General features: G+C 64.3%; 63 protein-coding genes and 1 pseudogene (2 of these 64 cut by a window edge). 35 read left to right on the top strand and 29 right to left on the bottom strand.

From position 1 onward, the window contains the following. A protein-coding gene (locus tag AB4Z43_RS21195) for a ceramidase domain-containing protein (protein ID WP_441938880.1) crosses the window boundary here: on the bottom strand, positions 1-358 show its 5' portion. 308 nt of this gene lie to the left of the window's left edge; 358 of the gene's 666 nt are visible here — the first part of the coding sequence; the start codon lies at positions 356-358; its stop codon lies beyond the left edge, outside the window. Positions 359-537: 179 nt separating this feature from the next. Between AB4Z43_RS21195 and AB4Z43_RS21190 the strand changes: the two genes are divergently transcribed. Next, the gene (locus tag AB4Z43_RS21190) at positions 538-1,344 is read left to right on the top strand and encodes a DUF1223 domain-containing protein (RefSeq protein ID WP_019862065.1); all 807 of its coding nucleotides are present in this window, start codon (positions 538-540) and stop codon (positions 1,342-1,344) included. A 24-nt stretch (positions 1,345-1,368) separates the two neighbouring features. Here the strand turns inward: AB4Z43_RS21190 and AB4Z43_RS21185 are convergent. Continuing rightward, positions 1,369-1,644, bottom strand: a pseudogene (locus AB4Z43_RS21185) (4-hydroxybenzoate octaprenyltransferase); the annotation flags it as partial. A 478-nt stretch (positions 1,645-2,122) separates the two neighbouring features. Here AB4Z43_RS21185 and AB4Z43_RS21180 point away from each other — a divergent pair. After that, positions 2,123-2,509 carry a DUF2794 domain-containing protein gene (locus tag AB4Z43_RS21180; RefSeq protein WP_019862068.1) on the top strand — a complete coding sequence of 129 codons (387 nt, stop codon included), beginning with the start codon at positions 2,123-2,125 and terminating at the stop codon, positions 2,507-2,509. Between the two features lie 117 nt (positions 2,510-2,626). Here the strand turns inward: AB4Z43_RS21180 and AB4Z43_RS21175 are convergent, their stop codons facing one another. From AB4Z43_RS21175 to AB4Z43_RS21160, 4 genes are all read right to left on the bottom strand, one after another. Next, a complete protein-coding gene (locus AB4Z43_RS21175) occupies positions 2,627-3,235 on the bottom strand; it encodes a GNAT family N-acetyltransferase (protein ID WP_441938879.1) in 609 nt (202 codons plus the stop codon). Between the two features lie 243 nt (positions 3,236-3,478). After that, entirely contained in the window at positions 3,479-4,252 is a 774-nt protein-coding gene (locus tag AB4Z43_RS21170) for a Bax inhibitor-1/YccA family protein (protein WP_038650627.1), read from the bottom strand. Between the two features lie 228 nt (positions 4,253-4,480). Continuing rightward, positions 4,481-7,030, bottom strand: a complete 2,550-nt coding sequence (locus tag AB4Z43_RS21165; protein WP_441938878.1) for an ABC transporter permease — start codon at positions 7,028-7,030, stop codon at positions 4,481-4,483. Beyond that, entirely contained in the window at positions 7,030-7,725 is a 696-nt protein-coding gene (locus AB4Z43_RS21160; protein WP_441938877.1) for an ABC transporter ATP-binding protein, read from the bottom strand. The genes AB4Z43_RS21165 and AB4Z43_RS21160 overlap by 1 nt, the downstream gene beginning before the upstream one ends. 88 nt (positions 7,726-7,813) lie before the next feature. Here AB4Z43_RS21160 and AB4Z43_RS21155 point away from each other — a divergent pair, with 88 nt between their 5' ends. Beyond that, complete coding sequence (locus AB4Z43_RS21155; protein ID WP_027047545.1) at positions 7,814-8,458, top strand: arylesterase; 645 nt, start codon at positions 7,814-7,816, stop codon at positions 8,456-8,458. A 128-nt stretch (positions 8,459-8,586) separates the two neighbouring features. After that, positions 8,587-9,183, top strand: a complete 597-nt coding sequence (thpR, locus tag AB4Z43_RS21150) for an RNA 2',3'-cyclic phosphodiesterase (protein ID WP_019862074.1) — start codon at positions 8,587-8,589, stop codon at positions 9,181-9,183. On the opposite strand, the gene AB4Z43_RS21145 is transcribed toward thpR, so the two are convergent. Then, positions 9,087-9,599, bottom strand: a complete 513-nt coding sequence (locus AB4Z43_RS21145; protein WP_084791711.1) for a low molecular weight protein-tyrosine-phosphatase — start codon at positions 9,597-9,599, stop codon at positions 9,087-9,089. The genes thpR and AB4Z43_RS21145 overlap by 97 nt on opposite strands. Positions 9,600-9,703: 104 nt before the next feature. Between AB4Z43_RS21145 and AB4Z43_RS21140 the strand changes: the two genes are divergently transcribed. The 4 genes from AB4Z43_RS21140 (at position 9,704) to AB4Z43_RS21125 (ending at position 11,529) form a co-directional block, all read left to right on the top strand. Then, positions 9,704-10,000, top strand: a complete 297-nt coding sequence (locus tag AB4Z43_RS21140; RefSeq protein ID WP_027047546.1) for a 4a-hydroxytetrahydrobiopterin dehydratase — start codon at positions 9,704-9,706, stop codon at positions 9,998-10,000. Positions 10,001-10,127: 127 nt separating this feature from the next. Continuing rightward, positions 10,128-10,490, top strand: coding sequence for a YkvA family protein (locus tag AB4Z43_RS21135; protein WP_038650638.1), 363 nt, complete (start codon positions 10,128-10,130; stop codon positions 10,488-10,490). Positions 10,491-10,763: 273 nt separating this feature from the next. Beyond that, entirely contained in the window at positions 10,764-11,267 is a 504-nt protein-coding gene (locus AB4Z43_RS21130) for an invasion associated locus B family protein (protein ID WP_010912373.1), read from the top strand. 16 nt (positions 11,268-11,283) lie between these two features. Continuing rightward, the gene (locus tag AB4Z43_RS21125) at positions 11,284-11,529 is read left to right on the top strand and encodes a hypothetical protein (RefSeq protein WP_441938876.1); all 246 of its coding nucleotides are present in this window, start codon (positions 11,284-11,286) and stop codon (positions 11,527-11,529) included. Between the two features lie 10 nt (positions 11,530-11,539). Here the strand turns inward: AB4Z43_RS21125 and AB4Z43_RS21120 are convergent, their stop codons facing one another. Beyond that, positions 11,540-12,895 carry a chloride channel protein gene (locus AB4Z43_RS21120; RefSeq protein WP_441938875.1) on the bottom strand — a complete coding sequence of 452 codons (1,356 nt, stop codon included), beginning with the start codon at positions 12,893-12,895 and terminating at the stop codon, positions 11,540-11,542. 189 nt (positions 12,896-13,084) lie between these two features. Further along, positions 13,085-13,384, bottom strand: coding sequence for a hypothetical protein (locus AB4Z43_RS21115; RefSeq protein ID WP_019862080.1), 300 nt, complete (start codon positions 13,382-13,384; stop codon positions 13,085-13,087). A gap of 271 nt (positions 13,385-13,655) precedes the next feature. On the opposite strand from AB4Z43_RS21115, the gene rlmN reads away from it, so the two are divergent. The 3 genes from rlmN to AB4Z43_RS21100 are packed head-to-tail and all read left to right on the top strand — an operon-like array spanning position 13,656 to position 15,813. Then, a complete protein-coding gene (gene rlmN, locus AB4Z43_RS21110; RefSeq protein ID WP_019862081.1) occupies positions 13,656-14,888 on the top strand; it encodes a 23S rRNA (adenine(2503)-C(2))-methyltransferase RlmN in 1,233 nt (410 codons plus the stop codon). Then, on the top strand, positions 14,885-15,334 hold the full coding sequence (locus tag AB4Z43_RS21105) for a hypothetical protein (RefSeq protein WP_019862082.1): 450 nt from the start codon (positions 14,885-14,887) through the stop codon (positions 15,332-15,334). Before rlmN ends, AB4Z43_RS21105 begins: the two co-directional genes overlap by 4 nt. Next, positions 15,331-15,813 (top strand): hypothetical protein, encoded by a 483-nt coding sequence (locus AB4Z43_RS21100; protein ID WP_038650645.1) that lies wholly within the window; start codon positions 15,331-15,333, stop codon positions 15,811-15,813. The genes AB4Z43_RS21105 and AB4Z43_RS21100 overlap by 4 nt, the downstream gene beginning before the upstream one ends. Here AB4Z43_RS21100 and AB4Z43_RS21095 read toward each other — a convergent pair. Both AB4Z43_RS21095 and AB4Z43_RS21090 read right to left on the bottom strand, forming a co-directional pair. After that, the gene (locus AB4Z43_RS21095) at positions 15,785-16,426 is read right to left on the bottom strand and encodes a LysE family translocator (RefSeq protein WP_019862084.1); all 642 of its coding nucleotides are present in this window, start codon (positions 16,424-16,426) and stop codon (positions 15,785-15,787) included. The genes AB4Z43_RS21100 and AB4Z43_RS21095 overlap by 29 nt on opposite strands. A 105-nt stretch (positions 16,427-16,531) precedes the next feature. Beyond that, a complete protein-coding gene (locus AB4Z43_RS21090; protein WP_441938874.1) occupies positions 16,532-18,625 on the bottom strand; it encodes a putative bifunctional diguanylate cyclase/phosphodiesterase in 2,094 nt (697 codons plus the stop codon). 349 nt (positions 18,626-18,974) lie between these two features. On the opposite strand from AB4Z43_RS21090, the gene AB4Z43_RS21085 reads away from it, so the two are divergent. From AB4Z43_RS21085 to AB4Z43_RS21070, 4 genes are all read left to right on the top strand, one after another. After that, positions 18,975-20,198 (top strand): argininosuccinate synthase, encoded by a 1,224-nt coding sequence (locus AB4Z43_RS21085; protein WP_441938873.1) that lies wholly within the window; start codon positions 18,975-18,977, stop codon positions 20,196-20,198. A 172-nt stretch (positions 20,199-20,370) separates the two neighbouring features. Then, the gene (locus AB4Z43_RS21080) at positions 20,371-20,808 is read left to right on the top strand and encodes a hypothetical protein (protein WP_441938872.1); all 438 of its coding nucleotides are present in this window, start codon (positions 20,371-20,373) and stop codon (positions 20,806-20,808) included. Between the two features lie 61 nt (positions 20,809-20,869). After that, entirely contained in the window at positions 20,870-21,328 is a 459-nt protein-coding gene (locus tag AB4Z43_RS21075; protein ID WP_441938871.1) for a hypothetical protein, read from the top strand. 7 nt (positions 21,329-21,335) lie between these two features. After that, complete coding sequence (locus tag AB4Z43_RS21070; RefSeq protein WP_441938870.1) at positions 21,336-21,878, top strand: hypothetical protein; 543 nt, start codon at positions 21,336-21,338, stop codon at positions 21,876-21,878. A 235-nt stretch (positions 21,879-22,113) separates the two neighbouring features. Here the strand turns inward: AB4Z43_RS21070 and AB4Z43_RS21065 are convergent, their stop codons facing one another. Next, a complete protein-coding gene (locus AB4Z43_RS21065; RefSeq protein ID WP_027047549.1) occupies positions 22,114-22,911 on the bottom strand; it encodes a lytic murein transglycosylase in 798 nt (265 codons plus the stop codon). A 378-nt stretch (positions 22,912-23,289) separates the two neighbouring features. Between AB4Z43_RS21065 and AB4Z43_RS21060 the strand changes: the two genes are divergently transcribed. The 7 genes from AB4Z43_RS21060 (at position 23,290) to AB4Z43_RS21030 (ending at position 29,343) form a co-directional block, all read left to right on the top strand. Further along, the gene (locus AB4Z43_RS21060) at positions 23,290-24,387 is read left to right on the top strand and encodes a zinc-binding metallopeptidase family protein (protein ID WP_038650655.1); all 1,098 of its coding nucleotides are present in this window, start codon (positions 23,290-23,292) and stop codon (positions 24,385-24,387) included. Positions 24,388-24,450: 63 nt separating this feature from the next. Then, on the top strand, positions 24,451-25,056 hold the full coding sequence (locus AB4Z43_RS21055) for a DUF1236 domain-containing protein (protein ID WP_020629086.1): 606 nt from the start codon (positions 24,451-24,453) through the stop codon (positions 25,054-25,056). 437 nt (positions 25,057-25,493) lie between these two features. Continuing rightward, positions 25,494-27,086, top strand: a complete 1,593-nt coding sequence (gene ffh / locus AB4Z43_RS21050; RefSeq protein ID WP_064981513.1) for a signal recognition particle protein — start codon at positions 25,494-25,496, stop codon at positions 27,084-27,086. A gap of 8 nt (positions 27,087-27,094) precedes the next feature. Next, positions 27,095-27,421: a chorismate mutase gene (locus AB4Z43_RS21045; protein WP_019862096.1), complete on the top strand. Its 327-nt coding sequence runs from the start codon at positions 27,095-27,097 to the stop codon at positions 27,419-27,421. A gap of 57 nt (positions 27,422-27,478) precedes the next feature. Beyond that, positions 27,479-27,880 carry a 30S ribosomal protein S16 gene (gene rpsP, locus AB4Z43_RS21040; protein ID WP_019862097.1) on the top strand — a complete coding sequence of 134 codons (402 nt, stop codon included), beginning with the start codon at positions 27,479-27,481 and terminating at the stop codon, positions 27,878-27,880. 143 nt (positions 27,881-28,023) lie between these two features. After that, positions 28,024-28,422, top strand: a complete 399-nt coding sequence (locus tag AB4Z43_RS21035; RefSeq protein WP_038650664.1) for a hypothetical protein — start codon at positions 28,024-28,026, stop codon at positions 28,420-28,422. Between the two features lie 75 nt (positions 28,423-28,497). After that, positions 28,498-29,343 (top strand): acyl-CoA thioester hydrolase/BAAT C-terminal domain-containing protein, encoded by an 846-nt coding sequence (locus tag AB4Z43_RS21030; protein WP_441938869.1) that lies wholly within the window; start codon positions 28,498-28,500, stop codon positions 29,341-29,343. 66 nt (positions 29,344-29,409) lie between these two features. Here the strand turns inward: AB4Z43_RS21030 and AB4Z43_RS21025 are convergent, their stop codons facing one another. From AB4Z43_RS21025 to AB4Z43_RS21010, 4 genes are all read right to left on the bottom strand, one after another. Then, entirely contained in the window at positions 29,410-29,673 is a 264-nt protein-coding gene (locus tag AB4Z43_RS21025) for a YMGG-like glycine zipper-containing protein (RefSeq protein WP_019862099.1), read from the bottom strand. Positions 29,674-29,812: 139 nt separating this feature from the next. Beyond that, entirely contained in the window at positions 29,813-30,340 is a 528-nt protein-coding gene (locus tag AB4Z43_RS21020) for an SRPBCC family protein (RefSeq protein ID WP_441938868.1), read from the bottom strand. Between the two features lie 29 nt (positions 30,341-30,369). Then, a complete protein-coding gene (locus tag AB4Z43_RS21015; RefSeq protein WP_069090532.1) occupies positions 30,370-30,780 on the bottom strand; it encodes a DoxX family protein in 411 nt (136 codons plus the stop codon). A 132-nt stretch (positions 30,781-30,912) separates the two neighbouring features. Continuing rightward, on the bottom strand, positions 30,913-31,818 hold the full coding sequence (locus AB4Z43_RS21010; protein WP_441938867.1) for a bestrophin family protein: 906 nt from the start codon (positions 31,816-31,818) through the stop codon (positions 30,913-30,915). 169 nt (positions 31,819-31,987) lie between these two features. On the opposite strand from AB4Z43_RS21010, the gene AB4Z43_RS21005 reads away from it, so the two are divergent. Further along, positions 31,988-32,401 carry an ACT domain-containing protein gene (locus AB4Z43_RS21005; RefSeq protein ID WP_441938933.1) on the top strand — a complete coding sequence of 138 codons (414 nt, stop codon included), beginning with the start codon at positions 31,988-31,990 and terminating at the stop codon, positions 32,399-32,401. A gap of 4 nt (positions 32,402-32,405) precedes the next feature. Here AB4Z43_RS21005 and AB4Z43_RS21000 read toward each other — a convergent pair whose 3' ends face one another. From AB4Z43_RS21000 to AB4Z43_RS20990, 3 genes are all read right to left on the bottom strand, one after another. Continuing rightward, positions 32,406-32,864, bottom strand: coding sequence for a GNAT family N-acetyltransferase (locus tag AB4Z43_RS21000; protein ID WP_441938866.1), 459 nt, complete (start codon positions 32,862-32,864; stop codon positions 32,406-32,408). A gap of 193 nt (positions 32,865-33,057) precedes the next feature. Then, complete coding sequence (locus tag AB4Z43_RS20995; protein ID WP_069090534.1) at positions 33,058-34,092, bottom strand: aspartate-semialdehyde dehydrogenase; 1,035 nt, start codon at positions 34,090-34,092, stop codon at positions 33,058-33,060. Positions 34,093-34,198: 106 nt separating this feature from the next. Then, positions 34,199-34,498 carry a hypothetical protein gene (locus tag AB4Z43_RS20990; RefSeq protein ID WP_441938865.1) on the bottom strand — a complete coding sequence of 100 codons (300 nt, stop codon included), beginning with the start codon at positions 34,496-34,498 and terminating at the stop codon, positions 34,199-34,201. Between the two features lie 35 nt (positions 34,499-34,533). Between AB4Z43_RS20990 and AB4Z43_RS20985 the strand changes: the two genes are divergently transcribed. Further along, on the top strand, positions 34,534-36,402 hold the full coding sequence (locus tag AB4Z43_RS20985) for a DEAD/DEAH box helicase (protein ID WP_441938864.1): 1,869 nt from the start codon (positions 34,534-34,536) through the stop codon (positions 36,400-36,402). A 2-nt stretch (positions 36,403-36,404) separates the two neighbouring features. Here the strand turns inward: AB4Z43_RS20985 and AB4Z43_RS20980 are convergent, their stop codons facing one another. Beyond that, on the bottom strand, positions 36,405-37,829 hold the full coding sequence (locus tag AB4Z43_RS20980) for a glycosyltransferase (protein ID WP_441938863.1): 1,425 nt from the start codon (positions 37,827-37,829) through the stop codon (positions 36,405-36,407). 141 nt (positions 37,830-37,970) lie between these two features. Here AB4Z43_RS20980 and AB4Z43_RS20975 point away from each other — a divergent pair, with 141 nt between their 5' ends. From AB4Z43_RS20975 to AB4Z43_RS20960, 4 genes are all read left to right on the top strand, one after another. Continuing rightward, positions 37,971-38,675, top strand: coding sequence for a DUF805 domain-containing protein (locus tag AB4Z43_RS20975; protein WP_441938862.1), 705 nt, complete (start codon positions 37,971-37,973; stop codon positions 38,673-38,675). Positions 38,676-39,026: 351 nt separating this feature from the next. Continuing rightward, the gene (locus tag AB4Z43_RS20970) at positions 39,027-39,398 is read left to right on the top strand and encodes a DUF805 domain-containing protein (RefSeq protein WP_244748333.1); all 372 of its coding nucleotides are present in this window, start codon (positions 39,027-39,029) and stop codon (positions 39,396-39,398) included. Positions 39,399-39,552: 154 nt separating this feature from the next. Continuing rightward, positions 39,553-39,981: a polyketide cyclase gene (locus AB4Z43_RS20965; protein ID WP_441938861.1), complete on the top strand. Its 429-nt coding sequence runs from the start codon at positions 39,553-39,555 to the stop codon at positions 39,979-39,981. Between the two features lie 70 nt (positions 39,982-40,051). Then, positions 40,052-40,429, top strand: coding sequence for a MarR family winged helix-turn-helix transcriptional regulator (locus AB4Z43_RS20960; protein ID WP_223217834.1), 378 nt, complete (start codon positions 40,052-40,054; stop codon positions 40,427-40,429). A gap of 159 nt (positions 40,430-40,588) precedes the next feature. Here the strand turns inward: AB4Z43_RS20960 and leuB are convergent, their stop codons facing one another. The 5 genes from leuB to leuD all read right to left on the bottom strand — a co-directional run bounded on the left by leuB (position 40,589) and on the right by leuD (position 44,354). After that, positions 40,589-41,692, bottom strand: a complete 1,104-nt coding sequence (gene leuB / locus AB4Z43_RS20955) for a 3-isopropylmalate dehydrogenase (protein WP_142886434.1) — start codon at positions 41,690-41,692, stop codon at positions 40,589-40,591. A gap of 86 nt (positions 41,693-41,778) precedes the next feature. Further along, entirely contained in the window at positions 41,779-42,129 is a 351-nt protein-coding gene (locus tag AB4Z43_RS20950) for a VOC family protein (protein WP_441938860.1), read from the bottom strand. A 4-nt stretch (positions 42,130-42,133) separates the two neighbouring features. Then, complete coding sequence (locus tag AB4Z43_RS20945) at positions 42,134-42,526, bottom strand: RidA family protein (protein WP_019862118.1); 393 nt, start codon at positions 42,524-42,526, stop codon at positions 42,134-42,136. A gap of 221 nt (positions 42,527-42,747) precedes the next feature. After that, the gene (locus AB4Z43_RS20940; RefSeq protein WP_441938859.1) at positions 42,748-43,677 is read right to left on the bottom strand and encodes a hypothetical protein; all 930 of its coding nucleotides are present in this window, start codon (positions 43,675-43,677) and stop codon (positions 42,748-42,750) included. A 71-nt stretch (positions 43,678-43,748) separates the two neighbouring features. Further along, positions 43,749-44,354, bottom strand: coding sequence for a 3-isopropylmalate dehydratase small subunit (gene leuD, locus AB4Z43_RS20935; protein ID WP_019862120.1), 606 nt, complete (start codon positions 44,352-44,354; stop codon positions 43,749-43,751). Between the two features lie 155 nt (positions 44,355-44,509). On the opposite strand from leuD, the gene AB4Z43_RS20930 reads away from it, so the two are divergent. The 5 genes from AB4Z43_RS20930 (at position 44,510) to AB4Z43_RS20910 (ending at position 47,120) form a co-directional block, all read left to right on the top strand. Next, entirely contained in the window at positions 44,510-44,935 is a 426-nt protein-coding gene (locus tag AB4Z43_RS20930) for a GNAT family N-acetyltransferase (RefSeq protein ID WP_441938858.1), read from the top strand. 92 nt (positions 44,936-45,027) lie between these two features. Next, a complete protein-coding gene (locus tag AB4Z43_RS20925) occupies positions 45,028-45,339 on the top strand; it encodes an ArsR/SmtB family transcription factor (protein WP_064987727.1) in 312 nt (103 codons plus the stop codon). Continuing rightward, complete coding sequence (locus AB4Z43_RS20920; protein WP_441938857.1) at positions 45,339-45,785, top strand: SRPBCC family protein; 447 nt, start codon at positions 45,339-45,341, stop codon at positions 45,783-45,785. The genes AB4Z43_RS20925 and AB4Z43_RS20920 overlap by 1 nt, the downstream gene beginning before the upstream one ends. Positions 45,786-45,823: 38 nt before the next feature. Beyond that, positions 45,824-46,315, top strand: coding sequence for an SRPBCC family protein (locus tag AB4Z43_RS20915; RefSeq protein ID WP_441938856.1), 492 nt, complete (start codon positions 45,824-45,826; stop codon positions 46,313-46,315). Positions 46,316-46,388: 73 nt separating this feature from the next. Continuing rightward, positions 46,389-47,120, top strand: coding sequence for a DUF72 domain-containing protein (locus AB4Z43_RS20910; protein ID WP_441938855.1), 732 nt, complete (start codon positions 46,389-46,391; stop codon positions 47,118-47,120). Between the two features lie 7 nt (positions 47,121-47,127). On the opposite strand, the gene AB4Z43_RS20905 is transcribed toward AB4Z43_RS20910, so the two are convergent. From AB4Z43_RS20905 to AB4Z43_RS20890, 4 genes are all read right to left on the bottom strand, one after another. Next, a complete protein-coding gene (locus tag AB4Z43_RS20905) occupies positions 47,128-48,294 on the bottom strand; it encodes an NAD(P)/FAD-dependent oxidoreductase (protein WP_064981538.1) in 1,167 nt (388 codons plus the stop codon). A 75-nt stretch (positions 48,295-48,369) separates the two neighbouring features. After that, positions 48,370-49,971, bottom strand: a complete 1,602-nt coding sequence (locus AB4Z43_RS20900) for an ATP-binding protein (RefSeq protein ID WP_069090542.1) — start codon at positions 49,969-49,971, stop codon at positions 48,370-48,372. Next, complete coding sequence (locus AB4Z43_RS20895) at positions 49,962-50,654, bottom strand: response regulator transcription factor (RefSeq protein ID WP_019862126.1); 693 nt, start codon at positions 50,652-50,654, stop codon at positions 49,962-49,964. Before AB4Z43_RS20895 ends, AB4Z43_RS20900 begins: the two co-directional genes overlap by 10 nt. 3 nt (positions 50,655-50,657) lie before the next feature. Then, positions 50,658-52,199: a DUF4153 domain-containing protein gene (locus tag AB4Z43_RS20890; RefSeq protein WP_441938854.1), complete on the bottom strand. Its 1,542-nt coding sequence runs from the start codon at positions 52,197-52,199 to the stop codon at positions 50,658-50,660. 509 nt (positions 52,200-52,708) lie between these two features. Between AB4Z43_RS20890 and AB4Z43_RS20885 the strand changes: the two genes are divergently transcribed. Both AB4Z43_RS20885 and AB4Z43_RS20880 read left to right on the top strand, forming a co-directional pair. Next, complete coding sequence (locus AB4Z43_RS20885) at positions 52,709-53,602, top strand: HpcH/HpaI aldolase/citrate lyase family protein (protein WP_441938853.1); 894 nt, start codon at positions 52,709-52,711, stop codon at positions 53,600-53,602. A gap of 49 nt (positions 53,603-53,651) precedes the next feature. Next, a protein-coding gene (locus AB4Z43_RS20880) for a DUF1737 domain-containing protein (RefSeq protein ID WP_027047555.1) crosses the window boundary here: on the top strand, positions 53,652-53,847 show its 5' portion. Its footprint extends 11 nt past the window's final position; only the first 196 of its 207 coding nucleotides appear in the window; it begins with the start codon at positions 53,652-53,654; the stop codon falls past the right edge of the window.

Below are 53,847 nucleotides of genomic sequence, written 5' to 3'. Positions count from 1 at the left end.
CCACCGCATAGAAAACGACGAAGACCGCGATCGCCTTGCCCCATTCCATGCCGAGGAAGCGGCGCAGGTTAAACAGCGTATACGCGAGCGTGAAGCTGGCAATCGGCAGGATATCGGCCCAGATCGTGCCCTTGGTGGCAAAGGTATGGAAGATGGTCGAGCCGATGCCGATCGCCACCACCCACCAAGCCAGCACCTCGGCGAAAGTGCCGGCCTTGCATCGGCGTACTTCCCGCACACCCCATAGTCCCGCTGCAATGAAAGCAAGGTTGGTCAAAGCATTGGCGGGTTCGGCCCAAAGTCCAGGCCCGGTCCGCTCGCAATAGAGATCGACAGGGGTCAGGAGAGTTTGCCACATGATGGTGATGCCACTCCCTAATCGAACCACGTCGTGAAATGCAGTGTCGGTCCTGTTGCGGCCTTACCTGCGGCGGCAAAGGCAAAAATTTCACCGCAACGTGACTTCCCGTTGACTTCCGCTTCTGCCACATATTTCAGACAATCAGAACAAAGCCGGCGCCACCGGCGGGAATTGGAATGATCATGGCCTGGCGAAGATCACTTTGGCTGGCAGCCTTCGCGCTGGCCTTCTCGGCGGTTGCCGGTGCCGGCCATGCCGGCGAGACCGAAAGAATCCAGGCCGAAAAACCCTCGCCCGACAAGCCGCTCGGCGTGGTCGAACTGTTCACCAGCCAAGGCTGCAGCTCCTGCCCGCCGGCCGATGCCTTCTTCGCCGAACTTGCCACCAAGGATGACATTGTCGCGCTCTCCTATCACGTCGACTATTGGGACTATCTCGGCTGGAAGGACACGCTGAGCCGCAAGGAAAACACCGAGCGGCAATATGACTACATGCGCGCCTTCGGCAGTCGCTCCGTCTATACGCCGCAGGCGGTGCTCAATGGCCGCGCGCATGTCAACGGCGCCAATCGCGGCGAGGTCGACGGCGCGCTCGCCCGCATGGCGAGATCCGGCGAAGGCATGCGTGTGCCCGTCAAGGTCAGCCGCACCAGCGACCGCGTGATCATCGATGCCGGCGATGCCGGCGCCGGTCCGAGCGACGCCCATGTCGTCATCGTGTATTTCGAGCCGCCGCAGACGGTCAAGATCGCCCAGGGCGAGAACTCCGGCCGCAAGATGACTTATTGGAACGCCGTCACCAGCATCCAGACCGCCGGCATGTGGCACGGCAAGGCGCAGCGCTATGAGTTGCCGATGAGCGAGATCACCAAGAAGGGCGGCTGCGCCGTGCTTTTGCAGTCGGTCGGCAAGGACGGCATGCCGGGGCCTATTCTCGGCGCTGCCTTCATCCACAAGCCCCTGAACAAGGCCCAGGACTTATAACCATCGCCGGCGAGCCGGATAACCTCACCATGTCCCGGCGAATGCCGTGCAAGCCAGCAGCACGCCGGTCAAAATGTTGGACAGGAAAAGCCTGAAATTCAGCTCCGGGCGCTGAAGGTCAATACGCCGGGCCTGCCAGGCCAGATGAGCGGCGATCACCGCCATTCCGGCGGCGTATGGCAGGGACATGCATGATAGCCAGCCGCCCAGCGACCACAATGCGACCGTGAGAGCGTAGAACAGGCCGAACAGGATTGCTGTCGGCTTCAAACCGAGGCGAGTGTCGTCTTTAACATCCACGTTGACGGTATCGGATCGCGCCGACCTACATGACACCAGCAGGTACCTGCCCGGTCACCTCGCAAGCGCCGGCAAGGTCTACGCCGATCTGGACCTTCAGGCATGAAAAAACCGACGTCAGCTTGCTTCTGACGCCGGTCATTTAGGTTTTGGGATCGTCGCACCCGATTTTTCCAAGGAAAAACCGAGGTTGGTTCGATCCGACGCAGACCCGTGGGCGGGGGGCTTGGGGTTTACGAGCCGGTGCCGGACCGAACCGTCTCAGGCAACGCCGGTAAATTCGTCGGAGATTGGGGCATGAGCGCGGATAAAAAAAGGCAGAAATGTGGCGAAGCATCACCAATTCCAACATGCGGTTTGCAAACGTGACTGGACGTGACCGAAAAGGCGCATCGCCACGACCGCTTCGCCGGCTCTTGCAATTGCCGCGCGAAGGGGCCAATTTTGGTTGGCAAAGATTCATTTGAAGGATCGAGGCATGACTGACGACAGCGGCGGGACGGGGGATGGTGACGCATCCGCAATATTGATCCCGCTGCACGAGGTGCGCAGCGCACGCCTCGACCAGCCGGTACGCTTCGACCGGCGTGAACTGGACCAGATCCTCAGGCTGTACGGACGCATGGTCGCCGCCAATGAATGGCGCGACTACGCCATCGATCATCTCACCGACAGGGCGGTGTTTTCCGTCTTCCGCCGCGCCAGCGAAGTGCCGCTGTTCCAGATCGTCAAGGATCCGAAGCTGGCCCGCAAGCAGGGCGCCTTCGCCGTCATCGCCGCCGGCGGCCGCATCCTCAAACGCGGCCAGGAGCTCGGCCGCGTGCTTGGCGTCTTCGACAGCAAGCTGAGAGTGGTCGAGGCGTGAGCCGGGAATAGGAATTGAGGAATTGAGGAATTGAGGAATTGAGGAATTGAGGAATTGAGGAATTGAGGAATTGAGGAAAAGGCACTTACCTGACGTAAGCGCCATCTTCTTTGTTCTTCAATTCTCCAATTCTTCAGTTTTCAGTTCTTCAATTCTTCTTTGTCCCCCCCAAAACTTCCGCTCCGGCAAGGAGTCCGCATCCGGCGGCAGCGACGCGCCGCCATTCAACGACAGCTGCATGAACACCGTGTCCAGCCAGCGTCCGTGCTTGTAGCCGGAGCCTTCGAGGCGGCCTGAATGGCGAAAGCCGAGCTTTTCGTGCAGCCTGACCGAGGCGCTGTCGGCATGGCCGTCGCCGATCACCGCGATGATCTGGCGAAAACCCGCCGCCTCGGCCGCCGCGATCAGGCTCCGCATCAGCTTGAGACCGATGCCCTGCCCCTTGGCGTCAGGCGCGACATAGACCGAATCCTCGACGATGAAGCGATAGGCCGGGCGCGGCCGGAAGGCGCCGGCATAGGCGTAGCCGAGCACGGCGCCGTCCTTCTCCGCCACCAGATAGGGAAAGCCGCCGGCCGTGAGCGTGGCGAATCGCGTGCCCATCTCGGCGCGGCTCGGCGGCTCCAGCTCGTAGCTCGCCGTGCCGTGAGTCACCGCGTCGGCGTAGATTTCAGTGATGGTGTCGAGGTCGGCGGCGCTGGCCGCTCGAATCACGATATTGCTCATTCTTTATGCAAGCCTTCTGTCTACCTCTGATAACAGCAAACGCCGGCGCAAAAGAAAAGGGCGGCCGTTGGGCCGCCCTTTCCAAACTCGATGGTCCAGTCAGACCTGATGCGAAGCCTTAGAGCAACCCCAGGAAAAGTGTGAAACGGCTTTCCCGGGAAAAGCGTGTAGCGCTTTCCCTTGGGAATTGCGCCAAACAAAAATTTCGAGCGGTTCGCCGTTTCCTTGAAACGGCGAGTTGCTCTAGCGGCGGTCGCCCATGAACTGCAGCAGGAACATGAACAGGTTGATGAAGTCGAGATAGAGCCTAAGCGCGCCCATGATGGCCTTGCGGCCGGCTATATCGGAAGCGTCGCCTTCGAAATACATCTCCTTGATCTTCTGCGTGTCGTAAGCGGTGAGGCCGGCGAAGACCAGCACGCCAATCGCCGAAACGGCGAAGGACAGCGCCGACGACTGCAGGAAGATGTTGATCACCATCGCGATGATGATGCCGAACACGCCCATGATCAGGAACGAGCCCATCGCCGTCAGGTCGCGCTTGGTCGTGTAGCCGTAGAGCGACAGCGCGCCGAAGGCGGCGGCGGTGGCGAAGAAGGTCTGCGAGATGCTGGCCGTGGTGTAGACCAGGAAGATCGACGACAGCGACAGGCCAACGAGGCCGGCATAGACCCAGAACGTTGTCTGCGCGGCAGCGACGCTCATCGACTGAATCCTGAACGACAGGAAGAACACGGCGGCCAGCGGCGCCAGCATCACCACCCAGCGCAGCGGCGACCCGAAGATCGCATAGCCGAAGGACGTCAGCATCTCGCCGCTCGGCAGCGTTGCGACAGCCGAGGCCGGATCGGTGGTGGTGGCCAGCATGATCGTGCCTACCGCGGCAAGACCGGTGATGAGGAGGCCAAGCCCCATCAGATTGTAAACCTTGATCATATAGGCGCGCAGACCCTGATCGATGTCGGCGCGGACGCCGGGCACCGCCGACGTCTGATAGTTGCGAATGGGATCAGCCATTGGAATCCTCTATTGCTTCTGCCCCGTCCGGTGTCGGGCCTCTTACGGACCCAGGCGCCGCTGGCAGGGCTCCAGCATGCCTATGGCGAAATATGATGGTTATTCGCGTCAAGAACAAGACCGTAACCGGATGTAACGGTTCGTGAGAGGCCGAAAGGCCGATTCCCGGGCTTTCCGACCGGCATCCTTACCAAGATTTAATCCGGGATGGTCGCTCCGGCCGCGAAATTACAGCTCGCGCAGTACTGGTGCTGCCTTGTGGCCGAGCACCCGCCAGGTGCCGGCGAGGCCGATTCCGACGGTGATCACCAGCGCAAAGACGATGGTCGCCACCGCCACCTCCGGCATGAAATGCGACGGCAGGGTCATGATGCGGGCGACAATATACCAGGCCGCGATGCCGCCGGCGGCCAGCGCGAAAATGGCGGTGGCCAATCCGATCAGCATGTATTCGAGGGAAAACGCCGTGATCAGCGTTCGCCTGGTGGCGCCGAGCGTCTTCAGCACCACCGCGTCATGGATGCGCGCACGGTTGCCGGCGGCGAGCGCGCCCGCCAGCACCAGCACCGAAGCGATCAGCGCCACGCCGGCCGCCGCGCGGATCGCCGTGCCGAGCTGCCCAACCAACCGGTTGACGACATCGAGCGCATCCTTGACCCGCACCGTCGTCACCGCGGGAAAGGCGCGGGTGACGGCATTGAGGACGCGCGCGTCGTCGGCCGTGGTGGCGCTCCTTTCGGTCAGCGTCGCCATCCAGCCATGCGGGGCGCCAGCGAATGTGTTGGGCGAGAACACCATGACGAAGTTGATGCCCATCGTTTCCCATTGGACCTGGCGGAAATTGGCGATCCTCGCCGTCACATTGCGGCCGAGCACATTGACGGTGACGGTGTCGCCGAGCTTCAGTCCGATCTCCTTGCCTTCCACAGCCGAGAAGGAAACCAGCGGCTCGCCGGCGTAATTGTCCGGCCACCATTTGCCCTCGGTCAGCGTCGCGTTTTCCGGTTGCCTGGCGTCGTAGGTCAGGCCGCGATCGCCTTTCAGCACCCAAGCGCCTTCGGCCGGCACCTTGACCTTGTCGACATCGACGCCGTTGAGCGCCATCACCCGGCCGCGCAGCATCGGCACCTTCGCCAGCGTCCCCTTTGGCGCCTCCTTGCCGATCAGCGCGGAGAATGCATCGACATCGCTGCCCTGGATGTCGACGAAGAAGAAGTTCGGCGCCCGCTCAGGCAGGCTGCCGGAGATCTGCTGCCGCAGATTGCCGTCGATCAGCGCCAGCGTCACCAGAAGCGTCAGCCCGAGCCCCAGCGACAACACCACCGATGGCGTCAGGGCGCCCGGCCGGTGGATGTTGCCGATGGCGAGCCTGAGCGCCACGAAGCGCACGCGCGGGCTTTTTCTCGCCGCCCATTGCACCAGTGCGCCGACCAGGCGCAGCACCAGGAAGGCGAAGATGGTGGCGCCGACGAAGATCGAGGCGATGCGCTGATCGCCGGAGAACAGGATCGCCAGCGCCGCCAGCAGCAGCGCGATGCCGAGCGCCGAAGCGACATAGACGGGACGAGGCTGGCCGCGGCCTTCGAGCCCCATCTCGCGGAACAATGATGTCGCCGGCACGTCGCGGGCGCGGCCGAGCGGCAGCAGCGCGAAGGCCAGCGTCACCAGCAGGCCAAACAGCGCCGCCATGGCGAGCGCGCCGGGATAGAAGCCGCCTTGCGCCGGCACCGGAATGACCGATTGGAGGGCGGCACTCGCCACGAACGGCATCAACGCGCCGAGAACGAGGCCGAGCACGATGCCAAGGGCGGCGATGATCAGGATCTGCACGAGATAGACGGCAAAGACGAAGCCGCCGGAAGCGCCGAGGCTCTTGAAGGTGGCGATGACGCCGCGCTTGCCGTCGAGATAGGCACGCACCGCATTGGCGACGCCGACGCCGCCGACCACCAGCGCCGTCAGCCCGACCAGCGTCAGGAATTGCGAGAAGCGTTCGATGTTGGACGACAGCGCCGGCGCCGCATTGTCGCGCGTGCGGATCGACCAGCCGGCCTCGGGAAAGTCTTTCGCCGCCTTATCCTGAATGGCCTTGAGCCGCGCCGCGCCGGCGTTGGCGGGCAGCCGGATCTTGTATGCGTTTTCGACCAGGCTGCCTGGCTGCACCAGCCCGGTGGCGGCCAGGCCCTCGGTCGAGATCATCAGCCTTGGTGCGAAGCCGAAACCGTCGGACACGGCATCCGGCTCGGTGACCAGTCTGGCGCGCAATTCGAAAGTGGCGGTGCCGAGCTTCAGCCGGTCGCCGGGCTTGAGGTGCAGCCGTTCGAACAGCAGATCAGGGGCGGCCGCGCCAAAGACGCCGAATTCTTCGCCGAACAGCTCCTGCCTCGACAGCTTCGGTTCCGTTTCCAGCGCGCCATAGAGCGGATAGGCGTCGTCGACCGCCTTGGCCTCGACCAACGCCTGGTCCGAGCCGTCGGCCAGCCGCGCCATCGAGCGCATGCTGGCGGTGCGCGAAACGGTGCCAAGCCCGTCGAGGAAGCCGCGCTCGGCCTGGCTGGCGTCGCGTTGGTTGATCTGGAAGCGGACATCGCCGCCGAGCAGCGTCTGGCCCTGATCGGCGACGCCGGCGCTGATCGAGCGCGCAACCGAATTGACGCCGCCGATCGCCGCGACGCCGAGCGCGATGCAGGCAAGGAAGATCAGGAAGCCGGACAGGCCGCCGCGCATTTCGCGCAGCGAGAAGCGGACCGCGAGCTTCAGCGTCTGTGCCAGCGGCATCAGGCTGTGACCTTCAGGGGCGCCGGTGTTTCAATCCGGCCCGAACGCATCGAAACCTGGCGCGAGCAGCGCGCCGCAAGCGCCGGATCGTGAGTGACCAGCACCAGCGTCATGCCGCGCTCGGCCGCCTTGGCGAACAGAAGGTCGGCGACCTGCCGCCCCGTCGCCTGGTCGAGATTGCCGGTCGGCTCGTCGGCGATGAGGATGCGCGGCGACGGCGCCAGGGCGCGGGCGATCGCCACGCGCTGCTGTTCGCCGCCGGAGAGTTCGCCGGGATAATGGGTGACGCGGTCGCTCAGGCCCACCGCCGCCAGTTCGCGCGCCGCCACCGAAAACGGATCGGCATGGCCGGCCAGTTCCAGCGGCACCGCGACATTCTCGAGCGCCGTCATATTGGGGATGAGGTGGAAGGACTGGAAGACGATGCCAATGTTTCGGCCACGAAACGAAGCAATCTGGTCCTCGCTTTTGCCGTTGAGCAGCTCGCCGGCGATTCGTACCGTACCCGAATCGACCGTTTCCAGGCCTGCCAGCACCATCAGCAGTGTCGACTTGCCGGACCCCGAAGGGCCGACGATGCCGGTCGCCTCGCCGCGCGCCACCTCGAGGCTGACGCCCTTGAGCACATGGACCGACGAAGCGCCCTCGCCGAGCGTCAGGGATACGTCTTTCAGCGCGATGACGGCTTCTGTCAAAATGAAAGTGTCCTATATGGAGCGTGAAGGCTGTGTTTGCCGGAAGCCGTCGCCCGGAAGAATCCTTTGGTCATATGGGGCCTGCCTTATGTCTTTCAAACGCCAGATAGCCGCAGGCTTGATCCTTTTCCTCGCTCTTTGCGGCGCCATTTCGTCGGCGCGGGCGGAGCCCTTCAAGATCGTCGGCTTCGGTGACAGCCTGATGGCGGGTTACGGTCTCGGGCCCGGCGAGGGTTTTACCGACAAGCTCCAGGCCGCCCTGCGCGCCAAGGGCCGTGACGTGGCCGTCGCCAATGCCGGTGTTTCCGGCGACACCACCAGCGGTGGCCTGGCGCGGCTCGACTGGTCGGTGCCGGACGGAACCCAGCTGGTCATCCTCGAACTCGGCGCCAACGACATGCTGCGCGGCGTTTTGCCCGATATTCCCAGGAAGAACCTCGACGAGATGCTGGCCAAGCTCAAGCAGCGCAAGATCGCCGTGCTTCTGGCCGGCATGCGCGCCGCGCCCAATCTCGGCGCCGACTATCAGACCGCCTTCGACGCCATCTTTCCGGAGCTGGCGAAAAAATACGATGTCCCGCTCTACCCGTTCTTCCTCGACGGCGTCGCCGGGCAGCCCGGCATGCAGCTCGAGGATGGCCTGCATCCGAGCGCCAAGGGGGTCGACCTGATGGTCGAGCGCATCCTCCCGACGGTCGAGAAAGCCATTGCCGCGGTGCCCGGAGGCGCGTGAGGCCGGCCGGAACCGCTTTCCGTTAGGGAAATTTTTAGCAAAGACTGTGACCAATAAACCTCTTGCTCCGTTCGACTATCGATGATTCGCTATGGGTGACAGTTCGATTCGAGGAAGGGAGGCTCTTCATGCCGCGTCTTTTCACCGCCCTCGAAATTCCGCGTGATGCTGCCCTGTCGCTGTCCCTGCTCCGGGGCGGCCTGCCCGGGGCCCGCTGGATCGATGTCGAAAACTACCATTTGACGCTGCGCTTCATCGGCGATGTCGAAGGCCATGTCGCCGACGAGATCGCCAACGCGCTGGACCGCGTCCACCGCCCCTCCTTCTCGCTGACCCTGTCCGGTGTCGGCGCTTTCGGCCAGAAAAAGCCGCATGCGGTATGGGCCGGGGCGTCCGCCTCGCCCGATCTGGCCGCGCTTCAGGGCGAGATCGAGCGCATCTGCCAGCGGCTCGGCATCCCCGCCGATCCGCGCAAGTTCATGCCGCACGTCACACTGGCGCGGCTGCGCAATTCGAGCCCGCTGGATGTCGCGCAATACCTGTCGGCACGCGGCAATTTCTCGACGCTACCCTTCCGCATCGGCCGCTTCGTCCTGATGTCGTCGCGCGATTCGGTCGGCGGCGGCCCCTATATCGTCGAGGAAGCCTGGCCGCTGTCCGGCAACGATGCCCGCGCCGCCAGCCGCGTCGCCAGCGCCTCCGACGCTTCGCGGATCATGCGGTAGACTTCGGTAAAGGCCTCCGGCCCGTCATAATAGGGATCGGGCACGTCACGCGCCTGTCCGTGCGCGAACTCCAAAAACAGGTGCACCCGGTCCCGCGCGGGCGCCAGCGCCTTGAGATCGGCGACATTCGAGCGGTCCATGCCGAGGATCAGGTCGAAACGGGAGAAATCCTCACGCCGGACCTTGCGTGCCCTCTGTCCGGAAATGTCGATGCCGTGACGCATCGCGACCGCGATCGAGCGTGGATCGGGGGCCGAGCCGACCTCCCAGCCGCTGGTGGCGGCCGAATCGAGCAGCATGTCGCGGCCCCGGCCACGCTCGGCCCAGACTGCGCGAAAGACGCCCTCGGCCAGTGGCGAACGGCAGATGTTGCCGAGGCAGACGAACAGAATGGAATTTATCGGCTTTAAGCTCATTCGATATGCGCCGTTTGTGCATTTGGAACCCCAAAACCGCGAAGCACTCCGGGGCAACTTGCACTATGGTGAGGGTCAAATTCGAAATAGCACGGGAAAACATCATGACGAGAGAAAAACTCAGCAAGGACGCTATCACCGCTGCCCTTGCCGAACTCGGCGACTGGTCGCTGGCCCCGGACGGCGGCTCGATCAAGCGCAGCTTCGTTTTCAGGAATTTTTCCGAAGCCTTCGCCTTCATGACCCGCGTCGCGCTGGCTGCCGAGAAGATGGACCATCACCCCGACTGGTCGAATGTCTACAAGACCGTCGACGTGACGCTGAACACCCATGACGCCGGCGGCGTCACGGCGCTCGACATCGCGCTGGCCAAGAAGATGAACCACTATTTCGGCGGCTAAATGCACGCTTGGCCGTGAGCGGCGAGCCCAAATCGGCGCCGGCATCTTGCAGCCGGGTCCGGCTTTCACCACATTTTCCCCCGCGAGGCATGCGCCAGGACGCGCATGAGCCCGCAAGGAGTGATTGATGGCGCGAGAATCCGGTTTTGATTTCTTCGGCTTTGGCGACAGGCTGGGCGGCGAGGGCGAAGTGCGCGAGAAATTCTGGCGCACGGCCAAGAAGGCCGCGCGGCAGATCCCGTTCATGGAAGAGGTCGTTGCCGCCTATTACTGCGCCATGGACAAGAACACGCCGCTGCGCGCCAAGGGCATATTGGTGGCCGCGCTCGGTTACTTCGTCCTGCCGGTGGACCTCATCCCCGACTTCGTCGTCGGCCTCGGTTTCACCGACGACATCGCCGTGCTGACCGCCGCGATCACCGCCGTCAGCGCCCACATCACGCCGGCACATCGCCAGGCCGCCAAGGACGCCATCGCCGACAGGAGCTGAGCACCTTCACGTGGCGCGCGCCCTGTGGACAGAGGCGTTTGGAGCCCTGCTGAAAAGTCAAACTCTTGCCGCTTTCGTGGCCTCCAAGTCGCCGAAGGGACGTCGCGCCGGCCGCTGACAAGGCGGCGGCGCGGGAATGGCGGCGGTTTCCTGGGGTGAGCGTCCTTTTCTTGAGGGAAATTCACCGTTTGGTAACCCAGATTAAATCAAAATGAAGCGACGGCAGGACGCCATGCGGCCCGCCCCCGCACCATTTGGAATACGGGAAAGACGATGCGCGGATTGATAGCACTAGTTTCGAGTCTGGTCCTGGTGGCCTCGGCAGCGCCCGTTCTGGCGCAGCAGGCGACCAAGATCGGCCAGCACAATGCCTGGGGCACCTACAGCTACCAGGCATCGGGCGGCAAGGTCTGCTACGTGCTCACCGTGCCGACCGACAAGCAGCCGCCGACGCTAGACCATGGCGACATGTTCTTCTTCGTCAGCCAGCGTCCCGGCCAGCAGGTGTCCTACGAGCCGCAATTCATCGCCGGCTACAATTTCCAGGAAGGCTCCAAGGCCACCGTCACCATCGACAAGAAGTCCTTCTCGATGTTCACGCGCGGCAAGTCGGCCTGGGTCGAGAACGCCGCCGAGGAGCCGGTGCTGATCGCCGCCATGAAGACCGGCACCGACATGAAGGTGACGGCGAAGTCCGGCCGCGGCAACCCCACCTCCTATGTCTTCTCGCTGAAGGGCATTTCGGCGGCGCTGTCGTCGATCGCCAAGTGCAAATAGGCTGCTGCCAACCCCTATGACAAATCGCGACATCGACGCCACGATTATGCAAATGGTCGTGGAGCGGTGGCAGAAGACCGCCATGATCGTAGCGAAGTCAGAAGAAGCACTTCGCAAAGCCGGCGTGGAAGCGTCCTGGGAAGAAATCGCCGAGCGAATAGCCGTTCTTGCCTCCCAGGGCGACATCGAAAATCAGGGCGATCTTTCCCTGTGGCGCAACAGTGAGGTTCGCCTCCCGCAGGCACCTGAGGGCCCGCCATAGGGGTTCTCGTTCAGCCCTGACCTGGTTCCGGCACGGTCTCCGCCCGCCGCCGCCGGATCGCCTCGGCGATGAAGACGCGCGACAGCGCATGATAGAGCGGCTCGTGCGAGATCATGCGCGCCGTGCCGTAGCCCAACATCGAGGCCAGCATCAGCGCGATGACATTGTCGTGATTGCCGGTCATCTCCAGGATGATGACGAAGGCCGTCATCGGCGCCTGCACGACGCCGGCGAAATAGCCGGCCGTGCCGAGCAGCGCGGCAGCCCCGGCGCTGGCGCCGAACAGCAGCCCAAGCGAACTGCCGATGCCGGCGCCGACCGCCAGCGACGGCGCGAAGATGCCGCCGGGAATGCCCGAGACCATCGACAGCAGCCCGGCCAGGAATTTCTCGGCAAAGAAGAACCATGGCAGCGGCGCGCCTTCGACAGCGCCGCGCGCCTGCGCGTAGCCGGTGCCGAAGGTCAGCCCGCCCGAGGCGATGCCGATCACCGCCACGCCGAGCCCGCAGACAGCCGCCACCAGCAAGGCGCGCCGCAAAGGCTGCTGCGTGTGCCAGCGGCGGATCCGCCGCGTGATCTTCAGCGCCAGCAGCGAGAACAGCGCGCCGAAGCCGCCGCCGATGATGCCGCAACCAAGCACCAGCGGCCAGTCGGCGGCAAACGCGATCGTCTCCTTCGAGACGCCGAAATAGGTGTAATTGCCGAGCAGGCCGAGCGAGGCGAGGCCGGCCAGGATCACCGCCGTCAGCACCAGCCCGTTGGTGCGCGCCTCATAGGTGCGGCCCATCTCCTCGATGGCGAAGACGATGCCGGCCAGCGGCGTGTTGAAGGCGGCGGCAATGCCTGCGGCCGAGCCGGCCAGGATCAGGCCGCGCGCCTGCGCCATGCCGCCCCAGCGCGCCGCCTGCAGCATCAGCGACGCGCCGACCTGCACGGTCGGGCCCTCGCGGCCGATGGAAGCACCGCAGAACAGGCCGACGACGGTGAGCGCGATCTTGCCCGCCGCCAGCCGCAGCGACAGAAGGTGGTTGCGATCGTCGTCTTCACGCAAATGGCGCGCGGCGATCGCCTGTGGAATGCCGCTGCCTTGCGAACCCGGGAAGAAGGCGTGGGCGAGCCAGGCGCACAGGACAAAGCCGAGCGGCGTGATCGCAAGCGGCAGATAGAAGCGCCGGCCGCCACCATCGCCGATCATCATATGGAACAGCGCCTGCGCCTTGTCGGCCAACACCGCGAACAGCACGCTGATGACGCCGATCGAGACCGCGCCGGCCCAGAACACCAGCCGCGGCTGCCACACACGCCGCGAGCCCCACATCGCCCGCGAGCGCCGCAGCATGGGATGTTTTCGCGATGTTCCGGCCATGTCTGTCCTCGCGTTGAATGCCCAGCCCTAGCACAGGCATGAGGTCGATCAAGCCTGCGAGGTCAGGCCGCCGTCACACGCGAGCTAAATGACGGGGAGCGGGAAACGAAGTCCGGCGAAGTTGGGACTCGTATCAAAATGACCCGCCGGCGTGTGCGCCGGCGAGTCTCGATCGTGACAGGTCCAGTCTTACATGGCCATTTTTTCACATTCGGCCTGAGCCTTCTTGGTCGACGTATCGATCATGAAGGCTTTGCCCTTGGCGTCGGTCATCATCATCATGCAGTGCTTGATCGGCTTTGCCATCTTCATCATCTCGGCACCCATCTTTGCATCCGGCATCATGGTGCCCATGTGCCCATCCGGCATGATCGCCATCACTTCTCCGCCCTTCATCATGGTCATCGTGCCCATTGCGTCTTCAGCAAATGCCTGCGAGGCGGAAAGGCCGACGAGGCCGGCAATGACGGCGAACTTGATAGAGTTCATTCTGCATACTCCCATTTTGTAGAGGCATGGTTGCCCCATTCAGACTTCGAAGGCGCGATGGGAATCGTTACGCGAACACGACCATGTGATCTCTCCTTTGCAGCGGGAAGATAGGGCAAAGCTGTCAGATAGTCGGAGCGGGCTGTCAGCCGAAGTGCGTATGGTTGCGTTCGCTCCGCATGACTCTGCCCGCAACCTGTGCTATGCGCCGCGCTTCAGTTCCCGGCACGATGGATGAAATCGGCCGCAAACCGCTTATATCAGTGCGACCATGACCCTTTCCTTCGACCTCACCACTGAAGGTGCCCGTGACGCGTTGCGCGCCCGCGCCGCGCCCGAGAAGCCGTCGCTGATCGGCCTGACGCGCGCCGAGCTTGGCGAGGCGCTGGTCGCGTCCGGCATCGTGCCGGAGCGCCAGGCCAAGATGCGCGCCCAGCAGCTCTGGCACTGGATGTATGTGCGCGGCGTTTCCGACTTTGCCGGCATGTTCAACATCTCCAAGGACCTGCGCGCCGAGCTCGACAAGCATTTCACCGTCGCGCGTCCCGAAATCGTCGAGGAGCAGATTTCTTCCGACGGCACCCGCAAATGGCTGTTCCGTTTTCCGCCGCGCGGCGCCGGCCGCCCGGTCGAGATCGAGACCGTCTATATTCCCGAGGAAGGCCGTGGCACGCTCTGCATCTCCTCGCAGGTCGGCTGCACGCTGACCTGCTCCTTCTGCCACACCGGCACGCAGAAGCTGGTGCGCAATTTGACGGCGGAAGAGATTCTCGCCCAGTTGCTCACCGCGCGCGACCGGCTCGGCGACTTCCCCGACCGCGATACGCCGGACGGCGCCATCGTGCCGGCCGAGGGCCGCAAGGTGTCCAACATCGTCATGATGGGCATGGGCGAGCCGCTCTACAATTTCGAGGCGGTGAAGAAGGCGCTGCTGATCGCTTCCGACGGCGACGGGCTTTCCCTGTCGAAGCGCCGCATCACGCTGTCGACCTCCGGCGTCGTGCCCGAGATTTTCCGCACCGGCGAGGAGATCGGCGTCATGCTGGCGATCTCGCTGCATGCCACCAATGACGATCTGCGCGACCTCTTGGTGCCGATCAACAAGAAATATCCGCTGAAGGAACTGATCGCCGCCTGCCGCGCCTATCCCGGCCTGTCGAACGCCAAGCGCATCACCTTCGAATATGTGATGCTGAAGGACGTCAACGATTCCATCGAGGACGCCAAGGGCCTGATCAAGCTGCTCAAGGGCATTCCGGCCAAGATCAACCTGATCCCGTTCAACCCGTGGCCGGGCACCAACTACCAGTGCTCGGACTGGGAGACGATCGAGAAATTCGCCGACTACATCAACAATGCCGGCTATGCCTCGCCGATCCGCACGCCGCGCGGCCGCGACATCCTCGCCGCCTGCGGCCAGCTGAAATCGGAATCCGAGCGCATGCGAAAAGTGGACCGGCTGGCGCTGGAAGCCATGATGATCGCGGGGCATGGGGAGGCGTGAGCCGTCTCGTCGCCGGGCTTAAACGCATCGCCATCATAGCCGTCGGTTACATCGCCGGTGTGCTGACCTCGATCCTGGTGCCGGTGCTGCTGATCACGCTGCTGGAAGGCATCGAATATGGCAACTGGTCGCTGGTTTTCACCTTCGACTGGCTCGGGTCCTTCCCGCTCGCCGTGCTGACCGTGGCGGTCTGCGCTCTGCTGATCGTTGGCCCCGCGATCCTGGTCGCCGAATGGCTGTCGCTGCGGGGATGGTTCTATTTCGCGGTCACGGGCGCGATCACCTCCATCGCCTTTGGCGTTCTTGTCCCGGGCTCGGCCGGAGGCTTTGTCTTCAATCCGGGCTTTCTCGGCTTCCTGGCCACGGCCGGCACCGTCGCCGGTTCGGTCTACTGGCTCCTGGCCGGGCGCAGGTCCGGCCGTCTGATGCCGCGAGATCCCGGATGACCCGTCTCGTCGCCTATCTCGTTCGCTTTGCCATGATCCTGTTCGGCTATGCCGTCGCCTCGCTGGCGGCGAGCGCCTTCCTTAACGTTCTGTTCCTGGCCTCGCTCGGCTACACGCCTGACCACACGCACCCGACGGCGACGGCTTCGCTGTATTTCTCGATCCCCTTCGTCGCTCTGTTCGTCGCCTATTTCGCCTTCCTGCCGGCGGTGATCGTCATCCTGCTTGCCGAAATCCTCGGCCGGCGCGACTGGCTGTACTATGCGCTGGCGGGTGCGGTGGTGGCGGTCGTCTTCCTCGGCCTGGTCGACCACGCCCAAGAGTCCACCTTCGCGATCACCGACACCAGCGCCATCATGGCGGTGATCGGCGGCGGCATGGTCGGCGGCATCTTCTACTGGCTGAGCGCCGGGCGCTGGGCCGGAAGCTGGTGGAAGGACGACAACGTCTCTACTTCGCCTGGGCCGTCAGGATCTTGAGCGCGAAGGCCGAGAACACACCGGCGAAAAGATAATCGACCACCCGCGTGACGCGCGGGCTGGCCTTCATCGCCGCGGAAAATTTCTCCGCCGCCAGCACCATCGGCGCTGTCACCGGGATCGACAGCACGATGAACATCGAGCCCAGGAAGAACAGCTTGCCCGGCGCGTTCGGATCATGCGCGGAGACGAACTGCGGCAGGAAGGTCATGAAGAACAGGATGATCTTCGGGTTGAGCAAATTGACGCCGAGCCCGGCCGCCCAGCTGCGCAACAGCGAGATTTGCGGGCCTGTCTTCTTCTCCGGCGAAAAGGCCGAGCCCTTGGCGATGGCCTGCCAGGCCAGGAAGACGAGATAGCCGGCGCCAAAGATCTTCAGCACGAAAAAGGCCATCGGCGAGGCGACGATCAGCGCCGAGACGCCCACCACCACCAGCGTGGTGTGGATCAGCGTGCCGCACAGCGCGCCGGCCATCGAGGCAAAGCCGGTGGCGCGCCCCTGGCTCAGCGTGCGCGAGACGAACAGGGTCATGTCTGGCCCGGGCGTGATCGCCAGGATCACGGTGGCGATGGCGAACTGGATCAGTGTGGCGGTGTCGGGAATGAAGGACATGGCAGGCCCCAGGGAACGTGTAGGCCTATACAGGATGCGTCACGCCGGCGCCAGATAAAGCGTTGATCCAGCATGGCAATCGCTTCAGTAACTGCAGTTTCAAGCCTATGGCGGCGAGCGCCAGCCGGCGGCAGCCCGCATCCTGGCAGGCGCCTCGAAGGCGGGCGGGCCGTCCTGGCCATCAGGCCCGCCGATGAGCACGATCTGATCGATCGGCTTTGGGCGGCCGAGGAAATAGCCCTGCGCCTCGTTGCAGCCCTCGACCTGCAGGATGGTGAGCTGGACATGGGTCTCGACGCCTTCGGCAAGCACGGGAATGTCGAGGCTGCGCCCCAGCGTCAGCACGGCGCGGATGATCGCCTTGGCCTGCGGGCTGCGCTCGACATCGGCCATGAAGGAGCGATCGAGCTTGATCTTGTCGAACGGGAACGAGCGCAGCGTGTCGAGCGAGGAATAGCCGGTGCCGAAATCGTCGATCGCGATCGTCACGCCAAGCGCCTTGATCTGGCGCAGCACGTGCAGCGTGCGCACCTTGTCGGCGACGATCGTCGATTCGGTCAGCTCGAGCTCGAGACGCTTCGGCGACAGGCCAGTCTCGACCAGGATCTGGTGGACGAGCGTGGCGAGATTGGCATGGGCGAACTGCACCGGCGACAGATTGACCGCGATCTTGTGGCCATTGTCCCAGGAGGCTGCCTGGCGGCAAGCGGTGCGCAGCACCCATTCGCCGATCGACAGAATGGAACCGTTCTCCTCGGCGATCGGAATGAATTCGGCGGGCGGGACCATGCCGTGCACGGGGTGCGTCCAGCGCAGCAACGCCTCGTAGCCGCACGTGGCGCCGGTTTGCACCGAAGTCTGCACCTGATAGTGCAGCGAGAGCTCTCCCCGGTCGATTGCCTGGCGAAGATCGGTGGCCAGCGCCCGGCGCGCCCGCGCCGTCTCGTCCATCGCCGATTCGTAGAAGCAGACGGCCCGCGTCACGTCGTTCTTGGCCCGGTACATGGCCAGATCCGCATTGCTGACCAGCCTCTCCCGGTCGGCCCCGTCGCGCGGATAGACGGCAACGCCGATGCTGGCGCCGGTGACGCTCTCGAAATCGTCGATCCGCAACGGCTCGAACAGTGACTTCTCCAGCCGCGACACCAGGCCGAGCAGGTCGTTCTGGTCCTTGAAGCGCTTGATGGCGGCAAATTCGTCGCCGCCCAGCCGGGCGACGAACTCACCGTCGCCGGCCAGCTTTACCAGCCTGCGGGCAATGATCTTGAGCGCCTGGTCGCCGGCGGCGTGTCCCCGCAGGTCGTTGATTTCCTTGAACCGGTCGAGGTCGATGACGATGACGGCGGTCATCGTGCCCTGATCCTCGCGCGCCCGCTCGATCTCATGGTCGAGGCGGTCGTTGAAGGAGACCCGGTTGGCAAGGCCGGTGAGCGCATCGTTGAGGGCAAGATGCTGCAGCCGCTCGAAGCTTTCGAGCCGACCGCGTTCGTCGATCAGATAGCTGGCGAAGCCGGTGGCGGCGACGATCAGACCGACCACGGCGACCGCGACGGCCATCGCGTCCAGGATATCGGGATTGGTGCCCGTGGTGATGAAGGAAAGCGGCGTCACCGCCACCGCCGCCATCGCCGTGAAATGCAGGCCGACGATCGCCAGCACCAGAAGGCCGATGCCGACATAGTGCGACCAGCGGTACGGCCGGCGCACCGCATGGCCGACCGCCACGGAGGAGAATGCCATCGCGATCAGCACGGAAGCGATGACGTAGAAGGCGTCCCATTCGACGATGCCGGCCACGTGATAGGCCATCATGCCGGTATAGTGCATGGCCGAGATCGCCAGGCCGACGGCACACCCGCCCCATTCCGGCGCCAGGCCGCGGCCTTTGCCGAGCGCAAGACCAAAGCCCGCCCCGGTTCCGACCATGGCGATGACCAGGGAGATCATGGTGAGCGCCGGATCGAAGGTGATCGGCGCGCCGGGCTGATAGGCCAGCATGGCGATGAAATGCGTGCACCAGACCGAGGAACCGGCCGCGACCGCGGTCAGGAAAAGCCATCCCCGCATCTGCACGCCGACGGTTTTCCTGGCGCGGTCCAGGAGGCCGATCGTCACCCAGCAGCCGGTGACGCACATCAGCGCCGCCAGCAGGACGAGCCACAGATTATGCTCCGTGACGATGCATGATATGACGCGCATCAGGAATGGTCCAAGCCCGAGACACCCGCAATGAGCAGGCAAAAGCCGCTTCGCCACCCTTGCGTGGCCAGGGCAATTCTGTGTCGCTGGTTTAGCGGCAGGACGTGAAAACTTGCTTAAATCCCGGGCATAAATGCAGCCCATGATTGTAGCAGGTTGTTTTCCCAGGCGCTTTATCGCAAACTGGGGACCGCGCCAGCGAAAAGACTGATGCCGTTCTATGCCCTCGCCGCGCGCTGGATCAGCAGTCTGGCGCCGCGCCTGCTTGCTCGCTTTGCCGTTCCTGCTAAAAGGCGCTCCGACAATGCGTGACGCCCTTGCCCAGGCGTCCGCCACCGACGGAGCAGAAATGTCCAAGACCAAAGACGTCAAGAAAGTCGTGCTCGCCTATTCCGGCGGCCTCGACACATCCATCATCCTGAAATGGCTGCAGACCGAACTCGGCGCCGAGGTCGTCACCTTCACCGCCGATCTCGGCCAGGGCGGCGAGCTGGAGCCGGCACGCAAGAAGGCCGAGATGATGGGCATCAAGGACATTCGCATGGTCGATGTTCGCGAGGAATTCGTCGCCGACTTCGTCTTCCCGATGTTCCGCGCCAACACCGTCTATGAAGGCACCTATCTGCTCGGCACCTCGATCGCGCGGCCGCTGATCTCCAAGCACCTTGTCGAGATCGCCAGGGAGACCGGCGCCGATGCGATCGCGCATGGCGCCACCGGCAAGGGCAATGACCAGGTTCGCTTCGAGCTGTCGGCCTACGCGCTGAACCCCGACATCAAGGTCATCGCGCCGTGGCGCGACTGGTCGTTCAAGTCGCGCACCGACCTGATCAACTTCGCCGAGCAGCACCAGATCCCGGTGGCCAAGGACAAAAGGGGCGAGGCGCCTTTCTCGGTCGACGCCAACCTGCTGCACTCCTCTTCCGAGGGCAAGGTGCTGGAAGATCCCTGGAGCGAGCCGCCGGAATTCGTCCACCAGCGCACCGTCTCGCCGATGGACGCGCCGGACAAGGTCACCGAGATCGAGATCGAATTCCTGAAGGGCGATCCCGTAGCGCTCAACGGCAAGAAGCTGTCGCCGGCGACCATGCTGGCCGCCCTCAACGATCTTGGCCGCGACAATGGCATCGGCCGGCTCGACCTGGTCGAGAACCGCTTCGTCGGCATGAAGTCGCGCGGCGTTTACGAGACGCCCGGCGGCGCCATCCTGATCGTGGCCCACCGCGCCATCGAATCGATCACGCTCGACCGTGGCGCCGCGCACCTCAAGGACGAGTTCATGCCGCGCTACGCCGAGCTCATCTACAACGGCTTCTGGTTCTCGCCCGAGCGCCTGATGCTGCAGGCGATGATCGACAAGAGCCAGGAAGACGTCGAAGGCACGGTGCGGCTGAAGCTCTACAAGGGCAATGTCATGGTCACCGGCCGCAAGTCGAAGAAGACGCTCTATTCCGACGCGCTGGTCACGTTCGAGGACGATCGCGGCGCCTACGACCAGAAGGACGCCGCCGGCTTCATCCGCCTCAATGCGCTCAGGCTGCGCACGCTTGCCGCACGCAACCGCAAGGGCTGATACCCAAACAACGGCCTGGCGCTATCAATCATGTCCAAGAAACCCGGCGTCTCCGCCGGGTTTTTATTTTGTACCGCTAATATAACGAAAATGAAGCCACCTGCAGTCGGTTCTTGTTTGACCTTTTGACAGCTTCATCTAAGTTCATTTACGGGTTTTGGGGGTTTTGACCGTGAAAAAAAGCATTCCTCTTCTGCTTGGCGCGGTCGTCGTCTTGGCAGTATGCCAGCCCTCGCAGGCCAGCGCCAAGCGCGACCCGAAGGCGGGTGCGGCCGGGTGCATCGACGTCGTCCATTCATGGAACACCACCGCCAAACACGGTATGGCTTCGTTCATGGGTGTGTCGCTCGAGCGCTTGCCGGCTTTGTTCTGCCAGCGTCTTTACGATGGTATCCACAGCGGCCGGATCAGCTATTCCGACATAAACCGCCTGCAACTCGACCAGCCGACCGAAATCTGGATGGTCCTCAAGGGCAAGCCAAAGCCGGCTGCGCCCACGCGATCCCAAGCGCCGCGGTCATCCAACTTCCGCAACTGCAGCGGTGTCGACGGCGCCTTTCAGGTTCCCATTTCCCAGAAATGCCCGCTGAGCGGCTGGGCGCATTATTGAAAGTGATGCGCTCAGGCGCTCGGATCTTACTTTTTCTTACGGGGCTAGGGGAGGTTTTACAGTGAAAAACGGAATTTTTCTGCTTGCAGTGGTCGCCGTCTTTGCCGGATGCCAATCAACGCAGGCGGCGCAGACATCCAAGTTCCGTACCTGCAAAAGTTTTGATGTTCCGTTTCAGATTCCCGCCTCCCAGCAATGCCCACTGAGCGGTTATGCGCAGGGTTCCGGAGTCCCGACGGTCATCGAGGGCAAGCCAAAGGCGGCGGCTCCGGCGCGGCGAAACCCCAATTTCCGTACCTGCAAAAGTTTCGACGGCCCCTTCCAGATTCCCGTTTCGCAGCCATGCCCGCTGAGCGGTTACGCGCAGGGTTCCGGCGTCCCGACGGTCATCGAGGGCAAGCGAAAGGCGGCTACCCCGGCCCGGCAGAACCGCTACTTCCGCAACTGCAACGGTATTGACGGCACTTTCCAGGTCCCCATCTCCCAGAAATGCCCGCTGAGCGGTTACGCGAACCATTGAGAGTGATGTGATCACGCGCCTTGCCACGCCTGGAACCGGTTTCCTGCTGGCCTTGGCTGTCCTGGCGAGTTTGGCTGTTGCCAAAGCCGACGACTATGACCCCGCCTCTCTCGACCTCGCCGCGCTGATCGAATGCCGCGCCGACGTGTCCGCTTATACTGGCTACGCCCTTTGGCTGGCCGGTGACCCCGGCGCGGCGAGCACGCTCGGCTGGAAAGAGGTGCCGTCAGGCAATGCCTTCCTGCGGCAGTATCGACTGCCCGCCCCGACCCGTGTCTTCGGGCGCGAGACGGCGACAATCGTGTTTACCGCATCAGGGCCGATGGCTGTGCTTGACGGCATTGCAGCAGCGGATCTCGCTCGGCAGCTCGACGTCCCGGCAATGGTCTCGTCGCCGGACAAGTTCCTTGGCGAGAAGGTCGTTGCCGAAAGCACAGACAACACCGGCGGCGTCAGCCTTTCCACGCGCATCACGCTCAACGTCTCGACCGTCACTTCCCATCCCGGCAAGACACTGGCCGGCTGCTCCTACGTGCTTGATGTGGAATAGAAAATCCGGGTGAAATACGCCCCCGGCTCCGGGATTTGACCGCGCATCGGCGACGACCCCGCTGCCGGGAACGCCATCGCTTCGTTATCCACGGGCGGAGCAAGGAGCGCAGCGACGCAGCGCAGACCCGAGGATGACGAAGTTGGATGCTTCGGCCATTCCCGGATCTCCGTGATCGTCCACGCAACAAAAAAGCCCGGCTCATGGCCGGGCTCTTGTCGGATAGGGACTTCAATCAGTCGCCGTCGATCGCCGTGGCGATGCGCACGATGGCCTGCTGGTAGACGTTGGCGTCATTCCAGCCGGCAATGGCGCCGATATTGTCCGCCGCGCTCGCGCCCCGCCGCCAGCCATGAGCTTTCAGGAAGTTGGCGGTGGAAGCCAGTGCGGTGGCCTTGTCGCGCAAATTGCCGCTGCCCACGCCATATTTCAGGACATTCCCGGGCAGGAACTGCGTATGGCCGATCTCGCCGTGCGCGGCGCCGACCGACGAGGCGCTCAGGGCGCCGCGATCGACCAGCTTGAGCGCCGCAATGGCATGCGGGTGAAAGAATTCCGGACGGCGGCAATCATAGGCAAGCGTCAAAATGGCCGAGACCGTGTTCTGGTTGCCCATGGATGAACCGAAGCCGGTCTCCATGCCCCAGATGGCCAGCAGCACGCCGGGCGACACGCCGTAATTGCTTTCGATCTGGCTGAACAGCGCCGCGTTCGCCTTTTTCAGCGAACGGCCCTTGGAAATAATCGCCGCGCCGCCACGGCGCTTCATGAAGGCATCCACCGAGCCGCTGAACGCCTTGTGAATGCCCCGGTCGACAGAAATTGTCTTTGTCGCGTAAGTGGCGCCGGCCAACGCGGCCAGACCCTTGGCGCCGACCCCTTCGGACTTGGCCTCTGCGGCGAACCCCGGCTTCCAGGCATCGAAACCCGCACCGTTGCTGCCACAGCTGGCCGCCGCCTGTGCGCCCGTCGCCAGCCCAAGTACGGCCACCACCGCGGCCGCTAAAATCCTACCCTTGGCAAGAAATGCCATATTGTTCTCCTGGTTGCCTGATTCACGTCCCATCTGCGAATTTGCCAGCGAAACGAGCATTTGTCACCGTCCGCCGCACGATGCTGGCGAATGCCGGGGAATTTGCCTACGATCAAGTGATTATTGTGGCGGGGTCGAAATAGCCATGGAAGACGTTGATATCACGTCGGCGGCCGCGCCTGGACCAGCGCCCGGCATGTCGGTGTGCCTTTCGACATAGGCGGCGTGATCATCGGCGGCGCGGCGGGCTTGCCGCGGCTGGCACCCTGCAGGCGATGGGCCGCATGCGGCAAAATAGCGTCGACACATGCGGAACGGCGGCCGGCGCTCGGCGTTGGGCACCTGCCGCCCGCTGGGCTCTGAGGTTTTGAGGCCGACATGAAACTGTTCGACTGCCCGCATTGCGGCCATCGTCTCTACTTCGAGAACGCGCAGTGCCTGAACTGTTCGAGCCTCGTGCTCTACGATCCCGAGCACGCCCGCTTCGCCTTGTCGGGCGCCGACGGCATCTTCCAGTGCACCAATGCCGATGAATGCGCTTGCAACTGGATGGCCGAACCGGGACAGGGGTTTTGCCGCGCCTGCGCGCTGAACCAGCTGATCCCCGATCTCTCCGTCGACGGCAACCGCCGCCGCTGGATCCGGGTCGAGGCGGCGAAGAAGCGCGCCATCTATTCGCTGCTCGCTTTCGACCTGCCGGTGGCGCCAAAACAGGCGCCCGCCGACGAGGTGGGCCTCGCCTTCGACTTTCTCGCCGATCCGATCGGCGGCGGACCCGGCGGCGAACGCATCCTGACCGGCCATGACAATGGTCTCATCACGCTCAACGTCGCCGAGGCCGATTCAGCCGAGCGCGAGAAGCGCCGCGTCGAGATGGGTGAGAATTACCGGACGCTGCTCGGCCATTTCCGCCATGAACTCGGCCACTATTACTGGGACCGCCTGATCCGCGACGATGCGCAAAGGCTGGACGCTTTCCGCGCTTTGTTCGGCGACGATCGCGCCGACTACGAACAGGCGCTGAAAGCCTACTACGCCAATGGTGCCGCGCCCGACTGGCAGCAAAACCACATCTCGGCTTACGCCACCTCGCATCCCTGGGAGGACTGGGCCGAGACCTGGGCCCACCATCTGCACATCACCGACACGCTGGAGATGGTCCACGCGCTGAACTTCCCGCTCGGCCGGCTGGAGACGGTGGAGGCCAATGATCTGCCGCGCGGCGACACCGGCGGCGAACTGCAGGCGGCCCCTTCGGAACCTGCCAACGCGCCCGAGCCCTTCAAAAAGATCCTTGCCCGCTGGCTGGTGCTGTCGGAAGCCTCCAATTCGATCAACCGCTGCATGGGTCTGCCCGACCTCTATCCCTTCGTCATTTCGGACGTGACGGCGCGAAAACTGGCCTTCGTTCACGAGCTTTTGACCGGCCTGCCGAAAGACGCGGGAACAAATCGTGAGTTGGCGCGGGCGTTTTAGCCGGAACGCATGCGCCGCTGCCCCGTTTTCACCGCCGAGGGACCATGAAAACGGAGTGAGACCATGAAATCCGTCTTGTTGCCCGCAATCGCCGGGATGATGACCGTGATGTCGGGCGCTGCCTTTGCCGACACCGCCGTCTCGGCCGTCACCGACCTCAACGTGCGCGCCGGCCCCGGTCCGCAATATCCGGTCATCGGCGTTCTCGCGTCCGGCCAGTCGGCGACGCTCAATGGCTGCATCGAAAACAGCAAATGGTGCACCATCGCCGAAGCCGGCGGCCAGGGCTGGGTCTATTCCGACTATGTGACGGCCGATTTCAGCGGCAGCCGGGTGATCCTGACGCAGCGTCCGCACGGCTCCAGTGTGGCAATCGTCTCGCCGCCGGAAGACATCGGCAATTATTCGACCGACTATACCGGTGCCATCGTCGCCGGCCAGCCGGCCGAGGACGCCTTTCCCCCGCCTCCGGCCGAGGTCCGCACCTATGTCGATACGCATCGCCTCGACCCCGTCTATCTCGACGGTGAGGTTGTGACCGGCGCGACCCTGCCCGACACGGTCGAGCTGCGCGAAATTCCCGACTACAACTACCGCTATGTCTATGTGAACGGTCAGCCAGCGCTGATCGACCCGCAGACACGGCGCATCATGTACGTGGTGCGTTGACAGAAATCGGCGGTCGCCAAGGCGGCAACAGGTTGCCTGTATTGGGAAGCGCCACCCTTTGCGAAGGCGTCCTTCTCCCCGTCACTATACGGGGAGAAGATGCCGGCAGGCAGATGAGGGGCGGCGTCGAGCTTCCTGATGCCACGATCATGGCCCGGTCAGGACTTGGAGACTGTCGCCGCCCGGCCCTTGTCTTGACTCTTCGGCCGATTTCCTGTCTACACGCCTCGAATTCCGCGACGAGTATCCCTCCGAGCAAGCCGACCAGGACGCCGAAGCCTCTATGAGGCCGTGCTGTAAATAGATCCTGGAGGCCAACACCCGGCAGCGCAATGCGCCCCCGGGTGCTTTTTGGTTTTGGGCTTTGCTTTTGCTTGGACAGTTGGCGCGAACGCATTACCTCTCGGGTCGAATGAACCGAGATCGAAGGACGCAAGATGTTTGAATCGCTGCAGGAGCGTCTTGGCTCCATCCTGAACGGCCTCACCGGCCGCGGCGCGCTTTCCGAGGCTGATGTCTCGGCGGCGCTGCGCGAGGTGCGCCGTGCGCTGCTCGAGGCCGACGTGGCGCTCGAAGTGGTGCGGTCCTTCACCGACAAGGTGCGCGAGAAGGCCGTCGGCGCCGCGGTGCTGAAGTCGATCAAGCCCGGACAGATGGTCGTCAAGATCGTCCATGACGAGCTGGTCGATATGCTGGGCGCCGAGGGCGTCGCCATCGACCTCAATGCGCCGGCCCCGGTCGTTATCATGATGGTCGGCCTGCAGGGCTCCGGCAAGACGACCACGTCGGCCAAGATCGCCAAGCGGCTGACCGAGCGCCAGAACAAGAAGGTTCTGATGGCCTCGCTCGACACGCGGCGGCCCGCCGCGCAGGAGCAGTTGCGCCAGCTCGGCGAGCAGACCAAGGTCGCGACGCTGCCGATCATTGCTGGCCAGAACCCGGTCGACATCGCCAAGCGCGCCGTGCAGGCGGCCAAGCTCGGCGGCCATGACGTCGTCATCCTCGACACCGCCGGCCGCACCCATATCGACGAGCCGCTGATGGTCGAGATGGCCGACATCAAGAAGGTGTCGAGCCCGCACGAGATCCTGCTGGTCGCGGATTCGCTGACCGGCCAGGACGCCGTCAACCTGGCCAAAAGCTTCGACGAGCGCGTCGGCATCACCGGCCTTGTGCTGACCCGCATGGACGGCGATGGCCGCGGCGGTGCCGCCCTTTCCATGCGCGCCGTCACCGGCAAGCCGATCAAGCTGATCGGCACCGGCGAAAAGATGGATGGGCTGGAGGAATTCCACCCCAAGCGCATCGCCGACCGCATCCTCGGCATGGGCGATATCGTCTCGCTGGTCGAGAAGGCCGCCGAGAACATCGACGCCGAGCAGGCGGCGGCGATGGCCAAGAAGATGCAGTCGGGCAAGTTCGACCTGAACGATCTCGCCCAGCAGCTTCAGCAGATGTCGAAAATGGGCGGCATGGGTGGCATCATGGGCATGATGCCCGGCATGGGCAAGATGAAGGACCAGATGGCCGCCGCCGGCCTCGACGACAAGATGTTCGGCCGCCAGCTCGCCATCATCTCCTCGATGACCAAGGCAGAGCGCGCCAATCCCGATATTCTGAAACACTCGCGCAAGAAGCGCATCGCCGCCGGCTCCGGCACCGACGCCGCCGAGATCAACAAGCTGTTGAAGATGCATCGCGGCATGGCCGACATGATGAAGGCGATGGGCGGCAAGGGCAAAGGCGGCGGCCTGATGCGCGGCATGATGGGCGGCCTTGCCTCCAAGATGGGTCTCGGCGGCATGATGCCCGGCGGCATGGGCGGCATGGGCGGCATGCCCGATTTGTCGAAGATGGACCCAAAGCAGCTCGAAGCCTTGCAGAAGCAGGCGCAGGCCGCCGGTCTCGGCGGCATGAAGGGCCTGCCCGCCCCCGGCGGCGGGCTGCCTGGCCTGCCCGGCGGCATGAAACTTCCGGGGCTTCCCGGCCTCGGCGGAGGCGGACTGCCGGGCCTTGGCAAGAAGAAGTGAGAATACGGATGAACGAAGAAAAGGACATGGCCGACGCCCGCACCATCCTGGCAGGCTACCGCGCTTCGATCGACAACATCGACGCCGCCCTCATCCACATGCTGGCCGAGCGCTTCCGCTGCACCAAGGCGGTCGGCGTGCTGAAGGCCGAGCATGGCCTGCCGCCGGCCGACCCGGCGCGCGAGCAGCAGCAGATCGCCCGTCTGCGCCAGCTGGCCAAGGACGCGCATCTCGACCCCGATTTCGCGGAGAAATTCCTCAACTTCGTCGTCCGCGAAGTGATCCGCCACCACGAACAGATCGCCGCTGCCAACGGCGTGACGAAAACCGGCTGAAACCAAAGATTTAGCCGAAACCATATCAGCGAAATCAGAGCTTTTAGGAGATAAGAAATGGCACTGAAGATCAGACTGGCCCGTGCGGGCTCGAAGAAGCGTCCTTACTACCACGTCGTCGTCGCCGACGCCCGTTCGCCGCGCGACGGCCGGTTCATCGAGTCGCTCGGCTCGTGGAACCCGCTGCTGCCGAAGGACGGCGAGCGCGTCAAGGTCGACGCCGACCGCGTCAAGCACTGGCTGTCGCACGGCGCCCAGCCGACCGACCGCGTGCTGCGCTTCCTCGACGAGGCCGGCCTTGCCAAGCGCGACGCCCGCTCCAACCCGAAGAAGGCCGAGCCGGGCAAGAAGGCGCAGGAACGCGCTGCCCTTTTGAAGAAGGCGCAGGAAGACGCTGCCGCTGCTGTCGCGGCCGCGTCCGCGGCACCGGCCGAGGCGGAAGCCGCCACCGCCGAATAAATATCGCTTCATCGCATCGACAAAACGGCGGGCCTGTGCCCGCCGTTTTGCTGTTTGGTCCTATCTCGCCCCGGCACCGCTGCGTCCCACTTGACGAAGCACCGCGACGTTGATTTTCTTCCGGCTTCAGAGAGGTGTGAGTCTTGAAATCAGTTCTGGTTCTGGCCATCGCGGCCCTGGCGGCGCTAACCCTTGACATGCCAGCCCAAGCGGCCGGTTTCGACAACATCGTCGTTTCAGCGACGAAGGGAGGCGAGGCCCAGAGCGAGTTCCCCGCGGACACACCGGTCGTCTATTTATCGGCTGACCTGGTGGACATCCCGGCCACGTCGACGATCACATTCTCCTGGATTTCGATCGATTCTCATGGCGTTGCGCCGGCCAACTACACGATCGACAAGGTTGACCTCAATGTCGGAGAGAACACCGAGGCGGATTCGCAACTCAGCAAGCCGACGGCGGGGTGGCCAGTTGGCACCTATCGTGTTGATCTGTCTATCGACGGTACGGTTGCGGACTCGGCACCCTTCAGCATTCGATGATTTGGCTGGCCGTAGCGCGGTTCTGTGCGAATAGGTCCCGGCCGACCACGCCTCGCTGAGGCGCCGACGGGTCGGATGGACGAACCGGCAGTCACCGAAGAAATCCTGTCCGGCGGCGTTGCCGGAACGCTGCTGCGATACGCCGACGCCAAAACGGGCGTCGTGGTGCTGGGCGGATCGAGCGGCCGTGTCGACGTCGCCCGCGCGCGGCTGTTTGCCGGCGAGGGCGCGTCCGCCCTGGCGCTCCGGTGGTTCGGCGGCGAAGGTCAGATTCCCGGCATCTGCGAAATCCCGCTCGAGATTTTTTTCGCCGCGACCGACCATCTTGTCGGACTGGGCTGCCGGCGCATCGTCTATGTCGGCACGTCCAAGGGCGCCGAGGCGGCCTTGCTCGCGGCGGTTCACGACCCACGCATCGATGCCGTGGCCGCGATCAGCCCGACATCGGTGGTCTGGGGCAATATCGGGCCGGGCGACGACGGCATCAGTTGGCCCGAGCGATCGTCATGGACGCTGAAGGGGGTCCCGCTCCCGTTCGTTCCGACCGAGCCGAACTGGCGCACGAGCCACGTCGATGGCCTTGTGTCCTACAGGGGGCTGTTCGAGCATTGCCTGGCAAGCTTCGAGCAGGAGGCCGACAAGGCCGCCATTCGCGTCGAGACTATCTCGGCGAGGCTTGTGCTCGTCGCGGGCGGCGACGACGCGCTGTGGCCATCCCTCGACTTTGCCCGGTCGATTGTTCGGCGTCGGGAGGATGCCGGAAAGACCACGCGCCTCGTTTCGAGCCCTGGAGCCGGCCACCGCATTCTCTTGCCGGGTGAAACCACCCCACGCTCCGCATTGCACGCCCATGGCGGCAATGACCAAGCCGATGCGCGTCTCGGTCAAGAAGCCTGGGAATTCATCAGGGACTTGTTGTAGGGCGGTTTCAGACGAAAACGGCAGGCCAGTGCCCGCCGTTTTGCTGTCTTCAGTGCTGGTCGCTGCTCAATAGCCACTTGGGCAGCGGTCGACATAGACACGACCATGACGGTCGCGGTAGCGGCACTGGCCACTTTCGCTGGCGTGGCCAATCAAGGCACCCGCCACGGCGCCGACAGCGCCTCCGACGACGGCGCCCTGGACCGGATCACCGGCCACGGCCGCGCCGACCGCGGCACCACCAAGGCCGCCTATTGCAGCGCCTTTTTCCGTCTGCGAGCACGCGCCCAACGCCATCGTCAGTACCAGAATGGTCATGATTTTCTTCATTTTAGTTCCTCTCACAGGGGGATCGCCATCGCTCCGCCAAGTGCTTAACTCGCAGACGGCTAATTTGATCCAAGAGAGAATGAAGATCGTGGTGCCGCTCGCCCGGGCGACTTCCCGCGAACGGCCGTGCCCGTTCGCATCATGCCTCGGCGTTGCGCTTCAGATTGGCGAGGCCGACCTCGAAATCCCGGCCGATCAGCGTGTCGAAATTCTTGAACAAGCCCATCAACTTGGCGATGAAGGGCCGGCTGCCCCGCATCGCCCAGGAGACGGCGGTGGTTTCGCCCGATGGCGTCAAGGTGAAGTCGACGCTGTTGTTGGCGCGGAACGGCTTCTCGAAATCGAGCTTGAGCGCGACCTGCGACGACGGCACCGAATTGACGATCTCCATGCGTCCCTTGCCGGCCTTGCCATTGCCTTCCCAGGCATAGACGGCGCCCTTGCCGCTTGGCGCGCCGGAGAGCGTGCGCTTCATGTTCGGGTCGAGCTTCTCGTAGGGCGACCATGTCGGCCAGCGGCCGAAATCGTTGATCAGAGGGAAGATCGCCTCTGGCGGCGCCTTGATGCTGGCCGTGCGGGTGACGACGAAATCGTTCGGCCGTGTCGCGGCATAGATGAGGACCGCGGCGATGATGACGACCAGGATGATGAGGATGGTGCTGAACATTTTTCTCTCCCGGAAAAATACCTGAAAAACTATCGGCTGAACGGGATCAGTGCGCGCACCTTGGGGTCGCGCAGATAGAGGCCGCCCCACAGGATGACACCGAGGTAGACGCCGAACAGCGTGTGCGAGAATAGCGGATTGCTGATCCGCGCATTGGTGGCGATGGCGCCGCCCATATAGGCGGTGAGCAGGATGGCGCCGAGCACCGATGTGCGCGGCAGCGCGTAGAGCGCGGTCGCGATGAGGCCGATGACGCCGAGCAGGCGCGCGACGTTGGCGTCGGCCGGCCAGCCGAGCGGCACCATCGTCTGGGTGACGACATCGAGCGGCGGCAGCTTGATGGCGCCGTCGAAGATCATGAACAGGATGATGATGCCGCTGAGCACACGGCCGGTCCACAAGGCGCCGGACGAGACAGGCGCGGTTTCGGAAATGCTCATCGGTGTTCCCTCCTGATGGTTCGAACCCCTTTCGCCGGGGTCGAACCAAGGACGCGGCATGAGGCGGCGATCCTACAGGGGGCTGGGTTTTTTCGATCCGTCCTTTGGCCGGCAAGCAGGCCAGTCCAGATTCTACGAAAAATAGAACTTCTCGGCCGGCAGCAACTTCGGCGGCGCCTCCCCCAGCGCCTCGAAGACCGAGATCTCGCAAACGCGGCACAGGCCGTCGAGCGCGAGGTCGTTGGCTTCGGTGCCGAACGGGTCTTCGAGCTCCTCCGAAAGCGCATCGAGGCCGAAGAAGGTGTAGGCGATCAGCGCCGTGAACAGCGGCGTCGCCCAGCCGGTGGTCGAGATCAGCCCGATGGGCAGAAGCAGGCAGACGATATAGGCCGTGCGGTGCACGAGCAGTGTATAGGCGAAAGGCAAGGGCGTGCCGGCGATCCGCTCGCAGCCGGCCTGGATGGCTGATATCGACGCCAGCCTCTCATCAAGAATGCGAAAGCCGATCGGATCGACGTCGCCCGCCCGGCGCTGCGCATTGGCGCGCCGTCCCATGCGCCGGACCATCTCGTCCGCCGGATTGGCGAAAGTCGCGACCGTATCCGCCTCGGCGTCGATGAAGGCGCGGGCATCCTTGATGCTGTCGATCTTGCGCAACTGGCCGCGCAGGAAATGGCAGAAGGCCAGCGCCTCCATCAGCAAGGCGCGCTGTTCGGCCGGATCGGGAATGAGGCTGGTCGTGGCCCGCGCCAGGTTGCGGATCTCGAAGACCAGCGTGCCCCACAGCTTGCGCGCTTCCCACCAGCGGTCATAGGCGGCGTTGTTGCGGAACGACAGATAGATGGACAGCGTCACGCCCACCAGCCCGAACGGCGTGATGTTGAAGACGCCGAGATCGAGCTCGAACCATCGCGCCAGGGCCAGGATGACCGCCGAATAGACGGCGAACCCAAAGATCTGCGGCAGGATGCGCGGCACCACGGAGCCGCGCATGATGAAGAACAGCTGCAGGAAGTTGGGGCGCGGGCGAACGATCATGGACGGCCTTTCACGGACCGGCATCGGCCCTCAGCTGCTCTATTGTGCGATGCGACAGATCCGCAAGCCCGGCCACCAGCGACATCGCCATGTCGTGCGCGCGGACTATCGGCGTGTGCCGGTTGCCGATATTGAGAAGCCTGTGCCCGTTCCTTTTCAGGCGAGAGAAATGACCGGCGAGACCGACCTGAAGACATTGTTGGCATCGATGACACCGGAACTGCTCGGCGGCATCCATGTCTTCGCCATGCTGGCGCCTGGGGTTCCCCAGCCGGAGGACCTCGACCCGGTGATGGTGTTTCGCGAGCGCGAGGGCACGACGCTGATCGTGACCGAGGACGCGGCGAAGGCCGCCGCACTAAGCGCCTCGTTCCGCTGCCGGATGATCACGCTGAACATCCACTCATCGCTGGAAGCCGTCGGCTTCCTCGCCGCCATCACCACGCGGCTGGCTAGCGCCGGCATGGGCGTCAATCCGGTCTCGGCTTTCTATCACGACCATCTGTTCGTGCCGGCGGAACGGGCCGAGGAGGCGATGATCTTGCTGCGTGGACTGGCGATAGAGAACGGACGGGTGGAGTAAGGCGTCAGCGCCTGCGGACATACAGAATATCCGGCAGGCCTTCCTCATTGGTCATGCCGTCGCCAAACGACTCGGCGCGGAACCCGTGGCGCTCGTAAAAACGCCGGGCGCCGGTGTTGGCCTGGAAGCAATGGAGTTTGGTGACCGGCAGGGCAGCGGTGGCGTCCGTCAGCAACCGGCTGCCGATGCCTTGCCCCGTCCAGGCCGGGTCGAGGTAGAGCTGCTCCACCCAATCGCCGCTGACGGCAATGAAACCGGCAATCACCTTGCCGGCCTCAGCGACCGTCACCTGCTGCCGTGGCAGCACGATATCGCGGATGAAKAAAAGGTCTTCCTCCGGCGTATGCAGCACCGGCATCCAGTCGAAGGAGCTGAGCGCCGCCCGCATCATGGTCGCGATGGCGGCAGCGTCCGAGCCGATGGCCGGACGCAGGATGGTATCTACGGGCTGAGCGCTAGTCATGAAGGGAACCCCAACGTCTCACTCCGCTGGAACCCCCCATCTGGCGCTTCGCGCCGATCCACCTTCTCCCACAGGGGGAGAAGGAAGAAGCGCCCCGGCCGAAGGCCGAGCCCGCGACCGCGGGCCGCCGGTCGTCCGGCGCCCTCGCGGAGGGCCCGCCGCGGCAGCGGCGATACGGCCCGTGACCGGTAAACTACGCCGCCTTCTTCTTCGGCTGGATCAGGCCGCGCTCGACCAGAAGCTCGGCGATCTGCACCGCGTTGAGCGCGGCGCCCTTGCGCAGATTGTCGGAGACGATCCACATCGACAGGCCGTTGTCGACGGTCGAATCCTCGCGGATGCGCGAGATGAAGGTGGCGTCCTCGCCGGCCGATTCCAGCGGCGTGATATAGCCGCCGTCCTCGCGCTTGTCCAAGACCTGGCAGCCGGGAGCATCACGCAGGATGTCGCGCGCCTCGTCGGCGGTGATCGGCTTCTCGAACTCGATGTTGACCGCTTCCGAATGGCCGATGAACACCGGCACGCGCACGCAGGTCGCCGTCAGCTTGATCTTGGGATCGAGCATCTTCTTGGTCTCGGCGACCATCTTCCACTCTTCCTTGGTGAAGCCGTCGTCGAGGAAGACGTCGATATGCGGAATGACGTTGAAGGCGATGCGCTTGGTGAACTTCTTGACGTCCACCTGGTCGGCGACGAACACCGCGCGGGTCTGCGTGAACAGCTCGTCCATGCCTTCCTTGCCGGCGCCCGACACCGACTGGTAGGTGGCAACCACGACGCGCTTGATGGTGGCGAAATCGTGCAGCGGCTTCAGCGCCACGACCAGCTGCGCGGTCGAGCAATTCGGGTTGGCGATGATGTTCTTGCGCGTGAACAGCGAGATCGCGTCCGGGTTCACCTCCGGCACGATCAGCGGCACGTCCTGGTCATAGCGGAAGGCCGACGAATTATCGATGACGACGCAACCCTGCTTGCCGATCTTCGGCGACCATTCCTTGGAGACATTGCCGCCGGCCGACATGACGCAGATGTCGGTGTCGGAAAAATCATACTGGTCGAGCGCCTTGACCTTCAGCGTGCGGTCGCCGAACGACACTTCCGTGCCCTGGCTGCGCCGCGACGCCAGCGCCACCACTTCGCTTACCGGAAAGCCGCGCTCTTCCAGTATGTTGAGCATTTCCCGGCCCACATTGCCCGTGGCGCCGACGACTGCAACCTTGAAACTCATAAAGATCTCCTGTCCCTCTCCGCTTGGTTTTTGGAGAAAACCCGCCGGCCAATGCGGGTTCCGTCCCCCGGGCCGAACCCGGGAGAGGGTGGTTAGGCCAAGGGAATCACACCGTTTTGGTGGTGGTTTTGGCCGTGGTTTTGCTGGAACGAGGAGACGAGCCGAGGCGCCCGGCCCAATGGTTCGCATTGAGGCTGGGGGCATCGAATGCAAGAAGAGCCATCGAAAGGCCGCGCATCGAAAAACGATCCCGTTCGAAGCGGGCTTTTACGCGGTTTGCGGCAGGAGTCAATGCGCTGCGCGTCGCATGGCCTTCATGGCGCGCCCTGTACAAGAGCGGCGGCAGGAAGTACGAACGGCCAAGATTGTTTGGCTGGCGCGGCGCCGGCCCCGGCCCGTGCTCCATGATGAGCGCAGACCCCTGAATTCCGAAAGAGCGAGATGTCCAACTTTGAAGGTATCGTCCCGGCGCTGGCACAGGCGCTGGAAAAACGCGGCTATTCCGCACTGACACCGGTGCAGAAGGCGGTGCTGGAACTTGGGTCCGCCGATGCTCTGGTATCGGCGCAGACCGGCTCCGGCAAGACCGTGGCCTTCGGCCTTGCCATGGCGCCGACGCTTCTCGACGGCGCCGAGCGCTTTGGCCATGCGACAGCGCCACTGGCATTGGCGGTGGCGCCGACGCGCGAACTGGCGCTGCAGGTGACGCGTGAACTCGAATGGCTTTACGAGCCGACCGGCGCCACGGTGGCGTCCTGCGTCGGCGGCATGGACATGCGCACCGAGCGGCGCGCGCTGGAGCGCGGCGCCCATATCGTCGTCGGCACGCCCGGGCGGCTGCGCGACCACATCACACGGCAATCGCTCGACATGTCGGCGCTGAAAGCGGTGGTGCTCGACGAGGCCGACGAGATGCTCGATCTCGGTTTTCGCGAGGATCTCGAGTTCATACTCGACGCCGCGCCGGCCGAACGCCGCACGCTGATGTTCTCGGCCACCGTGCCGCGCTCGATCGCCACGCTGGCGCAAGGCTACCAGCGCGATGCCGTGCGCATCTCCGCCGCCGGCGAGGAAAAGCAGCATCTCGACATCGAATACCGCGCGCTCAACGTCGCCCAGGCCGACCGCGAGAACGCCATCATCAACGTGCTGCGTTTCTATGAGGCGAAGAACGCACTGGTGTTCTGCAACACACGCGCCGCCGTCAATCATTTGACCGCGCGCTTCAACAACCGCAATTTTTCCGTCGTGGCGCTTTCGGGCGAACTCAGCCAGAACGAGCGCAGCCATGCGCTGCAGGCGATGCGCGACGGCCGTGCGAAAGTCTGCATCGCCACCGATGTCGCGGCGCGCGGCATCGATCTGCCCAACCTCGAACTGGTCATCCACGCCGATCTGCCGACCAATCCCGAGACGCTGCTGCATCGCAGCGGCCGCACCGGCCGCGCCGGGCGCAAGGGCGTCAGCGCACTGATCGTGCCAGGCAGCGCCCGCAGGCGCACCGAGCGCCTGTTGCAGAACGCCGGCCTCAAGGCGACATGGGCGAGTCCGCCCTCCGCCGACGACGTGATCCGCCGCGACGACGAGCGCATCCTCGCCGATCCGGCCTTCGACGAGCCGGTGAAGGACGATGAGCGCGCTTTCATCGACGCGCTTCTCAGCCGGCATGGCGCCGAACAGGTGGCGGCCGCCTTCGTGCGCCAGTGCCGCGCCAGCCGCTCGGCGCCCGAGGATCTCATGGACGTCGCGCCTTTCACGCCTTCACGCGAAAGACCGGCCGGCGAAAAATTCGCGCAGCGCGACGAGGCGCCGAGCCGCCGCGACGATTTCGGCGCCAGCGTCTGGTTCTCGCTGTCGGTCGGCCGCCGGCAGAATGCCGAGCCGCGTTGGCTGATCCCGATGCTGTGCCGCACCGGCAGCATCTCCAAGCGCGAGATCGGCGCCATCAAGATGCAGCCGGAAGAAACCTTCGTGCAGATCGCCGCAGACTGGGCCGACCGTTTTCTCGCCGCCATCGGTCCCGACCGCAAATTGCAGGGCAACATCCTGGTCAAGCGGCTGGACGGCACGCCGGACCTGTCGCGGGCCGGCCATCAGCCACCCAGCCCCGACAAGAAGCCGCATCGCGGCAAGGCGCCATTCGACCCGAACGCGCCGAAGCGCAAATTCGAGAAGCGCGCGCCGGCTTCAGTCGATCAGCGCCCGGCAGCCGCGCATGAGGCAAAGCCATGGGCAAAAAAGCCGGGCAAGCCGAAATTCGACAATGCCAGCCCGCCAAAGCACAAGAAGCCGAAGAAGCGGCCTTCATAACCCTATAAACGCCGGGACGCGCTCTCCTGCAGCCCGGCCTTGATGGCCGACCAGCTAGCGGCCGCCGGCGTCGGCCGATGGTTTTGGGCGATGCGCTCCGCCAAAGAGGAGCGCCAGGCGTGATCCTCAGCCATCTTGCGGATGGCGGCGTACCAGCCGGCCTGGTCTTCGGAATCGATCGCCGGCATCAGCCCGCCGCTCGCCTCGATCAGCGACGGCGCCGTCGACACGATGACCGGAACGCCGAAATCGAGGCATTCCGAGGCGCCATAGCCCCAGCCCTCTATATGCGAGGGAAAAACGCCGAACGTGGCGCTGCGATAATAGCCGATGAGCTGCTCGTCGCTGACCAACCCGGTGAAAGTGACCGACTGGAGCAGTTCGGGATGCGCCTTGAGAAAAGCGCGCAGCGGTTCGATCATCCAGCCCCAGCGCCCGGCGCAGACAAGCCTTGGCAGCTTGACGCCCTCTTCGCGCGCCTGCTGCCAGATCCGCGCCAGCAATATGTGGTTTTTGCGCACTTCGATGGTCGAGCAATAGAACACGAACGGCTCGCCGGCCTCGATGCGCGAGGTGCTGCCCATGCGCGATGCCGTGTCGTGCAGGATGGAGGGCATCGGAAACCGGTACACCACCGGCGCGCCGATGCCGGCCTTGCGCATATATTCGGTCAGCGTCGCGCCGACCTCGTCGGAAGCGCAGAATGCCGGCGCACCGGCGCGCACGAGCTGCTCGAGATCGGAGCCGAAACGGCGCTCGCCGGCGCTCGAGCCGATCAGGTCGGGGCGCAATGCCGGGATGATATCGTGGCACAGGAAGGCAGGCTTGCCGGCGCCGCCCGAAACGGCGGACCGGTCTTCCTGGGTCAGGATGTGATGGCTGATCAGCACAAGGCCGGGCTCCGTCTCGGCCGGCCGGGCTGGGGCATCTTCTCGCAAGCCAAAGCGGATCCGCGCCCGCTGGTACAGGCGATAAGTGCGGATCAACAGCCGCGTCACCTGCCAGGCGATCCCCATGCCGCCATTGGTCACCGTCCTGGCCAGATGGCGGTCCGCGTCACGCTTGTCCCAGGGCTGTTGCCGCACCGCCTCGAAAGCCTGCGACAGCGCCATGCGTCTCCCCGGCCACCGCTTGACACGATGCGGTGAAATCTCGCCCGCCGCGACATGGTCCTGTTCGAAAGGCGCGAGCGGCCGGAACCGGCCTTCGCCTGGCCTGAACGCCACCACCTCCACGTCTGGGTCGGGATCCGCCAATGCAGCGTTGACGAGAAAGCTCTCCACCCGTGGAATGCCCGCCAGGCCCTTGCCCGGCGGGCAGAACATCAGGCCGGTGGCATCGATGGCCAGTGCAGGGGCATACCTCGGCGGCCTTGCGACCTGCCTACCCTCGGTCCCGGCGCTGGCATCGGAATGCTCGACTGTCATGATCTGCTTTGTCGAAGACGGCTGCAAGTGAAGCCTTATGCTTGATTTGCCGCTAATATGGTAGCCATGCCGCACGGTGTTGCCCATGGGATCGGCCCTGTGCCACACCTTGGCGGGGACGCGGCGACAAGGGGGTGGGCGATGCGTGGCGAAGTGCTTCACTATGACGAAGACCAGGGTTTCGGCTTCATCACCGGAGCCGACGGCAACCGCTACACATTCACCCGCGAGAACCTTCGCCGGCAAACCGCGATGGCCAAGGGCACAACGGTGGAATTCCAGCCGGGCGGCGGCCAGGCGCGTGACGTTTTCTCGATCGCCGCCCAGGCGGCAAGCCCGGCCGCCGGCACCATTCGCGCACCGGCTCAAGCCGGTCCCGCACCTACTGCCGTCGCATCGCCGGCGCAGCATTTCGGCCGGACGTCCGAGCCCCCAGAGCCCACCGACCTCTGGTCCTATTTCTGGGGCGGCGTTACCCGGAACTACTTCAATTTCGCCGGCCGCGCCCGCCGCAAGGAATATTGGGGCTATTGCCTGTTCTGGACGATCGCGTTGCTGGTGATCGTCGGCATCGGCGTTTTCACCGATGCCGAGATCGGCAATTTCGACAACGCCGAGGTGCCGGCGATGACGGTGGGGCTTTTCGGCCTTTTCCTGCTGGCCACCTTCCTGCCCAGCCTCGGCATGATCGTGCGCCGCCTGCACGACCTCGGCCTGACCGGCTGGCTCTGCCTGCTCCTCCTGATCCCGACCTTCGGCAGCCTGATCATCCTGGTCTTTGCGCTCATCCCGACACAAGGGCGCGAAAACCAGTGGGGGCCTGTGCCGGCGGGGGTCAGGATCTAACCTAAACGTGCATCTTGCAACTACTTGCAACTTTAGGTAGAGTCCCCGCTCGGCATGACGGGGGCAAAGTATGCGTGGCACGGTCTATCACTTCGACCAGGATCAGGATTTCGGTTACATCAATGGGGTTGACGGCAAACGCTACATGTTGCCCGTAGCGATCTGAGCCATGAGGTGACCCTCGTCAGGGGCACTCTTGTCGAATTCCAGCCAGATGATGGGACGGCTCACAATATAGCCGCCGTGGCCTCAACCACGCCGTCGTCAACCCCCGGCCAGTCTGACCGTACCGGCGAAAACGGGCCCACTCGTTCCACGGGCCTGTGGGCGTACTTCCTGTGCACGGTGAGCGTGAACTATTTCAATTTCGACGGACGCGGCCGCCGCAGGGAATTCTGGGCCTTTTGGCTATGCTTTATCCTTGTGCAGTTAGCACTTGTTGGCTTCGGGATACTCGTCAATCTGGCCATCAACGGTTTCGGCATCAACGCGGGCAAAAGCTCGATAGGGTTCCTACCCGCTGTTATCTTTACACTGGCATTCGGCTGGTCGTGGATCGCGCTTGTCGTGCGGCGTCTTCACGACATCGGCCTGAGTGGCTGGCTTGTGTTGATCTGCTTCATCCCGGCTATCGGCGGGGTGGCCGTGCTGGTCTTTGGGCTTGTGCCGTCTCAGGCGGGCGAAAACCAGTGGGGACCGGTGCCGACGGGGGTCAGAGTTTAGCGACTTCGGCAGCATGCCGATCGAAACTGCATAAAAACAAGGAGTTGCACCATCCAGGCGGAGCAGCAAGATTCCTCTTGCTATTTAATCCGCGCACAGATAGTCTGTGCACAGATCTAATGATCGATCAGCCAGGATGAATGGAGCCAAGACAATGTGGAGCAATGAATACACCGCGATTTCCTCCCTTCCCGCAGCAGCCGTCTGGAATGCGCTGAAGGCGTTGCACGAGGGCCGCCTGACCTATGAAGGGTCCGACACTTTCGTGCTGCACGGCCCGTTCGCCAAGGGCACCCGTGTTTCGGTGACGCCGGTCGGGCAGGACACGTTTGAATCGACCATCGTCGATCTCGTCGATAATTTCACCTATGCCGACGAGACGTCGTTCGGTGACACCAAGCTGCTGTTCAGGCATACGCTGGTGCCGGTCGAAGGCGGCACGCAGGTGACGCACCGGCTCGAAATTTCCGGCCCTTCGGCCGCCGAGGTCGGACCCGAACTCGGTCCGCAGATCAGCGGCGATTTCGACGCCTCGATGGCTAAATTGTTCGAGCAGGCAAAGGAGTTTGCGACGGGTGGCTGATGGACAGGATTTGAAAACGCGCTTCAGCGGACCTTCGGAGAGCCCGGGCTTGTTGTTGTGGCGAACCACCATGCGCTGGCAGCGCGTCATGACGGCGGCGCTGGCGCCGCTCGACCTGACTCATGTCCAGTTCGTGCTCTTGGCCTCGGCCATGTGGCTCGGCCGCAATGGCGAGCCGCCCAACCAGGTGCAGCTCGCCGCCCAGGCCGGCACCGAGGTGAAGATGACGTCGGACGTTGTTGCCCGGCTCGAGGCCAAGGGACTGATCGCGCGGGAAGCCGACCCCAGGGATTCGCGTGCCAAGGTGATCCGCGTCACCCCGGCCGGGGCGGCCGCCGCACAGCGCGCCATCGTTGCCGTGGAGACCGCCGACGCGGCCTTTTTCGAACCGGTGGACGAAGCACAGTTCGTCGGCCTGCTGCAGCAGCTGGCCGGCGAGATCCGCTAAACCGGGAGGTCCTGCGCCAAGGTGTGTTGAGATTCAGGTCAGGCCGAGCCGAGAATGGCGACTGCCGAGAACCGGAGCGGAGCGTACTTGAAGTACGCGAGCACCGGAAGCGAGGCAGCCGTCATTCGCAGGCCGGCCTCACCTGAATATCGACACGCCTTAGCCCAGGAACTTGGCGATGATCGCATCGCCCATCTCGACCGTGCCGACTTCGGTCATGCCCGGCGAGAAAATGTCCTTCGTCCGCAGGCCCTGATCGAGCACGGCGGCGATCGCGCCTTCCAGCCTGTCGGCTTCATCGACCATGCCGAAGGAATAGCGCAGGCACATGGCGAAGGAAGCGATCATGGCGATCGGGTTGGCGATGCCCTTGCCGGCGATGTCGGGTGCCGAGCCGTGCACGGGCTCGTAGAGCGCCTTGCGCTTCTTGGTCTTGACGTCGGGCGCGCCGAGCGAAGCCGACGGCAGCATGCCGATCGAGCCGGTCAGCATGGCGGCGATATCGGACAGCATGTCGCCGAACAGATTGTCGGTGACGATGACGTCGAACTGTTTTGGCCAGCGCACCAGCTGCATGCCGCCGGCATCGGCCAGCATGTGGTCGAGCTTGACGTCGGAATAGCGCGCCTTGTGCGTCTGGGTGACGACCTCGTTCCACAGCACGCCCGATTTCATGACGTTGCGCTTTTCCATCGAGGTGACATGATTGCGACGCGTCCGCGCGAGCTCGAAGGCGACGCCCGAAATGCGCTCGATCTCGAACGTGTCGTAGACCTGCGTGTCGATGCCGCGCTTCTGGCCGTTGCCGAGATCGATGATCTGCTTGGGCTCGCCGAAATAGACGCCGCCGGTCAGCTCGCGCACGATGAGGATGTCGAGGCCTTCGACCACTTCCTGCTTGAGCGAGGAGGACGCCGCGAGCGCCGGATAGCAAATGGCGGGACGCAGATTGGCGAACAGCTCCATGTCCTTGCGCAGCCGCAGCAGGCCGGCCTCGGGGCGCACCTCGTAAGGCACGGCATCCCATTTGGGTCCGCCGACGGCGCCGAACAGCACCGCGTCCGCGGCCATCGCCTTGGCCATGTCGGCATCGGAGATTGCCGCCCCATGCGCGTCGTAGGCGCAGCCGCCGACCAGGCCCTCATCGGTGGCGAAGCCGCTGCCGAGCTTTTCGTTCATGGCCGATATCAGCTTCTTGACCTCGGCCATGGCCTCGGGGCCGATGCCGTCGCCGGGGAGCAGGAAAAGATGCTTCGTTGCCATGGAGAAACCGTCCCAGAAAGAATTTGAACCGCGGCCTTGCTAAACGCCAAGCGCTTGCGGCGCAAGCCTGCGGTTCAGAACCACGATCACCGATGTGAGAGAATGTTGACCAGCCGGCCCAGGGGATCGCGCACATAGAAGCGCCGCACACCCCACGGTTCGTCGGCCGGACCGTATTCGATGGCGAAGCCGGCGGCCAGCATGCCTTGAAGTGCCGCCTCGACATCGTCGACCTCGATCGACAGGTCCGGCACCGGCGTGCCGGAGCCGCCTTGCGCCATGAAGGAGACCTGCACCTGCATCTTTTCCGCGGAGCCGTAGGTGGCGATCCAGCCCTGATCCATCAGCATGTCGAGGCCAAGCACGTCATGGTAGAAGCGTTTCGCCGCCGCCGCGTCCTGCGTCTCGATATTGGCCACGATGCGCCGGACCTTCATGGTCTCAGCGCCTCGGAGCCGAGCGCCGCAGCGCCGTGACTTCGATCTCGATCTTCATTTCCGGCTTGTTGAGCTGGCACACGATCATTGTCGCCGCCGGCCTGATGTCGCCGAATGTCTCGCCCAGGATCGGGAAGACCACATCCACGAAGGCCTGGTCGGTGATGTAGTAATGCGCCCGCACCACGTCTGATATCTCGAAGCCGCCGTCGGCCAGCGCCTTGCCGATCGTCGCCAGGCAGTTGCGCGTCTGCGCCTCGACCGTTTCCGGCATCGTCATCGTCGCGTAATCATAGCCGGTCGTGCCGGAGACGAAGCACCAGTCGCCCTGCACCACCGCGCGCGAATAGCCGGCGGTCTTCTCGAAGGGCGAACCGGTGGAGATCAGTTTGCGCATGGGAGGCCTCCTTGGATTGTGGGCCTGCGTCTAGCAGGCGGCGCGGCGCGGGTCGTGGGCCAAGCAGGGCGGACCATTGTCACGACGCGGCGAAGTGCTGCCTCGGAGATTAGTCGGGGTATCCCTCCCGTCGTCATCCTGGGGCGTAGCAAAGAGCGAAGCGACGCGGCGCAGACCAGTGGATGACGAAGCTCTGTTGGCCGTCGCGCAACGCTAGTGCCCTAGTTCCCCGACGCCTGCGCGTCGTCGAGCGCCTTCTTGATATCGTCCGGCCAGTCCTTGAGCGGCGGCCAGGCCGCTGGCGCGCCATCGTCACCACGCCGCGAGAAATAGACCGTGTGCTTGGCCGGATCGACCGCCATGAAGCCGTCATTGCCGCCGCAATCATGCGGCACGCAGCCGGTGGCGTAAAAGGCGCCGGAGGCCGTCTTTTCCGTGCCGCCGCCGACCAGCAGGCTGGTCGCCATGTCGGGCATGGTGTCGCCGAGCAGCGCCTTGGCCGCCTTGTAGACAGCCTCGTTGTGGAAGGCATCGATGATGTTGTCGTATTTCGACGGATCGATATCCTTCCAGTCGGTGCCGGGTTCGGGCGTGTAAGCGAGGTTGCCGGAAGTCGTCAGGCCTTCGGTCGGCGACCATTGCAGGGTCGGCTTCTCGTCGCCCGGCAGCAGATAGGGCACGAAATAGATGGCGCTGTCGGAGATCGCCGCCGGCGGCGCGCCGCATTCGTCCTGCTCGACCGTCGTGGTCTTGATCTCGCCGTCCTTCGGCTTCCAGACGATGACCTTGGCCGGGCCGCATTGATTGCCGCCGTCGCCGACATCGACCAGCGCCACGTTGACGTCGCCGATCTTCACGATCTTGTCGAAGAAGACATCGTAGTTGCTGGCCAGCTGCTTGCCGTCATAGGCGAGCACCTTCTCGCCGTCCTGCTCCGGCTGCGTGATGGTCAGCTGGCCGCCCTCGAACGCTATCGGCGCCTGCTTGTCGTCGTCGGCGGGCGCCGCGTCGCTCGACGATCCCTGGTCGGTCGCCGGCTGGTCGGCTGGCTTCTGGGCTGCCGCGGGCGTCTGTGTCTGCGCAAAGGCGCTCGCGCTGGGCACCAGCAACAAGGCCAAGCCGCAAACGCCGGCAAGAAGCGAACGTGCCATGGCTGTCCCTCCCTTCAGTCGCCACCAAACCCGGCCGGAACGCGGCCGGGCCTATCGTCGGACAGTGCCGCTCAGGCCCAGGGACGCTGTTCGGCGTTCTTCTTCTCGAACGAGGCGATGGCGCCGGCCTTCTCCATGGTCAGGCCGATATCGTCGAGGCCGTTGAGCATGCAGTGCCGCTTGAAGTCGTCGAGGTCGAACTTGACGACGCCGCCATCGGGGCCGCGGATTTCCTTGGCTTCGAGATCGATCGACAAAGTGGCGTTGGAGCCGCGCGAGGCGTCGTCCATCAGCTTCTCCAGATCTTCGGGGCTGACGGTGATCGGCAGCACGCCGTTCTTGAAGCAGTTGTTGTAGAAAATGTCGGCGAACGAGGTCGAGATGACGCAGCGAATGCCGAAGTCGAGCAGCGCCCACGGCGCGTGCTCGCGGCTCGAGCCGCAGCCGAAATTGTCGCCGGCGACCAGGATCTGCGCCTTGCGGTAGGCCGGCTTGTTGAGCACGAAATCCGGATTTTCAGAACCATCGTCATTGTAGCGCATTTCGGCGAACAGGCCGGTGCCGAGGCCGGTGCGCTTGATCGTCTTGAGATAATCCTTCGGGATGATCATGTCGGTGTCGACATTGACGATCGGCATCGGAGCGGCGACGCCGGTGAGCTTGGTGAATTTTTCCATGGCTTTGGCCCGTGTTTTCGTTGCGGGGGATTTGCTGACGCCCCGTTTACACAAAGCCGAGGGCAAATAAAAGGCAACTGTTCGTGCGCGCTGGCACAAGGGGCGTACCACAAAACGACTTCGAATTCGCGAGGCGATGATGCAGTCTGACCGGCATGGCTGAAAACTCCCATGTCCTCTACACAAGCGAGTCCGCGCTCGACATCGCCGAATTCCGCCGCGTGCTGGTGGAATCCGGCCTCGGCGAGACGCGGCCTGTCGATGATCCCGCCAGGCTGCGGGCGATGCTGTCCGGCGCCAATCTCGTGCTGACCGCGCGTCTCGATATCGAAGGCAAACCGCTGATCGGCGTGGCCCGTGCAGTCACCGACTTCTCCTGGGTCTGCTACATCTCCGAGCTCGCCGTCTCCCGATCGGCGCAGGGGCTCGGCATCGGCAAGGGCCTGATGGACGAGGCGCGACGGCAGCTTGGGCCGTCGGTCGCCATCAGCCTGATCTCCATGCCCGACGCCGTCGGCTTCTACGAACGCATCGGCATGAAGCGCATGGCCGACGCTTTCTGGTTCTCCCGCAAAGGCTGACTTTTTTCTCCCGTGGCCGCGCCCAGCCGCCGGCGGCGTGCGATCTTGTCGCTTGACATGCAACCAAATGGTTGCATATTAAAGCCATGAGCATGGATGCAGTCTTTCGCGCCCTGGCCGACCCGACACGCCGGCAATTGCTGGACAACCTCCATGCCCGGAACGGGCAGACGCTGAACGCGCTGTGCGCGGAGATGGACATGACGCGCCAGGCGGTGACCAAGCATTTGGCGATCCTGGAGGAAGCCAACCTCGTCACCACGCTCCGCAAGGGACGCGAGAAGCAGCATTACCTCAATCCGGTCCCGATCAACGAGATCGCCGAGCGCTGGATCGGCAAGTTCGAGCGCCATCGGCTGGATGCATTGAGTGATCTGAAGAAACGCCTCGAAAGGGAAGACTGATGAGCAACAGCTTCGTTTACGTGACCTACATTCGCACCACGGCCGAAAAACTCTGGGAGGCGCTGACCGACCCGGAGTTCAACCGGCAGTTCTTTCTCTGCTCCTATCAGGAGAGCGAGTGGAAGGTCGGCTCCAGCTGGAAACTGATCTTCCCCGACGGCCGCGTCGCCGACTCGGGCGAGATCCTCGAGATCGACCCGCCGCGACGCCTGGTCATCAAATGGCGCAATGAATGGATGCCGGAGGTCAAGGAAGACGGCTACACGCGCTGCATCTTCACAATCGAACAGGACGGCGAGCTGATGAAGCTGGCCGTCACCCACGAGGCCGACGGCCCGCACCGGCTGATCCCGAATGTCAGCAAGGGCTGGCCACTGGTGTTGGCGAGCCTCAAGAGCCTGCTCGAGACCGGCAAGGGTTTCGAGCGCCCGCCAACGAAAGGGTGAAGGGCTCGTTTCGATACCGAAACAAAACGGAGGCACCGATGATACACGTCCTCGGGGTACAGAGCATGACCAATGGCGAGACGATCATGGCGTCGGCCGAGATCGAAGCGCCTGTGGAACGCATCTTTCGCGCGCTGGTCACGAGAGAAATCGAGCAATGGTGGGGGACCGCCGACACCTACCGGATGGCCGATTGGTCGGCCGACCTTCGCGTCGGCGGTCGCTGGACGGTCGTCGTCCGCACTGCCGGCGGCAGGGAGCTGCCGGCCGGCGGCGAATTCCTCGAGATCGAAGCGCCGCGCCGTATCGTGCAGACGCGGGCCTATGCCTGGGACCATCCGACGCTTGGCCGGCGGCAAACCACGGTCGCCTGGCTGCTCGAGCCGACCGCCAAGGGCACGCGCCTCACCATCTGCCATGGCGGTTTTGCCGGCCTGAGCGATGCGGCGGCCGAGCATGCCGAGGGTTGGGGCCGGGTGCTGGCCTGGCTGCAGGCCTATGTCGGGGATGGAAGACTAGCGGCGGCCTGAGCAGCGGGTCGGTGGCAACGGCTCGTCGTTCATCTCGTCTTGACCCACACTTCATCTGGTCCACATCCCATGCATGGAAAAGCAGGGATGTTTCATCGGCACGGCCGGCTGGGGAATTCCAACCCGATATAAGGAGGACTTGCCAAAACCCGGTTCGCATCTCGAACGCTACGCCCGCCGATTTCCGATCGTCGAAATCGACACGTCCTTCCACAAGCCACACCGTCGCGAGACCTACGAGCGCTGGGCACGCTCCGTGCCGGAGCACTTCCGCTTTGCCGTCAAGACGCCCAAGGCAATGACCCATGAGCATCGTCTCGCGGATGGCGATGCGCTTGCCGAAATGTTCCTCCAGCAGGTCGAAGGTCTCGGCGAAAAACTGAGCGTGCTTTTGGTGCAGCTGCCGCCGAGCTTGCCGTTCGAGCCGGACATCGCCTGCGGTTTCTTTGACATGCTGGGCAGGCGGACAAAGGCAAGGCTGGCATGCGAACCACGCCACCCGAGCTGGTTCGAAGCGGAGGCGGAAGCGCTCCTTGCCGACCGGCGGATCGCGCGCGTTGCCGCCGATCCCGCTCTAGTGCCGCCTGCTGCGATGCCGGGCGGTTGGGCCGGCCTTGCCTATTTCCGCTGGCACGGCGTGCCGCGTGTCTACTACTCGGACTACGACGCCGAAAGCCTCGACCGGATCGGCCGGCAGCTGCAGGCAGCGGCCGCCTCGGGCGCGGAGGTCTGGGGCATCTTCGACAACACGGCCGCCGGCCACGCGCTCGGCAATGCTCTCGCTATCGATGCGACGGTTGACTAGGCGCTTCTCAAATCACATTCAATTCCCGGAACGCCCGCCCCTCGGCCACCCGCTCATAGCCGAACGCCGAGCAATCGATCGTCCGGTACCCGCCATGCACGATCAACTCGGCCAGCGCCTTGCCGACCGCCGGCGCCTGCTGCAGGCCGTGGCCGGAAAAGCCGTTGGCGAAGAGGAAATTGCCGATCTCTGGATGCGGGCCGATCACCGCGTTCTGGTCGAGCGTGTTGTAGTCGTAGTGCCCGGCCCAGGCGCGGGTCGCCTTGATGGCCTCGAAGGCGGGAATGCGGGTCGCCAGCACAGGCCAGATCACCTCTTCGAACAGCGGCCAGTCGACCTCGAAATCGGCGGGATCGGCCGGGCCGTCGCCTTCTTCCGGCTCGGCGCCGCCTGTGAGGTAGACCGAGCCTTCCGGCCGCACATAAATGCCGGAGGGATCGACCAGCAGCGGCATGTCGGCATATTTCTCGCGCGCCTCGAACACGAAGACGTTGCGCTTGCGCGGCTCGACCGGCAGCGCCAGCCCGGCGAGGGCCGCGACCTTGCCGGCATTCGGCCCGGCGGCGTTGACGACGATGCCGGCTTCCAAGGTCTGGCCATTTTCGAGGGAGACGCCGGTGACGCGGTTGCCGTTGCGCGTAATGCCGGTGGCCGAAGCGGCGATGAAATCGATCTTCTTGTCGCGCAGCGCCTTGCGGAACAGCGTCAGCATCGCATGCGCGTCGAACCAGCCTTCGCCGGTCCGGCCATAGGCGCCGGCGGAAATGCCTTCAGCCGACAGCCAGGCGAAGCGCCGCGTCAGCTGCTCGGCGTCCTCGAGCACGATGTCGGCGCCTTCGGCGACCTGTGCATCATGGTTTGCCTTGAGCACCGGCAGGCCGTTCTCGCCGGCCAGGATGAGATAGCCACCCTCGCGGAACCCGATATCGGCATCGGCGCCGAACGTCTCCTTCAGCCGCCGGAACAGCTTCAGCGTGAATTGCGATAGCCGGATGTTTTCGGGAATGGAGAATTGCTGGCGGATCGAGGCCATGGACAGCGTCGTTGCCGCGTGGGCGAATTGCGGATCGCGCTCGATGAGCGCGATGGAGCCGGAAAACCCCTCCTCGCGCAGATAGTAGGCAATGGAGGACCCGACGATGGCCCCGCCGATGATGACGATGTCGTAGCGCACGCTTAATGTCTCTCCAAGCCTAGAGCATGATCCCGAAAAGTGGCCGCCGGTTTTCGGAAGAGATCATGCTCCCTCTCATACTACCGGCAATGTGATCTCGAAGCGCGTGCCGCGCTCGGAGTCAACCAGCCGGATCATACCATCATGCGCTTTCAGGAGGGCCAGCACGATGCCGAGGCCCATGCCGGTGCCGCCGGTGGAGCGCCGCGTGGTGAAGAACGGCTCGAAGATGCGCGCCCGGTTGCTCGGCGAAATGCCGGCGCCGTCGTCGCCGACCAGCACCGTCGCCTTGCCGCCGGCGCTTGCCGCCGTGATCGAAACGAGCGTCGCGGCGTGCCTGGCGGAATTGTCGATGAGATTGGCCAGCACGATTGCCGCGTTCTCGGCCGAGATGCGCAAGGCGAGATCGCCGCCCGCCTCGATGCGGACCGCCAGCCTGGTGTCGGCGGGCAGCAGGGCCAGCGCGGCACCGATCGAGGTGCTTTCGCCGCTCGGTGCAAGATTTTCGGCCTTGGCCAGATCGAGCAGCCGCCGCACCAGCAGATTGAGCCGCCCGGCATCGGTGACGATGTTGTTAGAGAAGCGCCGCCGCTCCTCATCATCCATCGTGCTGCCGGAATCGCGCAGCAATTCGGCCGCGCCCTGGATCGCCGTCAGCGGCGATTTGAGCTCGTGCGAGACATGGGTGGCGAAGGTCTGGATGCTATCCGAGCGCGCCTGCAGCTTTTCGGCCATGTCGAGGAAGGCGGCGGACAGCTCGGCCATTTCGTAGGTGCCGTGATGGTCGAGCGGCCGAATTGCGTCACGCTCACCGGCGGCGATGCGCTGCGTGCGGTCGATCAGCGCATAGATCGGCCGGCTGACCGTGCGCAGGAACACCAGGCCGATGAGCAGCGTGCCGCCGAGGATGGCGATCGCCGCCAGGGTCACCTTGCCGCGTTCGCCATAGAGATGCTTGATGATGTTGTTGGGTGTCCGCGAGACATAGACCACGCCGGCGACCCGGCCATCAACGGCCACCGGCAGGGCGACGAAGACCCGCACCTTGGTACCGCGGCTGACCGAATAGAGCGGTGGCGTCGGCTGGTCGGGGATGCGCAGCCTGAGCGCGCTGGCATAGTGGCCGCCAAGTGCCGTGCGCACCTCGTCGACCTCGCCAAGCGACTGCCCGACCTCGCCACGTCCGGCAATGACGACACCTGTGGGATCAAGCAGCCGGAAACCGGCCAGCGTGGTTTTCTGCGTGGCGTCGAGAATGCCGGACAGGCGCGTGCCGATCGCGGCGAAGGCCGGATCGGTGGTGGCGGGCATGGCGGCGGGCCGGGTCGGCCGCACGGCGTCTGAGGCGAGATCGAGCTGCGGCTCGATCGGCCGGTACGGGCCGTCGGGATTGGCTGCTCGGCTGGCACCGCCATTGGCCTGCGGCATCGGCGCGCCGAGTTTGTCCGGGGGAATGCCGGCGTCGCGCACTTCCTGCGCATAGATGGCGGCGATGGCCGCCCCTTGGGCGATCAGTTCCGCCTCGGTCTGGCGGATCAGCTGGTTTTCGTAGAGGCGAAAGAAGAACAGGCCGACCAGCGGCAGCGCCATCACCATGATCAGGATGGCGACGACGACCGTGGCAAGCCTTGGTCGCCATTTGCGGCCGATCCATTTGCTGGACGTCGTCAGCCGCATCGGCCGAGCCGGAAGCCGACGCCATGCACGGTCTCGATGGCGTCCAGGCAGCCCACCGCCGCCAGCTTGGCGCGGATGTTGCGGATATGGCTGTCGACGGTGCGGTCGGCGACATGGATCTTGCCGGCATAGGCGTTCGCCATCACCGCGTCACGGTCGAGCACATGCGCCGGCCGCGCCAAAAACCCTTTCAGGATCGAGAATTCGATCCCCGTCAGGGCAAGCGGCTTGCCGTCGAAGCTTGCGGCGTGGCTGGCCGGCGCCAGAGTGAGCTTGCCATGCGAAAACTGCCGGTCGTCGGCCGCCTCGGCCGCCGCCGGGCGGGCGCGGCGCAGGATGACGTTGACGCGGGCGACCAGCTCGCGCGGGCTGAACGGTTTCGTCACATAGTCGTCGCCGCCCATTTCGAGCCCGAGGATGCGGTCGATCTCCTCGTCGCGCGCGGACAGGAACAGCACCGGCACGTCCGATGTGTGGCGCAGCCGCCGGCAGACCTCCAGCCCGTCCATCTCCGGCATGCCGATGTCGAGCACGACGAGATCCGGCGCCCGGCGTCCGATCTCCTGCAAGGCGGCGGCGCCATCGGCCACGCCAAGCGTCTTCATGCCGGCCTTTTCCAGCGCGAAGCAGATCACCTCGCGGATGTGCGGGTCATCGTCGGCGACGAGGATGTGATGCGGCATCGGTCAGCGGCCCGGCAAGGAAGGTTGCGAAGGCTGAGGAAGCACGAGCGACCCCTTGCTGTCGAGATAGGCAAGCAGGCGCCAGTCGCGAAAGCTCCAGGCCCGCCAGTTTTCCTGGACGGTTCGGTACCAACCCTCGTCGATGCCACGCAGTCTCGCAAGTTCGCGTGTGGCGCCGGCGTCGGGGGTCTTGCCCTGATGATCGAAGAAGCGGTCGAGCGCCGGAAACGCGCCCGGGCCGAGCGAGCGCAGGTACCAAGCGTCGAGGGGAATACCCTGGCCGGTCATTTCGAGGGAATGGTCGACATTGTAATTGGCGATCGTCGCGGCGAAATTGATGAAACAGCAGGCATAAAGCGTCAGGGATAACGTCAGAAGATTGGCGGAGGAGAGCCATTCATTGGATTTTCCAAGCGCGATGCGGGCGGTGATCAGCGCAAGCCCTGCCGCCACCAGCCCCATCCAGACGAAAGCCGCGATGCGCCAATAGGTCAGCGCATAGATGCCGACATAGAGGTCGAGCCGCAGGATCGACGAGATGACCAGCATGATGTTCTGCGCCACCCAGGCATAGACCAGCCGGCGGATGACGGGATCTCCTGAGGTCTCGCTGCCCGGCCTGAGCGCCGCCAGCACGAACCCGGCGGCAAGCAGTGCGGTAACGATCAGGGGATAGGCGCCGCGATGCGCATAGGCGGCATAGCTCAAGCCGTCGGGAAGGGCGACACCGCCCCACAGATAGGTGGCGTCGAGCCCGGTCTGCAGCGCAAACAGCGCGTTGAAGACAATCAGCGCGCGCAGGATGGCGGGTTTGCCGAAGACGGTCTCCTCGATGACGTGTCGTTGCGGATTGGTCGCCGGTTGAGCAACGGCAAGTGGTGGCCGGGAGATGCGCCGCGAAAAACGCGGCAGGCGTGGCCGCAGAAAGGCCCAGACGCCGGCAAGCACGAACAGCCAGAAGGCGATCCGCGCCAGCTGGATGAGATCGAGCAGCTTCATCAGGTCGATCAGCGACAGCCAGTAGTCGATGACCGGATTGGCGGCGCCGAACAGCGCCAGGAAGACGGCGCCCAGCGTCAGCGGCATCACCCAGACGGCGACCGCCGCAAGCCTGACGCGGCGCCCGCCAAGCCGGCGCGCCGTCTTGCGCCAACGGATGAAATCACGGACGAAGCGGAACGGCGCCGCGAGCCCGAACAACGCAATCTGGCCGACAATACGGGCCATGCCGTGCCGCAGGCGACCGCTCAGCGAAAGCGCGAAGACGACCAGCGCCGCAAGCGCCATCGAGACGGACAGGGGGCTGACATTTTCGGCGAGCGGCAGCAGCGCGACAAGCAAGGCGGCGGGCTTGAGCCAGACCCTGATGTCGCTGAAGGCCGTGGGATGCACGGCCACGACCGCAGCGGCAATCAGGATGGCGAACAGGAAAGCTGTGATGCCGGCGGGTTGGCCGTAGAACAGGAAATCCGCCAGCACGACCAGCAGCACGGCAACACCGAAGCGGCTGCAATAACTTGGCGCGGCAGAGAAAAACGCTGTCACGACCTGATCCTCCCGATGGTGTCCAGCCGGAAGGTCGGCGGACACTTGCGGGCGAAAGGGATGAGAATCGCCATGGGATTCGCGCGTGGCGGATCGACCAGCCACCAGCCTTCGCTGCGCAGGCGCTGTGGCACGGACCAATGGGGTTTTGCTCGCTTGTGCATGCCGCCTGTTTCGCAGGCCGGCAGGGAAACGGCAGGGCGGATCCGAGGAGCTTTTCCGCAGGCCTGTGCAGTTTTCGTGCAGGGTCGCGCATCACGGCTGGTGCGCTGCCCCACCATCCTACGGACGTTGGCGCTGCCCCAGGCAGGCTCCTGTCCTCTCCCTCCGGAGGGGAAGGCTCTCTTCCGCAACTGCTGAGGAAGGGCGCCGAGCTTCTACCTCCCCCTTGTGGGGAGGTCGGACCGAAGGTCCGGGTGGGGTGCTGGCGCCGACCCCGCAGCTTCGCAGCGACCCTGCGCACAGCACCAACGCTTGCCTCGACCACCCACAGACGGCATAGATCGGATATGACCGAACCCTGCCGCCCGCGCCGCTCCGTCCTCTACGTCCCGGCCTCCAACGACAAGGCGCTGGCCAAGATCGCGCTTCTGTCCTGCGACGCAATCATCATCGACCTCGAGGACGCCGTCGCCCCGGCCGACAAGATCGCCGCCCGCGAAAAACTGCCCGCGATCTTCGCCAACCGCCCGGTCGCCAACAATCTCGGCCGCCGCTGCGAGATGGTGGTGCGCGTCAATGCGCTGGCCAGCGAATGGGGCGCCGACGACCTCTTGGCCGTGGCGAAAGTCGAGCCTGACGGCATCCTTTTGTCCAAGGTCGCCACGCCGCGCGACATCCTCGAAGTCGGCGACGTGCTCGACGACAATTTTGCCCCCGACAGCGTGAAACTCTGGGCGATGATCGAGACGCCCAAGGCGCTGCTCAACATCGGCGCCATTGCCGAACTGGGCCGCGATCCGGCCTCACGACTCAATTGTTTCGTGGCCGGAACGAATGATCTCGCCAAGGAAACCGGTGTGCTGGTGACGGCGGACCGGCGCTACCTCGTGCCATGGCTGATGCAGATGGTGCTGGCCGCGCGCGCCGGCGGTCTCGACATGCTCGACGGCGTTGCCAATGATTTTCGCGACCTCGACGCCTTTGCCCGTGAGTGTGCGGAGGCGGCGGCCATGGGCTTCGACGGCAAGACGCTGATCCATCCGGCCCAGATCGACGCCGCGAACCGCGCCTTCGCGCCCTCGCCGCAGGCGGTCGCCGAGGCACGCGCGGTGAAGGATGCCTTTTCACGTGCCGAGAATACTGGCAAAGGCGTGATCGCGCTGAACGGCAAGATGGTCGAGCGGCTGCATCTGGCACAGGCCGAAAAACTGCTGGCGAAGGCGGCCGCCATCGGCGCATGATATAGCCCCATGCTCGCGAGCTATGGGCACTTACGACAGGACTTGAGACATGAAACTCTACCGCTTTCTCACCGGCCCGGACGACGCCAGCTTCTGCCACAAGGTGACGGCGGCGCTGAACAAGGGCTGGCACCTGTTCGGCTCCCCGACCTACGCCTACGACAAGAAGGCCAAGACCATGCGCTGCGGCCAGGCCGTGGTGAAGGACGTCGACGGCCAGGAATATGGGCCGGACACCAAGCTCA

Source organism: Mesorhizobium sp. 2RAF45 (assembly GCF_052115225.1).
In the GTDB taxonomy this organism is placed as follows: domain Bacteria; phylum Pseudomonadota; class Alphaproteobacteria; order Rhizobiales; family Rhizobiaceae; genus Mesorhizobium; species Mesorhizobium jarvisii.
Note: the sequence above shows the minus strand (reverse complement) of the source record. Positions and strands in the feature narration are given on the sequence as shown.

Excerpts from the sequence above, each read along its gene's own strand:
- leuB (WP_142886434.1), bottom strand. The coding sequence starts at position 41,692 with ATGGCAACGAAGCATCTTTTCCTGCTCCCCGGCGACGGCATCGGCCCC.
- AB4Z43_RS21060 (WP_038650655.1), top strand. The coding sequence starts at position 23,290 with ATGAAACTGTTCGACTGCCCGCATTGCGGCCATCGTCTCTACTTCGAG.
- AB4Z43_RS20910 (WP_441938855.1), top strand. The coding sequence starts at position 46,389 with ATGGAAAAGCAGGGATGTTTCATCGGCACGGCCGGCTGGGGAATTCCA.
- AB4Z43_RS21085 (WP_441938873.1), top strand. The coding sequence starts at position 18,975 with ATGTCCAAGACCAAAGACGTCAAGAAAGTCGTGCTCGCCTATTCCGGC.
- AB4Z43_RS21170 (WP_038650627.1), bottom strand. The coding sequence starts at position 4,252 with ATGGCTGATCCCATTCGCAACTATCAGACGTCGGCGGTGCCCGGCGTC.
- AB4Z43_RS21065 (WP_027047549.1), bottom strand. The coding sequence starts at position 22,911 with ATGGCATTTCTTGCCAAGGGTAGGATTTTAGCGGCCGCGGTGGTGGCC.
- AB4Z43_RS21025 (WP_019862099.1), bottom strand. The coding sequence starts at position 29,673 with ATGAAGAAAATCATGACCATTCTGGTACTGACGATGGCGTTGGGCGCG.
- AB4Z43_RS20885 (WP_441938853.1), top strand. The coding sequence starts at position 52,709 with ATGACCGAACCCTGCCGCCCGCGCCGCTCCGTCCTCTACGTCCCGGCC.
- leuD (WP_019862120.1), bottom strand. The coding sequence starts at position 44,354 with ATGGAAAAATTCACCAAGCTCACCGGCGTCGCCGCTCCGATGCCGATC.
- rpsP (WP_019862097.1), top strand. The coding sequence starts at position 27,479 with ATGGCACTGAAGATCAGACTGGCCCGTGCGGGCTCGAAGAAGCGTCCT.
- AB4Z43_RS21045 (WP_019862096.1), top strand. The coding sequence starts at position 27,095 with ATGAACGAAGAAAAGGACATGGCCGACGCCCGCACCATCCTGGCAGGC.
- AB4Z43_RS20980 (WP_441938863.1), bottom strand. The coding sequence starts at position 37,829 with ATGACAGTCGAGCATTCCGATGCCAGCGCCGGGACCGAGGGTAGGCAG.
- AB4Z43_RS20900 (WP_069090542.1), bottom strand. The coding sequence starts at position 49,971 with ATGCGGCTGACGACGTCCAGCAAATGGATCGGCCGCAAATGGCGACCA.
- AB4Z43_RS21165 (WP_441938878.1), bottom strand. The coding sequence starts at position 7,030 with ATGCCGCTGGCACAGACGCTGAAGCTCGCGGTCCGCTTCTCGCTGCGC.
- AB4Z43_RS21055 (WP_020629086.1), top strand. The coding sequence starts at position 24,451 with ATGAAATCCGTCTTGTTGCCCGCAATCGCCGGGATGATGACCGTGATG.
- AB4Z43_RS21095 (WP_019862084.1), bottom strand. The coding sequence starts at position 16,426 with ATGTCCTTCATTCCCGACACCGCCACACTGATCCAGTTCGCCATCGCC.
- AB4Z43_RS20915 (WP_441938856.1), top strand. The coding sequence starts at position 45,824 with ATGATACACGTCCTCGGGGTACAGAGCATGACCAATGGCGAGACGATC.
- AB4Z43_RS20960 (WP_223217834.1), top strand. The coding sequence starts at position 40,052 with ATGCGCTGGCAGCGCGTCATGACGGCGGCGCTGGCGCCGCTCGACCTG.
- AB4Z43_RS20945 (WP_019862118.1), bottom strand. The coding sequence starts at position 42,526 with ATGCGCAAACTGATCTCCACCGGTTCGCCCTTCGAGAAGACCGCCGGC.
- AB4Z43_RS20925 (WP_064987727.1), top strand. The coding sequence starts at position 45,028 with ATGGATGCAGTCTTTCGCGCCCTGGCCGACCCGACACGCCGGCAATTG.
- AB4Z43_RS21120 (WP_441938875.1), bottom strand. The coding sequence starts at position 12,895 with ATGGCCGGAACATCGCGAAAACATCCCATGCTGCGGCGCTCGCGGGCG.
- AB4Z43_RS21130 (WP_010912373.1), top strand. The coding sequence starts at position 10,764 with ATGCGCGGATTGATAGCACTAGTTTCGAGTCTGGTCCTGGTGGCCTCG.
- AB4Z43_RS20985 (WP_441938864.1), top strand. The coding sequence starts at position 34,534 with ATGTCCAACTTTGAAGGTATCGTCCCGGCGCTGGCACAGGCGCTGGAA.
- AB4Z43_RS21020 (WP_441938868.1), bottom strand. The coding sequence starts at position 30,340 with ATGTTCAGCACCATCCTCATCATCCTGGTCGTCATCATCGCCGCGGTC.
- AB4Z43_RS21125 (WP_441938876.1), top strand. The coding sequence starts at position 11,284 with ATGACAAATCGCGACATCGACGCCACGATTATGCAAATGGTCGTGGAG.
- AB4Z43_RS20995 (WP_069090534.1), bottom strand. The coding sequence starts at position 34,092 with ATGAGTTTCAAGGTTGCAGTCGTCGGCGCCACGGGCAATGTGGGCCGG.
- AB4Z43_RS21135 (WP_038650638.1), top strand. The coding sequence starts at position 10,128 with ATGGCGCGAGAATCCGGTTTTGATTTCTTCGGCTTTGGCGACAGGCTG.
- AB4Z43_RS21155 (WP_027047545.1), top strand. The coding sequence starts at position 7,814 with ATGTCTTTCAAACGCCAGATAGCCGCAGGCTTGATCCTTTTCCTCGCT.
- AB4Z43_RS21010 (WP_441938867.1), bottom strand. The coding sequence starts at position 31,818 with ATGATCGTTCGCCCGCGCCCCAACTTCCTGCAGCTGTTCTTCATCATG.
- AB4Z43_RS20990 (WP_441938865.1), bottom strand. The coding sequence starts at position 34,498 with ATGGAGCACGGGCCGGGGCCGGCGCCGCGCCAGCCAAACAATCTTGGC.
- AB4Z43_RS21100 (WP_038650645.1), top strand. The coding sequence starts at position 15,331 with ATGACCCGTCTCGTCGCCTATCTCGTTCGCTTTGCCATGATCCTGTTC.
- AB4Z43_RS21140 (WP_027047546.1), top strand. The coding sequence starts at position 9,704 with ATGACGAGAGAAAAACTCAGCAAGGACGCTATCACCGCTGCCCTTGCC.
- rlmN (WP_019862081.1), top strand. The coding sequence starts at position 13,656 with ATGACCCTTTCCTTCGACCTCACCACTGAAGGTGCCCGTGACGCGTTG.
- AB4Z43_RS20965 (WP_441938861.1), top strand. The coding sequence starts at position 39,553 with ATGTGGAGCAATGAATACACCGCGATTTCCTCCCTTCCCGCAGCAGCC.
- AB4Z43_RS20950 (WP_441938860.1), bottom strand. The coding sequence starts at position 42,129 with ATGAAGGTCCGGCGCATCGTGGCCAATATCGAGACGCAGGACGCGGCG.
- AB4Z43_RS20940 (WP_441938859.1), bottom strand. The coding sequence starts at position 43,677 with ATGGCACGTTCGCTTCTTGCCGGCGTTTGCGGCTTGGCCTTGTTGCTG.
- AB4Z43_RS20930 (WP_441938858.1), top strand. The coding sequence starts at position 44,510 with ATGGCTGAAAACTCCCATGTCCTCTACACAAGCGAGTCCGCGCTCGAC.
- ffh (WP_064981513.1), top strand. The coding sequence starts at position 25,494 with ATGTTTGAATCGCTGCAGGAGCGTCTTGGCTCCATCCTGAACGGCCTC.
- AB4Z43_RS21145 (WP_084791711.1), bottom strand. The coding sequence starts at position 9,599 with ATGAGCTTAAAGCCGATAAATTCCATTCTGTTCGTCTGCCTCGGCAAC.
- AB4Z43_RS21180 (WP_019862068.1), top strand. The coding sequence starts at position 2,123 with ATGACTGACGACAGCGGCGGGACGGGGGATGGTGACGCATCCGCAATA.
- AB4Z43_RS21030 (WP_441938869.1), top strand. The coding sequence starts at position 28,498 with ATGGACGAACCGGCAGTCACCGAAGAAATCCTGTCCGGCGGCGTTGCC.
- AB4Z43_RS21190 (WP_019862065.1), top strand. The coding sequence starts at position 538 with ATGATCATGGCCTGGCGAAGATCACTTTGGCTGGCAGCCTTCGCGCTG.
- AB4Z43_RS21090 (WP_441938874.1), bottom strand. The coding sequence starts at position 18,625 with ATGCGCGTCATATCATGCATCGTCACGGAGCATAATCTGTGGCTCGTC.
- AB4Z43_RS21015 (WP_069090532.1), bottom strand. The coding sequence starts at position 30,780 with ATGAGCATTTCCGAAACCGCGCCTGTCTCGTCCGGCGCCTTGTGGACC.
- thpR (WP_019862074.1), top strand. The coding sequence starts at position 8,587 with ATGCCGCGTCTTTTCACCGCCCTCGAAATTCCGCGTGATGCTGCCCTG.
- AB4Z43_RS21115 (WP_019862080.1), bottom strand. The coding sequence starts at position 13,384 with ATGAACTCTATCAAGTTCGCCGTCATTGCCGGCCTCGTCGGCCTTTCC.
- AB4Z43_RS20895 (WP_019862126.1), bottom strand. The coding sequence starts at position 50,654 with ATGCCGCATCACATCCTCGTCGCCGACGATGACCCGCACATCCGCGAG.
- AB4Z43_RS20920 (WP_441938857.1), top strand. The coding sequence starts at position 45,339 with ATGAGCAACAGCTTCGTTTACGTGACCTACATTCGCACCACGGCCGAA.
- AB4Z43_RS20975 (WP_441938862.1), top strand. The coding sequence starts at position 37,971 with ATGCGTGGCGAAGTGCTTCACTATGACGAAGACCAGGGTTTCGGCTTC.
- AB4Z43_RS21005 (WP_441938933.1), top strand. The coding sequence starts at position 31,988 with ATGACCGGCGAGACCGACCTGAAGACATTGTTGGCATCGATGACACCG.
- AB4Z43_RS21175 (WP_441938879.1), bottom strand. The coding sequence starts at position 3,235 with ATGAGCAATATCGTGATTCGAGCGGCCAGCGCCGCCGACCTCGACACC.